At 52.0% G+C, this 55,805-nt stretch carries 62 protein-coding genes and 2 riboswitches (1 of these 64 only partly in view); of the genes, 13 read left to right on the plus strand and 49 right to left on the minus strand.

What is annotated here, in order from left to right; translation table 11 throughout:
* The 23 genes from MKX98_RS28330 to MKX98_RS28440 form a co-directional block, all read right to left on the minus strand.
* On the minus strand, positions 1-114 hold the beginning of the coding sequence (locus MKX98_RS28330) for a hypothetical protein (protein ID WP_339219751.1). Its footprint begins 1,764 nt before the window's first position; 114 of the gene's 1,878 nt are visible here — the first part of the coding sequence; the start codon lies at positions 112-114; its stop codon lies beyond the left edge, outside the window.
* A gap of 193 nt (positions 115-307) precedes the next feature.
* A complete protein-coding gene (locus MKX98_RS28335; RefSeq protein WP_071222465.1) occupies positions 308-730 on the minus strand; it encodes a phage portal protein in 423 nt (140 codons plus the stop codon).
* A gap of 29 nt (positions 731-759) precedes the next feature.
* Positions 760-1,218: a phage tail tube protein gene (locus MKX98_RS28340; protein ID WP_194544489.1), complete on the minus strand. Its 459-nt coding sequence runs from the start codon at positions 1,216-1,218 to the stop codon at positions 760-762.
* Between the two features lies 1 nt (position 1,219).
* Positions 1,220-2,539: a phage tail sheath family protein gene (locus MKX98_RS28345; RefSeq protein ID WP_339219754.1), complete on the minus strand. Its 1,320-nt coding sequence runs from the start codon at positions 2,537-2,539 to the stop codon at positions 1,220-1,222.
* On the minus strand, positions 2,540-2,713 hold the full coding sequence (locus MKX98_RS28350; protein WP_339219756.1) for a hypothetical protein: 174 nt from the start codon (positions 2,711-2,713) through the stop codon (positions 2,540-2,542).
* The gene (locus MKX98_RS28355) at positions 2,710-3,147 is read right to left on the minus strand and encodes a DUF6838 family protein (RefSeq protein WP_339219758.1); all 438 of its coding nucleotides are present in this window, start codon (positions 3,145-3,147) and stop codon (positions 2,710-2,712) included. Before MKX98_RS28355 ends, MKX98_RS28350 begins: the two co-directional genes overlap by 4 nt.
* Before the next feature lie 97 nt (positions 3,148-3,244).
* Positions 3,245-3,418, minus strand: a complete 174-nt coding sequence (locus tag MKX98_RS28360) for a hypothetical protein (protein ID WP_339219760.1) — start codon at positions 3,416-3,418, stop codon at positions 3,245-3,247.
* A 16-nt stretch (positions 3,419-3,434) separates the two neighbouring features.
* Positions 3,435-3,836: a hypothetical protein gene (locus tag MKX98_RS28365; RefSeq protein WP_339219762.1), complete on the minus strand. Its 402-nt coding sequence runs from the start codon at positions 3,834-3,836 to the stop codon at positions 3,435-3,437.
* 15 nt (positions 3,837-3,851) lie between these two features.
* Positions 3,852-5,108, minus strand: a complete 1,257-nt coding sequence (locus tag MKX98_RS28370; RefSeq protein WP_339219764.1) for a hypothetical protein — start codon at positions 5,106-5,108, stop codon at positions 3,852-3,854.
* Position 5,109: 1 nt separating this feature from the next.
* Positions 5,110-5,661 (minus strand): YmfQ family protein, encoded by a 552-nt coding sequence (locus MKX98_RS28375; protein ID WP_339219766.1) that lies wholly within the window; start codon positions 5,659-5,661, stop codon positions 5,110-5,112.
* A 7-nt stretch (positions 5,662-5,668) separates the two neighbouring features.
* Complete coding sequence (locus MKX98_RS28380; RefSeq protein ID WP_339219768.1) at positions 5,669-6,823, minus strand: baseplate J/gp47 family protein; 1,155 nt, start codon at positions 6,821-6,823, stop codon at positions 5,669-5,671.
* Complete coding sequence (locus MKX98_RS28385; protein WP_194544498.1) at positions 6,823-7,281, minus strand: DUF2634 domain-containing protein; 459 nt, start codon at positions 7,279-7,281, stop codon at positions 6,823-6,825. The genes MKX98_RS28380 and MKX98_RS28385 overlap by 1 nt, the downstream gene beginning before the upstream one ends.
* Positions 7,274-7,663, minus strand: a complete 390-nt coding sequence (locus tag MKX98_RS28390; protein ID WP_339219770.1) for a hypothetical protein — start codon at positions 7,661-7,663, stop codon at positions 7,274-7,276. Before MKX98_RS28390 ends, MKX98_RS28385 begins: the two co-directional genes overlap by 8 nt.
* Positions 7,656-8,633: a phage portal protein gene (locus tag MKX98_RS28395; protein ID WP_339219772.1), complete on the minus strand. Its 978-nt coding sequence runs from the start codon at positions 8,631-8,633 to the stop codon at positions 7,656-7,658. Before MKX98_RS28395 ends, MKX98_RS28390 begins: the two co-directional genes overlap by 8 nt.
* Positions 8,630-9,274: a LysM peptidoglycan-binding domain-containing protein gene (locus MKX98_RS28400; RefSeq protein WP_339219774.1), complete on the minus strand. Its 645-nt coding sequence runs from the start codon at positions 9,272-9,274 to the stop codon at positions 8,630-8,632. The genes MKX98_RS28395 and MKX98_RS28400 overlap by 4 nt, the downstream gene beginning before the upstream one ends.
* A 66-nt stretch (positions 9,275-9,340) precedes the next feature.
* The gene (locus MKX98_RS28405; RefSeq protein WP_339219776.1) at positions 9,341-11,122 is read right to left on the minus strand and encodes a hypothetical protein; all 1,782 of its coding nucleotides are present in this window, start codon (positions 11,120-11,122) and stop codon (positions 9,341-9,343) included.
* A gap of 17 nt (positions 11,123-11,139) precedes the next feature.
* Positions 11,140-11,274 (minus strand): hypothetical protein, encoded by a 135-nt coding sequence (locus MKX98_RS28410; RefSeq protein ID WP_015737373.1) that lies wholly within the window; start codon positions 11,272-11,274, stop codon positions 11,140-11,142.
* A gap of 23 nt (positions 11,275-11,297) precedes the next feature.
* Positions 11,298-11,732 (minus strand): hypothetical protein, encoded by a 435-nt coding sequence (locus MKX98_RS28415; protein ID WP_339219778.1) that lies wholly within the window; start codon positions 11,730-11,732, stop codon positions 11,298-11,300.
* 136 nt (positions 11,733-11,868) lie between these two features.
* A complete protein-coding gene (locus MKX98_RS28420) occupies positions 11,869-12,276 on the minus strand; it encodes a phage tail tube protein (RefSeq protein WP_071222451.1) in 408 nt (135 codons plus the stop codon).
* Positions 12,277-12,370: 94 nt separating this feature from the next.
* A complete protein-coding gene (locus MKX98_RS28425; RefSeq protein WP_339219780.1) occupies positions 12,371-13,837 on the minus strand; it encodes a phage tail sheath family protein in 1,467 nt (488 codons plus the stop codon).
* Positions 13,838-13,839: 2 nt separating this feature from the next.
* Positions 13,840-14,049, minus strand: a complete 210-nt coding sequence (locus MKX98_RS28430; RefSeq protein WP_194544503.1) for a hypothetical protein — start codon at positions 14,047-14,049, stop codon at positions 13,840-13,842.
* A gap of 10 nt (positions 14,050-14,059) precedes the next feature.
* Positions 14,060-14,899, minus strand: coding sequence for a hypothetical protein (locus MKX98_RS28435; RefSeq protein ID WP_339219783.1), 840 nt, complete (start codon positions 14,897-14,899; stop codon positions 14,060-14,062).
* A 464-nt stretch (positions 14,900-15,363) separates the two neighbouring features.
* On the minus strand, positions 15,364-15,840 hold the full coding sequence (locus tag MKX98_RS28440; protein ID WP_194544505.1) for an ArpU family phage packaging/lysis transcriptional regulator: 477 nt from the start codon (positions 15,838-15,840) through the stop codon (positions 15,364-15,366).
* Between the two features lie 297 nt (positions 15,841-16,137).
* On the opposite strand from MKX98_RS28440, the gene MKX98_RS28445 reads away from it, so the two are divergent.
* Together MKX98_RS28445 and MKX98_RS28450 are read left to right on the plus strand one after the other, a co-directional pair.
* A complete protein-coding gene (locus MKX98_RS28445; protein ID WP_071222446.1) occupies positions 16,138-16,557 on the plus strand; it encodes a helix-turn-helix transcriptional regulator in 420 nt (139 codons plus the stop codon).
* Between the two features lie 71 nt (positions 16,558-16,628).
* The gene (locus MKX98_RS28450; RefSeq protein ID WP_194544506.1) at positions 16,629-17,054 is read left to right on the plus strand and encodes an ImmA/IrrE family metallo-endopeptidase; all 426 of its coding nucleotides are present in this window, start codon (positions 16,629-16,631) and stop codon (positions 17,052-17,054) included.
* A 185-nt stretch (positions 17,055-17,239) separates the two neighbouring features.
* On the opposite strand, the gene MKX98_RS28455 is transcribed toward MKX98_RS28450, so the two are convergent.
* The 8 genes from MKX98_RS28455 to MKX98_RS28490 form a co-directional block, all read right to left on the minus strand.
* Positions 17,240-17,971, minus strand: a complete 732-nt coding sequence (locus MKX98_RS28455; RefSeq protein WP_194544507.1) for a hypothetical protein — start codon at positions 17,969-17,971, stop codon at positions 17,240-17,242.
* Positions 17,972-18,480: 509 nt separating this feature from the next.
* Entirely contained in the window at positions 18,481-19,260 is a 780-nt protein-coding gene (locus MKX98_RS28460) for an AraC family transcriptional regulator (RefSeq protein WP_194544508.1), read from the minus strand.
* 6 nt (positions 19,261-19,266) lie between these two features.
* Positions 19,267-19,863: a LysE family transporter gene (locus MKX98_RS28465; protein WP_194544509.1), complete on the minus strand. Its 597-nt coding sequence runs from the start codon at positions 19,861-19,863 to the stop codon at positions 19,267-19,269.
* 137 nt (positions 19,864-20,000) lie between these two features.
* Positions 20,001-20,360, minus strand: coding sequence for a multidrug efflux SMR transporter (locus MKX98_RS28470; RefSeq protein ID WP_194544510.1), 360 nt, complete (start codon positions 20,358-20,360; stop codon positions 20,001-20,003).
* Positions 20,361-20,364: 4 nt separating this feature from the next.
* Positions 20,365-20,934, minus strand: coding sequence for a TetR/AcrR family transcriptional regulator (locus MKX98_RS28475; RefSeq protein WP_194544511.1), 570 nt, complete (start codon positions 20,932-20,934; stop codon positions 20,365-20,367).
* 192 nt (positions 20,935-21,126) lie between these two features.
* Positions 21,127-21,933 (minus strand): energy-coupling factor transporter transmembrane component T, encoded by an 807-nt coding sequence (locus tag MKX98_RS28480; protein WP_339219787.1) that lies wholly within the window; start codon positions 21,931-21,933, stop codon positions 21,127-21,129.
* On the minus strand, positions 21,930-23,606 hold the full coding sequence (locus MKX98_RS28485; protein ID WP_339219789.1) for an ABC transporter ATP-binding protein: 1,677 nt from the start codon (positions 23,604-23,606) through the stop codon (positions 21,930-21,932). The genes MKX98_RS28480 and MKX98_RS28485 overlap by 4 nt, the downstream gene beginning before the upstream one ends.
* Entirely contained in the window at positions 23,599-24,228 is a 630-nt protein-coding gene (locus MKX98_RS28490; protein ID WP_100539197.1) for an ECF transporter S component, read from the minus strand. Before MKX98_RS28490 ends, MKX98_RS28485 begins: the two co-directional genes overlap by 8 nt.
* 90 nt (positions 24,229-24,318) lie before the next feature.
* Positions 24,319-24,431: riboswitch (TPP riboswitch) on the minus strand.
* A 164-nt stretch (positions 24,432-24,595) separates the two neighbouring features.
* On the opposite strand from MKX98_RS28490, the gene asd reads away from it, so the two are divergent.
* Positions 24,596-25,399 (plus strand): archaetidylserine decarboxylase, encoded by an 804-nt coding sequence (gene asd, locus MKX98_RS28495; protein ID WP_071222436.1) that lies wholly within the window; start codon positions 24,596-24,598, stop codon positions 25,397-25,399.
* Positions 25,400-25,474: 75 nt separating this feature from the next.
* On the opposite strand, the gene MKX98_RS28500 is transcribed toward asd, so the two are convergent.
* The 3 genes from MKX98_RS28500 to MKX98_RS28510 all read right to left on the minus strand — a co-directional run bounded on the left by MKX98_RS28500 (position 25,475) and on the right by MKX98_RS28510 (position 29,399).
* Complete coding sequence (locus MKX98_RS28500; protein WP_339219792.1) at positions 25,475-26,329, minus strand: SDR family oxidoreductase; 855 nt, start codon at positions 26,327-26,329, stop codon at positions 25,475-25,477.
* A gap of 758 nt (positions 26,330-27,087) precedes the next feature.
* Positions 27,088-27,873: an AraC family transcriptional regulator gene (locus MKX98_RS28505; protein ID WP_113060056.1), complete on the minus strand. Its 786-nt coding sequence runs from the start codon at positions 27,871-27,873 to the stop codon at positions 27,088-27,090.
* Between the two features lie 59 nt (positions 27,874-27,932).
* Entirely contained in the window at positions 27,933-29,399 is a 1,467-nt protein-coding gene (locus MKX98_RS28510; protein WP_339219794.1) for a PLP-dependent aminotransferase family protein, read from the minus strand.
* A gap of 125 nt (positions 29,400-29,524) precedes the next feature.
* Between MKX98_RS28510 and MKX98_RS28515 the strand changes: the two genes are divergently transcribed.
* From MKX98_RS28515 to MKX98_RS28525, 3 genes are all read left to right on the plus strand, one after another.
* Positions 29,525-30,139, plus strand: coding sequence for a pyridoxamine 5'-phosphate oxidase family protein (locus MKX98_RS28515; protein ID WP_194544515.1), 615 nt, complete (start codon positions 29,525-29,527; stop codon positions 30,137-30,139).
* A 127-nt stretch (positions 30,140-30,266) separates the two neighbouring features.
* Positions 30,267-31,565: an aminotransferase class I/II-fold pyridoxal phosphate-dependent enzyme gene (locus tag MKX98_RS28520; RefSeq protein WP_194544516.1), complete on the plus strand. Its 1,299-nt coding sequence runs from the start codon at positions 30,267-30,269 to the stop codon at positions 31,563-31,565.
* Positions 31,566-31,737: 172 nt separating this feature from the next.
* Positions 31,738-31,854, plus strand: coding sequence for a sporulation protein YjcZ (locus MKX98_RS28525; RefSeq protein ID WP_083397722.1), 117 nt, complete (start codon positions 31,738-31,740; stop codon positions 31,852-31,854).
* Positions 31,855-31,984: 130 nt separating this feature from the next.
* Here MKX98_RS28525 and MKX98_RS28530 read toward each other — a convergent pair whose 3' ends face one another.
* From MKX98_RS28530 to MKX98_RS28545, 4 genes are all read right to left on the minus strand, one after another.
* Positions 31,985-33,205, minus strand: a complete 1,221-nt coding sequence (locus MKX98_RS28530) for an ABC transporter permease (RefSeq protein ID WP_339219796.1) — start codon at positions 33,203-33,205, stop codon at positions 31,985-31,987.
* Complete coding sequence (locus MKX98_RS28535; RefSeq protein ID WP_071222429.1) at positions 33,202-33,954, minus strand: ABC transporter ATP-binding protein; 753 nt, start codon at positions 33,952-33,954, stop codon at positions 33,202-33,204. Before MKX98_RS28535 ends, MKX98_RS28530 begins: the two co-directional genes overlap by 4 nt.
* 118 nt (positions 33,955-34,072) lie before the next feature.
* Positions 34,073-35,419: a DEAD/DEAH box helicase gene (locus tag MKX98_RS28540; protein WP_220683922.1), complete on the minus strand. Its 1,347-nt coding sequence runs from the start codon at positions 35,417-35,419 to the stop codon at positions 34,073-34,075.
* A gap of 254 nt (positions 35,420-35,673) precedes the next feature.
* Positions 35,674-36,558, minus strand: a complete 885-nt coding sequence (locus MKX98_RS28545; RefSeq protein WP_339219799.1) for a LysR family transcriptional regulator — start codon at positions 36,556-36,558, stop codon at positions 35,674-35,676.
* A 209-nt stretch (positions 36,559-36,767) separates the two neighbouring features.
* On the opposite strand from MKX98_RS28545, the gene MKX98_RS28550 reads away from it, so the two are divergent.
* Positions 36,768-38,048, plus strand: a complete 1,281-nt coding sequence (locus MKX98_RS28550) for an adenylosuccinate synthase (RefSeq protein ID WP_339219801.1) — start codon at positions 36,768-36,770, stop codon at positions 38,046-38,048.
* Here MKX98_RS28550 and MKX98_RS28555 read toward each other — a convergent pair.
* Positions 38,035-38,787 (minus strand): alpha/beta hydrolase, encoded by a 753-nt coding sequence (locus MKX98_RS28555; protein WP_339219803.1) that lies wholly within the window; start codon positions 38,785-38,787, stop codon positions 38,035-38,037. The genes MKX98_RS28550 and MKX98_RS28555 overlap by 14 nt on opposite strands.
* Positions 38,788-38,934: 147 nt before the next feature.
* Between MKX98_RS28555 and MKX98_RS28560 the strand changes: the two genes are divergently transcribed.
* Both MKX98_RS28560 and MKX98_RS28565 read left to right on the plus strand, forming a co-directional pair.
* Positions 38,935-39,876: a YafY family protein gene (locus tag MKX98_RS28560; protein ID WP_339219805.1), complete on the plus strand. Its 942-nt coding sequence runs from the start codon at positions 38,935-38,937 to the stop codon at positions 39,874-39,876.
* Between the two features lie 44 nt (positions 39,877-39,920).
* Positions 39,921-40,754 (plus strand): nucleotidyltransferase domain-containing protein, encoded by an 834-nt coding sequence (locus MKX98_RS28565; protein ID WP_339219807.1) that lies wholly within the window; start codon positions 39,921-39,923, stop codon positions 40,752-40,754.
* Positions 40,755-40,765: 11 nt separating this feature from the next.
* Here MKX98_RS28565 and MKX98_RS28570 read toward each other — a convergent pair whose 3' ends face one another.
* Positions 40,766-41,539, minus strand: a complete 774-nt coding sequence (locus MKX98_RS28570) for an SDR family oxidoreductase (protein WP_339219809.1) — start codon at positions 41,537-41,539, stop codon at positions 40,766-40,768.
* Between the two features lie 94 nt (positions 41,540-41,633).
* On the minus strand, positions 41,634-42,092 hold the full coding sequence (locus tag MKX98_RS28575; RefSeq protein WP_071222422.1) for a chemotaxis protein CheX: 459 nt from the start codon (positions 42,090-42,092) through the stop codon (positions 41,634-41,636).
* A 418-nt stretch (positions 42,093-42,510) separates the two neighbouring features.
* Here MKX98_RS28575 and MKX98_RS28580 point away from each other — a divergent pair, with 418 nt between their 5' ends.
* Positions 42,511-43,413 carry a LysR family transcriptional regulator gene (locus MKX98_RS28580; protein ID WP_194544524.1) on the plus strand — a complete coding sequence of 301 codons (903 nt, stop codon included), beginning with the start codon at positions 42,511-42,513 and terminating at the stop codon, positions 43,411-43,413.
* 53 nt (positions 43,414-43,466) lie between these two features.
* A complete protein-coding gene (locus MKX98_RS28585) occupies positions 43,467-44,276 on the plus strand; it encodes a histidinol-phosphatase (RefSeq protein WP_194544525.1) in 810 nt (269 codons plus the stop codon).
* Positions 44,277-44,509: 233 nt separating this feature from the next.
* On the opposite strand, the gene MKX98_RS28590 is transcribed toward MKX98_RS28585, so the two are convergent.
* Positions 44,510-45,418 (minus strand): metallophosphoesterase, encoded by a 909-nt coding sequence (locus MKX98_RS28590; protein ID WP_220683918.1) that lies wholly within the window; start codon positions 45,416-45,418, stop codon positions 44,510-44,512.
* A gap of 96 nt (positions 45,419-45,514) precedes the next feature.
* On the opposite strand from MKX98_RS28590, the gene MKX98_RS28595 reads away from it, so the two are divergent.
* Positions 45,515-46,894: an aldehyde dehydrogenase gene (locus MKX98_RS28595; RefSeq protein ID WP_194544527.1), complete on the plus strand. Its 1,380-nt coding sequence runs from the start codon at positions 45,515-45,517 to the stop codon at positions 46,892-46,894.
* 70 nt (positions 46,895-46,964) lie between these two features.
* Here MKX98_RS28595 and MKX98_RS28600 read toward each other — a convergent pair whose 3' ends face one another.
* From MKX98_RS28600 to MKX98_RS28620, 5 genes are all read right to left on the minus strand, one after another.
* On the minus strand, positions 46,965-47,651 hold the full coding sequence (locus tag MKX98_RS28600; RefSeq protein ID WP_194544528.1) for a potassium channel family protein: 687 nt from the start codon (positions 47,649-47,651) through the stop codon (positions 46,965-46,967).
* 219 nt (positions 47,652-47,870) lie between these two features.
* Positions 47,871-48,671, minus strand: coding sequence for an AAC(3) family N-acetyltransferase (locus MKX98_RS28605; RefSeq protein ID WP_339219814.1), 801 nt, complete (start codon positions 48,669-48,671; stop codon positions 47,871-47,873).
* A 115-nt stretch (positions 48,672-48,786) separates the two neighbouring features.
* The gene (sdhB, locus tag MKX98_RS28610; protein WP_194544530.1) at positions 48,787-49,551 is read right to left on the minus strand and encodes a succinate dehydrogenase iron-sulfur subunit; all 765 of its coding nucleotides are present in this window, start codon (positions 49,549-49,551) and stop codon (positions 48,787-48,789) included.
* Between the two features lie 19 nt (positions 49,552-49,570).
* Positions 49,571-51,313: a succinate dehydrogenase flavoprotein subunit gene (gene sdhA, locus MKX98_RS28615; protein WP_071222414.1), complete on the minus strand. Its 1,743-nt coding sequence runs from the start codon at positions 51,311-51,313 to the stop codon at positions 49,571-49,573.
* 16 nt (positions 51,314-51,329) lie between these two features.
* Positions 51,330-51,998 (minus strand): succinate dehydrogenase cytochrome b558 subunit, encoded by a 669-nt coding sequence (locus MKX98_RS28620; protein WP_071222413.1) that lies wholly within the window; start codon positions 51,996-51,998, stop codon positions 51,330-51,332.
* 353 nt (positions 51,999-52,351) lie between these two features.
* Between MKX98_RS28620 and MKX98_RS28625 the strand changes: the two genes are divergently transcribed.
* Positions 52,352-53,269 carry a LysR family transcriptional regulator gene (locus MKX98_RS28625; RefSeq protein ID WP_339219816.1) on the plus strand — a complete coding sequence of 306 codons (918 nt, stop codon included), beginning with the start codon at positions 52,352-52,354 and terminating at the stop codon, positions 53,267-53,269.
* 36 nt (positions 53,270-53,305) lie between these two features.
* Here MKX98_RS28625 and MKX98_RS28630 read toward each other — a convergent pair whose 3' ends face one another.
* Both MKX98_RS28630 and MKX98_RS28635 read right to left on the minus strand, forming a co-directional pair.
* Complete coding sequence (locus MKX98_RS28630; protein ID WP_009592874.1) at positions 53,306-53,980, minus strand: TrkA family potassium uptake protein; 675 nt, start codon at positions 53,978-53,980, stop codon at positions 53,306-53,308.
* Positions 53,981-53,996: 16 nt separating this feature from the next.
* A complete protein-coding gene (locus MKX98_RS28635) occupies positions 53,997-55,337 on the minus strand; it encodes a TrkH family potassium uptake protein (protein ID WP_194544532.1) in 1,341 nt (446 codons plus the stop codon).
* A gap of 64 nt (positions 55,338-55,401) precedes the next feature.
* Positions 55,402-55,546: riboswitch (cyclic di-AMP (ydaO/yuaA leader) on the minus strand.
* Positions 55,547-55,805: the final 259 nt, after the last annotated feature.

The following is a 55,805-nucleotide window of genomic DNA, read 5'->3' on the forward strand; positions in this document are numbered from 1 at the left end:
AGCAATTTGATCAACAGTTTGTTGAAAGCTGTTTTCAAGCTGTAACAACTGATTCACGATCATTTCATTAGCCAAATTATTTAAGCGCATGAGTGCATCCTTTACACTCGCCATTCCTTCACCCCCTTTTCTACAACCTATCTCCGCTTCCGGACTCGCTCGCGCTTCTCCTTCTCCACCCGCATCGAGATCATGGCATAGACGGCGGCCCGTTCCCGGACCGTCATCGCCATGAGCTGATGAGGAAGGATGTGCAGTTCATGGAGGGCGTAGTACGCATAGTTCGCATCACCGTCGCCCTCTTTGATTAGTTTTTTACGTCATCCACCAGTTCGTTCATATCCCGGTCAAAACCGTTCAGGGCTTGCACCCGCTCGCCAAGCGCGGCGAACTCGCCGGGCAGCAGCATTTTGCGGAGCAGGGATTCTGCACCGAGCACACCGTAGGATTTTTGCAGCTCGCTGTTTTTCAAATCCGGGTAAATGACGCTGGATACCATCAGTTTCGCCATATAGTCGTTCGGGTCGATTTCCGGCGTGAATACACCGTTCTTGCCTTTGACCTTACGGGTAGCCGCTTTGCGGCACTCTTGGTTCTCTTCCTCCGTGATGCTGCGCAGCTTCCAAGGCACAGGGCTCCCTTCAGCATCCTTAAAACGAACAGAGACCACGAATTCCTCCGTGATCTCCGCAGACGACTGCCCTGCAAAAAACATACTAAAATCGCTCATATTCCTTCCTCCTCATTCAATGTTGAATATTAGGCCAATGGGTTAAACGGCGTCTCAATCCGCACATTCTCAAACGTGAAAGCTACTTCTTCCTCCAGCGCCTCCGCTTCGGTGTCGAGAGATGCCATAATCACGCTGTCAAGGTTGACCCCTTCCAGAATCACCGTCTGACGCCCCGTCGACGAACCCGGATCCTCATTGCGCACTTCAATCATGAAGTAGGCGTCTTTGCCGGTTTGGATGTATTCCATCATCAGTTCACGGAACAGCGAAGTCACATAATAAATGGTCATCGTGCCGCTGCCCTTCCAGCCAATGGCTTTATGCTGTACTGCGCGTTGGCCCATCGTTTTCAGCTCGGCTTTTTCCTTCTCCACCGTAGCTTCCAGTGTTTTAATGTAGAACATTTCCTCCATACGCTCGCCAATTTTGACGAATGCCTTGCCCTCTTGCCCCGAAATCGTATCGCTTGCCCGTAAAAATGCCATCTTAGACCACCTTCACTTTCATGTATACTTTTTCAATTGCATCCACTGGCTGTACCTTGATATCCACAAACAGCACATCGCCTTCTGTACCCGGCGTCACCACAATATCTTCGTTCGCATCGAAATTTTGAATAGCCCCGATATTCTGCAAAGATGCAAAATACGCCGCGCATTCCGCCCAAAACAGCGTCCGGCCATCCACATTGTTGTCTACCTTCCCGATGTAGGACTTCTCAAAAATCAGCTTCAAATCATTCGCAATGCCATCCAGCACACGGACCACACGGTTTTTGGAAAAATGGCGCGCTTTGGCCGGCTCAATCGATGTAAAGCTGTTAATATCCTGCTCTACCACGCCTTTGCCGCCGCTGTAGCTGAACAGGAACTCGCCCTTCGTCAGCGCTTCTTCAATCTCTGTATGGCTTAAACGAACATCGGTATCCACCGCTTCATCGTAAGCTGCGTACGTTAGGGATTCGTTAACAGCTGCCGCAGCCGTGGCGCCAGTGACCCAGGCAACTGCCTTGACCTTGTCCACGACGGAGCCGTCAGTGAGAACAACGCCATTTTTCACGGAGATGACGCCTTCATAATCCGCAGCCGGATAGTCGGACAATACAGCTTGAACCTTTTTGCCTTCCTGCTCGCGAAGCCGCTTGACGAATGCGGTATACAGGGACTTGAGGGTTGGGTCCGCAGACAACAGACCTACAGTCTGGAAGTCTTGGACCTCAAGCGCGGCAAGGAAGTCCACATGCTCTTGGTTCGTCACGGTGCCGTTGGCGCCGCCAGTCAGAGCAAATCCTGCCGTAGCCGCCATATCGCCGGTATCCGGTGCAAAGGTTACGTACAGGTTAGGTTGCAGTTCTGCTGTACTAGCTACAAGCTGCTTGTCCACGGCTTTGCCGCTCAGCAGCGTGCTGACCACAAACTTGCCGGGATCATCCACCGCGTTCTCAACAACGATCTGGAGATCGTTGCCGCGTTCGCCGCCGTAAAGTGCAGTTACTTTCAGTCCGGTCACCGAAGCTGCTGCCTGGGTGCCGCTGTTCAAGCGGTACAACAGAAGCGTGCCAGCGCGCTTAAGTACTTCTTTTACAGAGAGCAACTGTGGTGCGGTGATATCATAACCCAGCACCTCAACCAGATTGGTGCCTGGTTTGATCGTCAGAATTTTATGAGGCTCTCCCCACGGAAGGGACAAGCCCAGTGCCGCAATCCCCCTTTCACCTACGCGCCCGATCGGCTGCTCCTGCGATGAGATTTGGCTGTATACGCCTGGTCTTACTTTGTTGGGTGTTGTCCATGTTCCTCCGGCCATTTAGATGACCTCCTTTTTCAAAAATGTGGTTAACTGGTCTTTCGCTTGCTGAATAGTGTACGTCTTGCCCTCTTCGAGAATGGCGCTCAGCACATCCTTCTCGCGATTACTGAATTGATTGGATTGTGCCAACTGTTGCTTGTTGAACGCCGATGCTGTTTCTTTTTTACTCATTTCAATCCGCCTCCCTGTTTCAATGTTTGCATCTTCATGTCGGTCTCTTCCTGATCCGTTGTCATCTGAATGACATACTCTGCACGAAAATATCCTTCTCCCGCTGCACCATCATTCCCCGTTGGTCGCTCCCACGCCACTGATGAAACCCGGCAAGGCCGGCCTTCAACTTCAAGGGTGGTTAAGCTCTCCAACATCTCGTCCATGATCGTTGCCACCGGCTTTCCTTCCACTGGCACGTAAGAGATGCGGAAACGAAAACGAGCCGCATATCGACTTGTCGATATCGGCTCGAACTCAGCTAGGGTTAGCTCAGTTTGGAAGTATGGGGGTGATGGTAGTGGTACGCCATCCTCTTTGGAGATGAAGGAAATGTCTATAAATTTCGTTTGCAAGGCGCTTTTCAGAGAAGTTTGCATTTCATGAACAATCATATTTATTATTCCTCTCATTAACTGGGTGTCTGTTATGTCTTTCTATTAAATTTGATACAGAAAAAAACCGAGACAACTCCAAAGCATAAAATTGATATTATTTTGTCGGTACAAGATCCGGACGGATAACATACACATGAGCCAGAACCTTTTCGCGATCATCTGCTTGCACTGGGTAATTCGATACGACTTGATCAATAGTGCTGTCGCCCTCATTTACCCGAGTAATGCAGGCATTAGCTACGACTCGCACCTGAAAATCTTTAAGCATCAGCAATCACCTTCCCTCAAGAAAATAGGATCTCGGTAAGCGTCATTTCGACGTCCGAAACCCTATTTTTCAATGTTTCGTTTTCAGTTCTTAATGCAGTCAACTGCTCCGTTAGAGCAGGTTGTGGTGTTGGAGGAACTTCGGGATTGTTAGGGTCCCGATAGGTAAACAATATCTTCTTTGTCGCAGGGTCAACGGTCCAATAGGTAGACTCTGCAAAATCTTGAGTGTATTGACCATATTCCAATTCGATTACATCGAACGATGCTCGATCCCGGTCGCGCAGTACAGGGTAAATTTGTATAAGCTCGTCAACACTGTGGATATGGAAGTCATCAGGTGCTATTTGTGATGGGGATGTAATCAAAACGTTTCCGGTATCTGCGTCGAAAAAAATCTTGCTGCCGATCTCTACCATATTAATATGCCTCCTTTATATTGTCAGTAACAAGTATTCCCATACTACGTCGCTAAAACCGCTTATCGGCACCGTAATTTCTACTCTATCGCTATACACATCAGCATAAAAAGTACCAGAAGTCCAGCCGTAAGCGTAATATACCACCCTGCCCCGACCACCAACAATTCTTGAATATGCTAAATAGTTAAATTCATCCCTCTCATTCCACAGTGTGATAGTTTTTATATTAAAATTCTGAGCCTGAGAATTGAATGGTATGGTTATTCTCGTACCGGGTGTTTGTGAAACCCACCCGCGAACAAATGGCGTACCCTCGACTAAAGTTCCAAGCAAGCCAGCAACATTAACCCCGGCTCGCAGGTTATTCACCGTCAGCCCAGGCACCGCCGCCGTCACCCAAGTAGAGCCGTTGAAATAACCGTGTGGTGGTCTGATAAAAAATCGATCCCCAGCCCATACCGTCGATTCAAGACCAGGCATGTGGTTATTCTCGGCGCTTCGGTTCGGCATCTGACCAGCTTTTTTAACTCCATCGTCGTACCCTGAGTATCCCGCGACAAGCATATTCGGATCGAGCACAGCGTCGGCCGTATCAACAACGGTGGACTTGCCTGGTACCCCAAAAATATTTACACCTGATCGAATATTACTCGATGCAAGATCAGGGTCATACGCCTGGATTGTTACCTGTGAACCCGGCGGGTAATAACCACTGTCTATATCAACGTATGTGTCAACGTAGGCGTCCCCGTCTGGATTCGACCATAATCCGGGTTTAAACTGATTCCCTTGTGTCGGTATGGTTCCGGTTACTATTCCGTTGTCGGTTCCAATCGTTTTAGGTGCTAACACATCAGCTGCTGTCGCTGTTCCTACCTCACCCCCTTCACCCTGTAAAATAAAAGCCTGACCATCATATACCAATGTGTAGACGCCATCCTGCTTAAAACTGGCCGAACTGCCGCTTGTTTTAAGCACTGGCTTGGCTCCCAAACCATTAACGTTGAGCATTGGGGCTCCGGTGCTTGAAACGTTGATTTTTACGGTAACCCGAATCCCAGCCGAAAGGCTCGCCGGGGCAGGTTTTAGATTAACCTCATATTCGTTCGCTTTAGGCTGAGTCGTTACTCCGTACCCTCCTGTTCTCCCCACAGCCTCATCAACCTTATCCCAGTTCTCATTCAGCATCGTCTCGATGTTAAAGGTCTCATTGCCATCCACCATCGGGTCTTTCTTCAGTAATCCTAAATTCGGTGTGTTACTGGACAACTCAAACACCTCCTGCAAATTTGTTTAACGGCGTCTGCCCCATGTCAAACAGGGTCATCACGTCATGAATATCGCGTATGAGCAAGTAGTTGAACGCATACGCCACCGCTAGATGCGCCGGCTTGATCTCCTCGATCGCCGCCTTCAAATCCTCCAGATTCGGCGGGATGCCGAGCGTATCCACGAATTTAACCGTAAAGCCCCATTCCTCGGGCTGAAAAGATACCTCGACCGTGCCGCCATCGTACGCTTCAGCCACGTTTTTCACGAGCGCTCCCGAGAAGGTTCCCGCTCCGCGCAGCTTGGACTCCAGCACCGCCCGCCGCTGCTCGATCGGCTTGTTCCGGTCGGTCGGAATGCCAAGCTCCATCTCCCAGCGTTCCAGGCCCCAGGTGGCTGTACGGACGAAAAACTGGTCTGCGGCAGAGTTCAGTGCCTGGTATAGCGCGTCCAACTCGCTGCCCTTGGCATCCATATCGGATAACATGACACGGGAAGTCTCGTAATAGGCCGGTAGATAAGAAAACAGCTCGCGACCCCGCAAGCTGTTCATTCGGACATTATTCACTTACGCTCACCGTCCCGAGCACCGCCACCTGACCGGAGCCAATTTCGATATTTTGCTGCTCGGTGTGGCCGTTAATCGTCAAATCCGAGTAGTCGACGATAATTGGAATATCCAGCAATACGGCGGCAATCCGCGTATACCTCACCAAAGGGTCTTTCCGGTTAAAAGCGATCTGCTGTAAATACGTCCGGACACCGTCCTCGATCAGCTTCCGGATTTCTTCCATCGTCGAAGGCAACTCCTGCGTACGCTGCACTTTGACGGAGATATCAATCGCCACTTCCGCGGCAGGCATCACCGTGATAACCGGACCGGCCGGGGCAACCCCTTCGCCCTGTCCATCCTGGGACGGGTCAATGTACTGCTGAACGGCATTCACGATATCCTGGCTTGCCGCACGCTTGTCCGTATCTATGAGATACAGTCCAACGGTACCGGGTCCTTTCCACAACGGCGCCACTTCCACGCCGCCAACGCCGGCAATCTCATTGGCCCACTGCATGTACTGCGCTTTGTTGCCGCTCGTCCCCTGACTTCGGACTTTCGCGTAAAAACGCTCCAGGAGCGACTGATCGCTTTCGGTATCCGTCCCGCTCCGGGTCGGTTCCGGGTTCGTAACCGATGTTACGCCGCTGACCGACGTCATCATAAGCTGAATGACGCCTGCGGGAACATTGCCGTTACTGCCCGGCGTAACAGCCCGGATCGGCGCCGCGCCGGTACCCAAGTCACTCAGCGTCACGCCTGATGTGGTCACGTACTCCACCGACGATTCCCCGGAGCCCTCATCGGCTGGCGTAGCCACATAGGTTCCGGCAGGCACGGTCGTCCCTGGCTTCCCGGTAAACACAACGCTGCCGTATGAAGCGACCGCTTCCCGCCGGGTAATCCCATGCTCTGCCGTCCTCAGATCGAGTTCGGCAGACCGGATATCCGGATGATCGCTTGCCACGGTGCTTGCAAAGCCTCGGCGCAGCAGCTCCTGTGCCCACAAGGCTGCTTCGGACAGCATAAACGCGACCGGCGCCTGCGCATCCCAAATAAAAGAGCCTTCCGACTTGTCGATGTCCGAAGGCACTTTGTTCAGCATGCGGTTCATAATGTTCTCTTCCGTCTGATCCAACAAATATAACGGCAAATCTGCCATCAGATCACCACGCTTTCTATAATTTCCGTCTCATCCCGGACACTCGTAATGCGGCAGCTGAAACGGCAAGCTTCTCCTTCCCAGGCAAAAAGGAACTGATCCACACTCTCCGTCCGAGCGTCCGCCAGCAGCGTCTCGGTCACCATGCGCTGAATCTCGCTCTCTTGCAGAGATCGGTCATAGCCTTTGCCGACCAGCTCCTCCAGCTCGCTGCCGTAATCACGCGTATAGATCAAATGGCGGTAACGCGGCGTCCGGATCGCTTTTTCACACCAGATGACCCAGGCTTCCTTCTCGTCCGCAACCGGAATCTTCCGGGTCGGGGACATCACGAACTCGCCGGCTTCAAAATCATACCGCCAGCTCCGTCCAAAAACAGCCCCCTCTCCTTCCAGTACCTCCGGATCGGTCGCATCCGTCCAGATCATGTCATCGCCTTCCGGGAATAAATTAGCCACCGCTGCTCACCACCTTGCATACAACAACCACGTCGTTACCGTTGTTAACCCGAACGGCGAGCACGCGGTCCCCCGGTTTCAAGCCTTTTCCCAATTCAAAAAGGGTATCTTCAACTTCGTTCTCTTCGGCATCAAACGTCATATCCTGCTGCTGGCCCCCCAAAGTCACGGTGCCCTTTGCCGTATAACGGGGCAAGGACAGCATTCCCGGCAGCTCCGCTACCATATAGTCCTGCAGCTCATGCTTGAAATCATCCAGCTTGAGTCCCGTCGAGGTTATCGTGCCGAGTACGGCCCCTACGCCGCCCATGGCTTGACGGGTTTGCTTGTTCATTGAGGCGTATAAGGAGGACGCCAATTGTCCATAGGGGTCTTTATTCAAGGTAAAACCTCCTTTTTACATCGTCATAACTCCCCAGCTCCAGCATCATGCTTCCGGGACTGCCCAGCTCCCGACTGACGGAAATCACAAGCAGCTTCATCGAGCCCAGCATGACCGCATCTCCGGCACGGATCGTATTAACATCGGGTGCATTCAGGGAGATGGTCTCCCGAATCCCCCTCAGTTTGCTCCGGGCCAGCTGGCGAGCTGCCGCAGGCGACTTCACCTCATCATCCTGAATAATAGCCTGGAGTTGGCCGTATTTAGCGATATCCTTCTCCTCGATGGCCATCACCTTGGAAGGAACCTCTTTTCCGGTCTCGCTTGCGGCTGTCGCCAGCACCTTGACCTTAGTTGCCGCACCCTCCAACGTCCGCGATTGCGTAGTATCCGTGATGGCCTCCAGGATGTAAACCTCTTTGTTCGTTCCCAACTCATACAGCTCAAGCCCTGAAGCGATCATCCGCGGATGATACAGCTTGCCGCCGGCTTTGGCCGTCTCACGTAGATCAGCGAACATGCTCGCGTAAATCGACTGCGTCCGGTAAACGGAACGCCCCAGCTGCTTCTCGGTATCGGGCAAAACCGCAATTTTCAGGTTCCAGTCCGCCGCGTACTTTTTGAATCGCTGGGTAGCGGTCTGCTTCGCAGGGAACAGATATTCATCCTCCGATTTGTCCAGATATACCGTCCGATCGTACAATGTGAGGGTCATCCGCTTCACCCCATTATTCGAGGTTTCCACTTCCCACACGACAGCCGGGTGCAGCAGGGGGACATAATCCTTTTTACCATAAGGAATCCCGCTGATCCGGATCGCCATTCCCGGCGAGATCGGCGGCATATCCGGCGTTACGACCAAATTGACGGTTCCCTGATAAGCGACTTGTTCAAGCGAATCCCGTAGACTGATCGCTTCCACCAAAGGAGATAAATCGTATTGATCCTGCAAAATCACCTTGTAACTCATGACAGCACCAGCTTTTGGCCAGGCTTTATGGCGTTCGGATCTTTACCGATCATTTTCTGATTCAGCTTGTAGATCTGGTTCCATTTCGAGCTGTCCCCGAGCTCCAGCTTGGCGATTTTGGAGAGTGAGTCCCCTGACTTCACGGTGTACGTCTTGTTCTTTTCCTTCATGTCGGCCCGGGGCTTTTTATTCGTTCCAGATGCCCCGCTGCTGCCAGCCGTTTTGGCCACCTTCATTTCGCTCCATGTCCGGAGCGTGATGTCAAAATACACATCCCCGAGCTCCCCGCCACGGAACGTGGACTGATGGGAGGCGACATACACCGGCACGTTCACTGCCGTCTCGGTAATGACGAATTGCAGTGGCGTTTTATACGCCAAAAACTCATTAAGTTTATTCATCGCAGTTTGTGGTTTAATATGATCTTTCTCTTCACCTTTGCAATAAGCTGCATCATACTCTTGTGGGAAAAATGAAGAGAATGATATCTCCTTGATCCGATGGCCTTGCGGAAAATCAAATTCTCCATAGTTGAGAATCGTAGCCGTTTCCAGTCCCTTTTGGCGTGAAATGGTCACCTCTTCGGGGTTGACTGGGAATAGGAACGTCATGCCTTTTCCGTTCTTCAAAAGAAACTCCAACTTGGGCCCCTCCTTTCTGTATGGATGCCTTCGGACCGACTTCATGCCTGCTGTTAACCATTATCTTCAATAGGCCATCGGAGTCGGCTTCCGGTTCTGCGCCGCTTTGCTGAATTCGGCTCTCAGCCGCTGCCCGATCAGAAGGATCAATCCTTCTACATCGATAGGGTGTTCCTCATGCACCGTTACCTGCACCGCGCCTGGAGGAAGATTGTAATTCACGGTTGTCTCCGTTTTGAAATCCATCAGCAAGCCGGATATCGTGCTCATCTGCTCAGGACTGATCTGAACAGATTGCGGAGAGGTTGGCTTCCCTGCAAAAGCTTGGTTTTGCGCTGCACTTGCGGGTGGCCCAAAAGTACTCATGCTTGCAGCATGGCTAGGCGGGACATACGGGCCGTACGGGTTCAAAGCTGGATTCGGCAGCAGCGGCTTGCTGAAATCAGCCGGCGCTGGTTTCGGAATGATGGGAGCCGGAAGGGCAGCCGCACTCGAGGGTGGTGCCTTTGGAACATCCTTCGGTTGAGCAGCTTCCTTGTCTTTTTTCCCGAAGGAAAACGTATTGGAGAACCACTTCGATACCGTCTCCTTACCTTCTTTGAACTTGTCACCAATCCCGGAAATGGCGCCGCCCACCTTTTCGCCAATAAAGCTTCCTACGGTGCCGCCAAGCGTTGAGCCGATCATCGTACCTGCAACCGGGATCACGGAGCCAACGATGCCGCCGATCGTGCTTCCAATACCTCCGCCGACGGCAGAGCCTATGGCTTGGTTGCGCTCTTTCCCAGGCTTGGCTGATGCAATTGCGGTCGCATCGGCTATATATCCCAAAGGGCCGAGGGCGCGTTTGCCAAGCCCCTTCATCAAGCCGGAGCCTAGACCGCTTTTGCCGGCATTTTTTACAGCACTTGCTCCAGCGCTACCTTCAGCTGCCTGCTTTACTGCATCTGAACCTGCAGCGGTCTTGGCAGCGCCCGCCGAACCTCCGGAAACGATGCCGCTGTTACCGCCGCCGCCAAATATACCCTTGGTTAAATCCATAACACCCATGATTGATTTCATTGCACTAGTTCCCGTATTGCCCGAGGTTTCGATAACGTCTCCCAATGTTTCTGCCTTCATAAAACGCTTACCCCATTTGGTTAGTGGCTTTTCTCCTTGGCTATTCGGGGACGTGGCAGCCTGGTTTTGACTGGAATTGGATCCACGTCCGCCCCCCCTTCTGACCCCATTGGGCCTAGGCGCCGTCCTAGGGGCAGGTTCAGGGGCCGGTTTATCTTTACCCCATGCTTCGCGCATCTTTGTTCCCTTACCATATAGTTGGCCTCCATTTTTCATGGTAGAACCAATCGCGGTTATAGTACCAAAAACATTCAGAGCCGTATCCCAACCAGACTTTTTACCGCTCCCGCCGCCTCCAAGCTGAAGCGATCCAAGCGCAACCGTAAGCTTATCCACTGCCTCCGTATTCGCCGTCAACGCATCGGTCAACGGAGAAAAATCAAGCCCGGCCGCCCGCAAATCCACCTGAACGCTCGCCTCAATCTGCTTCTGCACGCTCAGGTTTAGATTCGTATCAATCTGCTTCTGTACATTCAGCTTCACATTCGCTGAAGCTTGGATGACTTGCGACTTCACCCGCTGCATTTTGGCAAGCAGGTTGTCCAGCCCCTTCGAGGCGCTGTCCTTCAGCACGATTTCAGGTGCCATGCGGGTACGTCCGATTCGCATGACACGTCCCTGGATCCGCTCAAAATAACGCTCCATCGCCCGCAGCTCGCGGTTGGCCTTGATCACGTTTTTCGGATCGATGACCAGATTCATACGATAGTTCATGGCTTCAGCCATTTCATTTCACCTCCTGTTCACTTCAAACTCTGACCGGCCATGCCCTCGATCTCCTCCTGGGAGAAAGCGAGCAGCAGCAGGCGCTCGCCTCGCGGGAGCCGCCAAAAATCTCCGGGACGAAGGTGATGCCGGACCCACAGATGATACAGCATCGTCGTCATTCCCCCGGAGCCGATCAGTTTTTTAGGTCAGCAATCTCAACTCCGAAGCCGGACAGCTCCAGCACTTTATCGCCTACGGCATCCAGCTCTCCGGCCAGCAGCATGCGGCGAACCGCCTGCTCTCCGCCCGACAGCTTCAAGCGGCTTGTAATCCGCGGATCGCCCCAGCCGCTAAGCATCAAACCCTTTACCGACAGACTGCTCGTGGCCTCGGAAATTAGCAATGCATTAAACGTCTCCGTATCCACCTTCTCATCCACCGCACCCTTTATCGTACGGCGAACGGTACAGCGCTCGCGGATGCTGTCGACCTTGCTCGAAGTCAAACCCTGCAGCACCATCTTCATATCCAAACGCTTAATGCGTACCGTTTCCTCTGGCAGCTTCTCGGCTGCCTCAAACAGACTGTCCAAAATTTGCTCTTCGCTCATGTTCTCGTGCAAGCTCATGCGTGTATCTCCTTTACTCATAAAATAATAGATTTCATCTTCCTATTTGCAGCGGGCGACGCCCGCCCGAATCAGGCATTCCTTACCGGGCGAACCCCGCTTTACGCCGCACTTGACCTTGGTAACAAGAAACCTCTTAATTCCCCTGAATCGGATCCAACAGCTCGTACCCCTCGAAGGTAAATGAAGTTTCCTCCTGCACTTCCTCACCGGCTGTCCAGTTGGCCAGCTGGATTTTGTCAGGCATGCAGCGGATCAGACGAACGCGCTCATGGCCGTAGGATTCGGGATCATCCAGCTTGGAGATGATATCGAATTTGGTGAAGCCGCGGGAGATCATATCGGAAGTAACCTTGTAACCAGTCATCGTGCCGGTTCCTTTTTTGCTGCCGTTTTTGTGTACCGTCCAGTCGTTGCCGACCAGCTTCAGCTCGCGTTTCTCCAATTCCACGCTGGCTTCCAGCTTGTTAATGTGTGTCTGCCAAACCCCGTCAATGTACGCCTGGCCGTATGTCCCCATAATGACTCTTGAAGCATCCAACATGTTAAATTCCTCCTCGATTTCTTTAAGTTTTTTCTTAAAAAAAGCCCTCTTCGGGCAGTCCGTCTCATCTTAAATACGCTGATTGACGTACTCGTTATTGCACGTAAAATGTACCGAACAGCTGCTCCATCACATCGGTCAGCTTCACATTCCACTGCAGGAAGACCTGATCCGGCTCCGGCGTGTTCACGGCGGAATCGCCATAGTACGCTGGATCGAGAATGACGTCATAACCGTCCGGCTCGATGACATTGCTCAGCGACAACGAAGCGAGATATTCTTTTACGGCACCGATCAGCGCCAGACGACCTTCCTCCGTATTGTTCACTTTGCCGATGTAAGTCTGCTCTGCAGCCAGCTGCAAATCCGCATGGATCGCGTCCATCACGCGGATGGAACGGATTTTTTTCCAGGCATTGTTTTGGCCTTCAGCCGGATTCACCAACGTGTTAATGCCGCGCAGCGCCTTCACCTGACGTCCGTCGTAGAAAAGCACGAATACGCCATTGCGTACGGCCTGCTCCTGCTCGGAACGCGTCCAGCGGCGGGTCACATCCTCGAATGGCGTTACCGCGTATGTAGCGGATTGGTTCAAGCGTTGACCCGCAATAAGCCCGGCCACATAAGCAGCCGTCTGGGCAGAACTGTAGTTCACGCCGGACAGACGCACGCCCGTACCTACATTGATAATCCCTTCATGGTTCAATGCAAGCGAACGGGCCGCCGCCAGTTTGGCTGCATCCTTGGAGATGTCGTCCGCAGCGCTTCCGCCGAATACGGCCATCACGCCGCGTCCTTCTTGACGAAGACGCTTCACCCAGGCCGCAAAGCTCTGCAGCAGAGCCATATCTGCAGCATAGTCCAGGGCAAGTACGTTGAATTCCTGACCTTCGACCGCATCCTGCATTTCGATATAATCTGCATTCGTCAGGCCGCCGTTGCCGCTCTTGCCCCCGGACAGCACAGCTCCGTTCACATCGGCAGGTACGCCGGTCGCCTCTAGTGCGGTAGCCGTTACCCAGAGATTCTCATCGTCTTCATTGATCTGCGCCGCAATCGACGCTGCTGTCCCGTCCAGGCTTGTATAGGTGCCAAGTAGCTTGGCACCTTCATAGAGGCGAAGATCGCGTGCGGCCGGGTCGATCAGCGACGGCTGCACGGTTACGGAGAAGCCGTTGCCACGACTGCCCGGATATTTGGCCTGCAGCTTCAGCACTTCGGAAGGCGTAGCTTCCGCATTTTGCAGCGTTACGCTAGCCGCTGCCGCCGTGTTATCTGCCAGGCGATAAGCCAGCAGTTTCTTCGGCCCGCCAAGCAAGGCCAAATAGAGCGTTTCGTATGCCGTAGCTCCATCCTGGCTATCCGCGGAATACAGCTCGGAAATCGCGAACTCGCTGCCGATTTCCACGAACTCGCGCACCGGCCCCCAATTGGCTTTAACGGGTACGACAACCGTACCGCGGGATCCGCCTTGGATAGCCGACGCGGCGGCCGCCTTGAAATTCATATACAAACCCGGAAGTACCGGTTTATTTGTGCTTTCCCATGTTCCACCTGCCATGATTAGTCCACCTTCGCTTTCATAAATTGTTGGATTCTTTCTTTGACTTCGGTTACCGTGAACAGCTCTCCGTCTGCCTCATACATGGCACCCGCGAGCACTTCCGCCCGAACCTCGAACAGTTCCTTGGCGTGCGTTACGAGTTCATCTAGCGCATATCGCGGAGCGCTGATACTGCGAGCTTCTGTCTTGAGTGTTTTTTTTACAGCCATTGTGACCACCTCACTTTAAAATTGGATGAACGTTAATGCGCCTGATCAATGCAGCTTCCTCCGGTGAACGCATCTTCCGCTGCGCCAGAGTCAGCTTCAGCTGCCCGTCCAGAATGGGATCGCCCTGCACATCGGAGGAAATCTCCGCAACGGATAAATAGCGGCGATTCTGTGAATCCAGCATCAGCTGGACCTGGGTACCAAGCTCCTCCACCAGCCTTGCAGCCGTGAGCTGCTCGTCCGCGGAATCAAGAGCGGCAATATGCCCGGTAAAGGTTTTGCGAACCTCGAACATCGAAGCTCCCGCCATCTTGGTCTCACAGCCCGTCATCCGCCATAATAAGGCGTGATCATCCCGTCCCGCCGGCCATGCCGTATGATAGATGCGCCATGGATCGCCCAGTACTTCTCCTGTCCAAGCTGTCAGTGTATGCAGCCACTCATCGGGTTGTCCGGTGGAACCGGTCCCGGATGCCTGGGGTACATAGACGCCGAATCGCATGATCCGGATCATTTTGCCTGAAACAGAATCGAACTTGTCGGCTTCCGGCACACCCAAATAATGAAGCTTGAATGCATTCCCATCGGCTCCGATCACCCGCTTGCGATGTAGTCCCGGGATTAGAAGTTCCACCCAGCGATCTAACTGAAGCAATTCGGAACGATCCGCGTACAGCTTCAATCGCACTACCTGCCGGTATCCTGCCCATGATGATTTCCAAACGTCCTCTCCCAGCGTCATAACGCCATAAAAAGGCTCGCTAACCCCATCCGGCGGATGTACGTCATATATTCGGCCTTCAAGCTCAGGTACGATATCTAGAGCGGCCTGCTTGATCGCCCCTCTCATTCCGCAGATGGCCGGGTGGCTTCCGGTCGGTTATGGGATAGCCAGCTTCTTGCGGCGCTCACATGCTTGCGCAACACGGCCCCCTCCTTTCCTTCATATATAGAGAATCGAAAATGAAGCAATCGAAGCCTAAAGCCGCAGCAAAAAACCGGTCCTTCATAAGGCCGGCTCACATCTACACTGTATGTGTTCGGTATGCTCTGTTTAACTTCATTTCCGATAATACAATCTTACACCCCTAAATCGGATGCGCTGACGTCTTATGGGACGGATAATGCGGAACTTAAAGTGGAATATCGGCGGAAAATAGCACGAACCTATGTTCGTATTTATTGCTGTTTTCCCCATTTCATTTTAGGTTCTGCCTCATGGTGCGGTATCTTCATCTTGTTATAGAAAAAACCGGAGGGCCTCATTGAGGTCCTCCGGTTTAGGCTCGGTTTAATTATCCATCTCGGCGATGATCAGTTCATTTTGCTCTTTGCGGACTTGTCCAACTCTTGCAGCTTCAGCAGCCCCCTGTCTGCTAAAGCCAGCGCCAGTTTATAGAAGGCCCGGGTGCGGATCTTGGTATACGTATCCTTGCTGACCGGCGGTTCGAGGATATGGTTGTACACCTTGTAATCGAATACGTCGTCCTGCTTCATATAACGTTCCCGAATCAAGGTCTGTTCCCTCTCGCCAAGCCGTTCCACGATTGACTCGATGGTCTCGCAATACTGCTTCCTGGCCGCAGGCATATCTACATTATATATCGCAACCGATGCCGTTTGGTCCGAGGTGACGTTGGTCGGTCCATGAAATCGTTCCGTGTAGGATGCCGTGACGCTCGCCTCCCTGACTTCGAATGTAATGGTTTTATAGATACGATATTTCTCGAATATCGCTTCAACAGCACTTTGGGTCTTTCTGCGATCCAATTCCGGTAAAAATGGATTCATTCGAAAAACACTCCCTTTTGATTGTCATTGTCGAGGTTTGCTTTGCCATTTGGCAGAAGTTAGTCTCACCTCAAGTGTTCGTATTTTGTTCGTATTTTTCATTAATATACCACTATTTGGAGACCCGCGTAAACCTTCAAAAGGATGAACTATTCACGAAAATTTGGAGCGTACCTTTCATATTCTTGCCTTTTGGCAATAATACTCTCTTTTATTTTACCTGTTGGCAAAGGTGGGGGATGTGTTTATACTATTAGTAGATGTTTCAGATGGACTATGGTGAGGAGTGGCCGGAACGTGGATCACATATTTGGATCATACTTGAAAGAGATGAGGGAGAACAAAGGCTGGAGCATCAATCAGCTGGCCCAAGCCGCCGATATCAGCGGTTCGCAAATCTCCCGGATCGAGAATGGGCTGAGGGGCATCCCCAAGCCGCAAACACTTCGCAAAATGGCAGAGGCACTGGAAGTTCCCTATGAAGAGCTGATGAATAAAGCAGGTTATCTGCAGCAGGATGCTGCCAAGCACGAGAATATCTCGGCACCCGCTTGGGCAACCTCCAGGGATAAACGGGATTTCAAGAAAATGCTTGAGGATGACGGTGAGCTCATGTTTGACGGCGTCCCGCTGAACGAGGAGGACAAACAGCGCATCAAGGACGTTCTGACCGGACTGTTCTGGGAAGCCAAGCAAATGAACAAACGCAAGAAATAAATCTACATGGATAAGGAGATACATACCGATTACAACGATTCAACCAATCCCAATATTGCAGGTGAACCGGCATGGATGATCATTTACAACCCTTAATCCGTCAGCTGATCAAAAAACATCATACCAACTGCCCTTTTGAAATTGCGACTTCCTTGGGCATACATATTCGATTCGCCGATTTAGGCCAAACGACCAAAGGGCTGTATTTCCGTAAGCTGAGGCGGAGATTCATCGTCATCCACAATCAGCTGCCGTCGCCATGGCAGCGCTTCGTATGCGCGCATGAGCTCGGGCATGACCGGCTCCATAAGGGTATCAACCGCTTTTTTCTGGAGGAGCATTCCTATTTCAGTCCGGGCAAACTGGAGCGGCAAGCGAACCGTTTTGCCATTGCCCTATTGACGGCGGGTTTGGCTCCCGGACCGGGCGAGTCCTTACACGAGTTCTATCTACGAGCTGGCATTCCACAAGAAATGCTATATTTTTTTAGATTATAATAGAACATACGTTCCTTATTTGAGTGGAGGATTCCAGATGGCTAACTCCCTCCTGAGCAAAAAAAAACCGCTCTTGACATGACGTCAAAAGCGGGTTGCTATGGAAGCCGACGCCTCCCTTGGATAAGAGGTTAGCAGCTAAGGACGGCAGCAGGTTCCTTCTATATTCCGTTGTTTTACTCCGTTCAAAGCGGTTCAAAGATGGCTACCTGTCGTTTGCCCACCTTTATATGCTGAATCCTTTGAAACCGGTCATGCTTTAATTTTTGCCCTTTGTCGGATATGACCGCAACCACGGAGCGGCCAGGATCCAGGATGGAATGAATGCCGTTAAAGAAATCCTTCACCGGCTCATCGCTTCCGCCGCCCCAGCTAACCAGGTCACCATAAGGGAGATCGGTCATGACGATATGGGTTCCCTTGCAGGAGGCCAAGCTTTCCTCCGGTTGGGTTATATCAGCTTGAAAACAAGCCGTCTCTTCCACACGCGAGGACCTTAACAGCTCCCTCAATCGGCCAGCGCTTTGCAGCGCATCCTGGTGAGACGGCTTCTGATACAACGCCAACAGTTCTTTCAACTGTTCGGTGCGTAGTTCCAGCCCCTCTTCGCGGAGCAGCGACAGGTTTTTCGCGGCTATTCCGAGCACCTCTGCGTTAATGTCAGAGCCGATCACGCGATGAATGCGCTGCCCGTGCAGCAGCCCAACCACCGTCAACAGATACGCCCCGCCGCAGCAGGGGTCGAACAAGGTATACGGCCCCTGTACCCCTTTTTTCTCCAATAGTTGAAAGCACCGCTGCGCAATCTCGCTGGCTAGTCTGACAGGGAACGAAGTCGTTCCCTGCGCATTATACAGAACCCGGCCGCTGGCGAAATCCTCGTAGCTGCGCTGGGCTGATTCATAGATATATTCCATTCGAATGATTCCTTCCATCCGGCTAAAGCCTAAGTAGTTTCTAATGATTCCACATACAGATTAACATCCCTTGGCCCTATCTCAAAATCCGGTCCCGGCTTGGGAGGTGATGCCATGGAAGTATACCAAACATTGACGCTAATGATTTCGTTCGCGACGCTGGTGGTGTTAATACTTTCGTTCCATAAGAAAAGCCGTCTATCGACGTACATTCCCAGAAGACAGACCGCGTTTAGAGGACGTTTTTCTTGCGATTATCGAATGAGTTCAGCTTCGCTGAAAACTTATAAATTCTATAATCTTAAAAAGAAATAGACCGCCCTTGGTCAGGATCACGGTCTATTTCTGATCGGATTTCCTATAGCCGACCGCTCTTATAGCGGTACGTTGTACGCCGGGATCGTGTTCGCGCACGGTCCCTTTTACATTCTATACACATTATAACGGAGTTTATTCACAAATGCCAAGCCTGGCTTGAAAAATCGCGCGAATGATCGGCACCTGCCGCCTCACTTATCCAGATGGGACATATAATCAAACGCTGTCGTGCCGTACACATTCTTGAAATGCCGGTTCAAGTGGGCGAGATCCGTGAAGCCGCACTGGGTAACGGCCTGGTATACATCCCGGCTGTCCTCGATCAGATGCTTGGCTCGCTCCACTTTGCAGTTCAGATAATACTGATAAGGCGACAGCCCCGTATTTGCTTTAAAGTAACGAATAAATTGATACTTCGACATCCCGAACTCCCCGCTTAATTCGTCGAGACGGAGAACATGATCCAGATGATCCTGCATCATTTCTTTGGCCTTCCGTGTAAACACGCTGTCCTTCCGGCTATCCGGGTTCAGAATACTCTCGTTAAAATGCCCTGCCAGACCCAGCAGCAGCTCGCTGCTTCTTGCCTCCGGCTGACCCGTGAAGATCGACCTCGTTACATCCAGAATGCTCTTCCGCAGCCCGGCGTGATATACAATCGGGGATTGGAACCGGACGATATCCTTTTTCTGAATCAATTCCAGAAATAACTCCGGATGAATATAGATCATCACATAATCGATGCCCGTTCGTTCCTGGGACCAGCCATCATGATTCTGCTCCGGATGGAACAGCATAACCCCGCTTTGGTAAGAAGCCTGCTGACTGCCGTCCAGCGAGTACTTCTGAATGCCGCGCAGCGTGACGCCGAGGGCGTACTCCTCGTGATAATGCTTTTTATATTTGAAATCCGTCAGGCTCGCGGACAGCGCCGTAATGCCCACCGCTTTTTTATAGATAAACTGCTCCATCTTCCATCACCCCTTTATGAGCTCCGGTATGCCGGATACGACGATTGCCGAGTACAGAAGAAACAAAGCCAGCATCGTGTTGGTCGTTCTCCGATATTTTTGCATAATTCCTTGAAAAAGGCTACCGCACACGGCCCAGGTCATATACGCGGACAGCCCGATTAACGATACCGCGACAACAAACGCCGAGATGACAGGACCTGCCGTATAATACGGCATGACGTAGCTCGGAATGACCGTCAACGTAAACAATACCACCTTCGGATTGAGAAACTGCATCAGAAAGCCGGACGTGAAGGACGCCGTTTGATTCGTGCCGGACTTGGATACGTCCATGGTATACACCTGATACGTGAGATACAGCATGAACAGGCAGCCTACGATCCGCAAAATTGGCAGTACGATTGGCATGCCTGTAGAGAGCAGCTGGCCCAATACCACGGAAGCAGCAATTAATAAGAAAAAAGCGATAGAGGCTCCGGCAATGTAGCGCAAGGTCTTCTTCATGCCGGAATGCTGAACCGAAGACAAAATGACGATGTTGGATGGCCCCGGCGAGAAAGCCACGATAAAGCAGTAAATAAAAAAAGAAGACAGGTTCATGATGATAGCTCCTAACAAAGGAATTTCCTTTGTCATTATAGAGCTGGAGGCGAAGCGGGGCATAGTACATTATTGCAGCGGAACTAGAGCCGCACGAATACGGCTCTTCCCGCAGATTCCGGTTTCTTCTATCGCCCTTAGTGACCGGACTGGTGCGTCTTCGGTTGTTCCTGCGCATGCGCGCTGCCGGATAGATTCAGCAGAACGACCCCTGCGATGATCAGCAGGATCGAGAACATTTTCAGACCATTAATCTGCTCCGCAAAGAACATATAACCGATTACGGTAATGATCATAATGCCAAGCCCCGACCAGATCGCGTAAGCCACGGATATTTCAATCTGCTTCAAGCTCAGCGTCAGGAAGCTCAAGCTGCAAATATAGAATACCACCAGCAGCACGCTGGGCAGCGGTTTGCTGAACCCCTCCGACAGCTTCATGTTCAGCGTCCCCGCCACTTCAAACAGAATAGCCAAACTTAAATAGAACCAATGCATAATCTCAAGACTCCTCCCGTTTCTCTGCAGCAATCCCGAACAGCAAGATGTCCATAACGGACTGCAGCAGCTCCCCCAGCGGCAATTGATGCTTCACCGTCGCCCTCGAATCGTAAATCTGATGGAGCGATCCGAGATACAGATCGATGAACAGCGGCATATGAATCCGTTTGATGCTTCCCTCGGCCATGCCCCGCTCCATCAGCTCGGTGACAATGCCCCATTCCTCTCGGAAAAAGGTGTCCAGCTTCTCCCATTGCGCATAATGCGTGCGCTTCAGATCCGGCAGCATCCCCAAATCCATCTGCTCCATCTCCTGGGGCAGACAGATTAGAATCTGGTGTATCTTCTCCAGAACGGTAAGCCCCGCATCCGCCGCAATTTCACGTTCGCGCTGCTGGATGTGCCGGATCATCCCGTCAATGATATGTTCAACAATCTCTTCCTTGGATGAGAAGTGCTCATAGATCGTCCGTTTACTAATGGCAAGGACGCGGGCCAGATCACTGACCGTAAACGTAAATCCTTGCCGCTGAATTAAGCGGATCGTTTCATTCAATATTCGCTCGCGCAAGTGAACTAACTCCCCTTCTGGTACCATAAATACTATTCTGGTACCATCAGTATTATAACGCCTCGATCAGCATGAAATCCAGACATGATTTTTTAAATATAACGGGGAAGAAGTTAGCTTAACTTTAAATCTCATAACAAAAAAAGCCCGCTTACGTAACGTAAGCAGACTCTTTTTGCTTTCACCAACCCTTTAATCAAACCGCACGTCGCCAATGCCGAACCATGGAAAATATCCGGATGCGGCATAAGCGAAAGCGGCCGCAACTGCAAGCAATCCGATAACCAGAAGATCATAGCGTGAATAACGCGACGGGTAATAATACGTTCGGGACTTCGCCTGATCGCCGTCGAATTGCTTGGCCTCCATCGCGGCGGCCACCCGATGGGCCCGGCGGATGCTCTGTGCCAGCAGCGGCACTATATACAATCCTGCGCGTTTCACCATGCCGCGAATCCCGCGAATCGGGCGGACTCCTCGTACCTTCAAGGCTTGGCGGCGAATCACATATTCCTCCCATACCATTGGCAGCAGCCGGATTGAAGCCATGAAGCTGTAAGCATACTTGGGCGCCAGCCGCAGCTTCTGCATCAGGCTGTAGAATAAATCCACCGAGGACGTTGTCGTCACGAGCAGCAGCCCCTCCGAGGCAAAGGCAATTCCCTTAAAGCCCAAATGCAGCCCCCGGTAGAAGCTTTCTTCCGATACCCGGAACAACCCCCACTCCCACCAGATCGTCTCTCCCTTACCGAACAGCATCATGGAAGAGGCGGACGATATGAAGGCAAGCAGAAACGGAATGAAGAACAACAGCATTTTCCACGGTTTCACCCCGCTGAGCACCACGAGACAGACCATAAAGATGAACGCCTGATACAAAACAAAATCAAGATCATGGGTTAACACCGTCATGAAAAACAGCGCACAGATCAGACCCAGCTTCACCACCGGATTCGCCCGGTGCAGCCAAGTGATCCGCACGGGATTCCATATGTTCATGCGTTCACCCCCGTGAGGCGATGATCGGCCGCGGCTAAGGTACCTTGAGGGCCTGCAGCGCCGTTTGCTCCCTTAGCCGCCTGCCGGGATTCAATCCCGCCAGACCAGCGCGGGGAAGGCATGCTCGAGGTCAGCTGTCCCTCCCGTATTTCCCATATATGTGTGGCGACCCGCTGCGCGATCTCCATTTCATGCGTCACCATGAGAATGGCGGTTCCCGCACGACGCAGCTTCTCGCACATCTCCAGAATCGCGAATGTATTCCGCGCATCCTGTCCGAAGGTCGGCTCATCCAGAAGCAGGACGGACGGCTGTCTTGCCATGGCCGTAGCCACGCTCAAGCGGCGCTTTTGGCCTGTCGACAGCTGGTACGGATGCCTGGCCTCCAAGCCATTCAGTCCAAAACGTTCAAGACAGCGCTCGGCCTGCGCCTTCGCTTCCTCCGGCGGCACATGATCCACCAGCAGCGAGTAAACCACCTCATCGCCGATGCGCTCCGTCAGGAATTGAAGCTCCGGATTCTGAAACACGAATCCGATTTGGCGCAGCTGCTGCTCTCTCTTCTTCCGCACCTTCCTGCGTTTGCCCTGAATGACCTCTTCCCCGCAGAGCATATAGGTCCCTTCGGCGCGAAGCAGCCCCATCAAACTGAGCAGCAGCGAGCTTTTGCCTGCTCCGTTCGGCCCTACCACCGCAATGAATTGTCCCGGAAACACCTCGGCCGAAGGGAGAGTGATGACCGGTTTATCCCATCTCATTCCCCTGAAATTCGCCAGTTGAATGACAGGCTCCCCACGTTGAGCATACGGCGGAGCAGCCTCATGCAGGAGATTACCCCGCTCATTGCCAAGCGCATCGACCGGAGCAAACAACTCTCTGCCCGCCCGGGTCTGCGCATAATCATCCCATACGCCGGGATACCAGATTCCATAGGCTTGGAGTTTCCGCTCGAATTCTGCGAATATCGCTGCCGGAGGACCTTCGCCCAGAATCACGCCATCCGGGCTGAACAGCACGACACGATCCACGTATCTGGCCATTTCTTCGATCCGGTGCTCCACGATGATCAGTGTCCGCCCTTCCGATACGGCCTTCACCGCCGACCAGATTTGCTCCCTTCCTTCCGGGTCGAGCAAGGCAGATGGCTCGTCAAGGAACAGCACCTCCGGCTCCAGCAGCAGAGCCGAAGCCAGCGCTAACCTTTGCTTCATGCCTTGGGACAAATGCCCGATCGGCATATGAAGCTCCTCAAGATCAAGCCCCACCTCGCGGAGCGCCGCTTGCATCCGCTCCTTCATCTCATGGCGGGGGACACTTAGATTTTCCAGTACGAAAGCCAGCTCTTCATCCACGTACGGCATGCAGAACTGGGTATCCGGATCTTGGAATACATACCCCCAAGAGCGCGGAACCAGCTGCGACTCGCATTTCATCGGCACCTCCGTTGCGCGGGGAATCATCCCGCTAAGCACCTGCAGCAGCGTGGATTTGCCGCAGCCGCTCGGACCGAGCAGCAGCACCTTCTCCCCGCGGACAGCCGAGAAGGAGAGGTCTTTGAACATCAGTCGCTCCTCGCCCGGATACTTCAGACGCAATCCCTCCACATACACGGCCGGTTCCGAAACCATCTCAGCGGACTGAGCCGGAACCAGGCTAACCGTGGCATTAGACATGGCGCGGATCATCCAGTGCTTCGTAATCCTTCTTCGACGCAGGACGCAGCAGGGATGTGACGCCCGTGCGGTCCAAGGCTTTGGCCAGCAAGAGCATGAGCAGGCCTGCAATGACGGCACCGCTGAGTACCCGCATACCGTATTTGGCCAGGAACATCCACGTCTGCAGGTCATCGGTATAGCTGTAATAGAAGTCCATGATCATCGATCCGATGGCTGCGCCTGCTCCGGCAATCGCCAGCGTCCACGCCGAGGTGCTCCGATAACGGAACGCCGCGAATACCAATTCTGCCCCAAGTCCTTGAATGAGGCCATACAGCAGCAGAGTCAATCCCCAGCCGCTGCCAAACAGCACTTCCACGTGGGCAGCCGCCACTTCCGCAATGATGGCCACTCCCGGCTTACGGATTAGCAAGTAAGCAAGCGTGGCTGCAGCGAACCACATTCCGTATAACAACTCATCCGCTTCAAAGAACAGCGGTTTTAACAGATTGTAAACCGAACCCCAGAAGTGATAAATGACGCCAAGCACCAGCGATACCAACACCGTCACCAAAATATCGCTTAACCGCAGCCCTTTTCGGGGCTGAACCCCCAACTTCTCTTGCACAGATGTTCCCATAACCACACATTCCCCTCTCCACCTCTATTTTTGTATAAACACAACAAAAAACCGTCTGGAAAACGCGCAGACGGAAAAATAGGCCCTATGTAGGCAGGGTCGGATATTCTCTACGCTGGCATTACCCAGTTCAGATTAACGGTCAACAGCGGATAACAGCTGCAATCTCAGCCTGATTCACTCAAGCCCCCGTATTCCCTATTCGGTTTCATGTTAATCTTAAAATACACATTCGTTCTCCAATTAGCAAGAACCTTTTTTCAAAAATGGCTATTTATTGATTTCCAGCTCATTCTATGTCAATATCAGAGTGATTGGCTTTTCCACCAACGTTTATTGCTGACACCTATGCACAAAGGAGAATGACATGGCTAAACAATTGCTGCGTCTGATGACTGAGCTGTCCTCCCGCAAGTGGCTGTCCCGAATCATGGGGCATTGTTCCCACAGCCGGCTGAGCCGTCATCTAATACCTGCATTCATACGAATTTATCAAATCCCGGCGCATGAAGCGGAGAAAGAAATCCACGAATACCGCTCACTGAACGAATTCTTTTCCCGCCGGTTAAAAATAGGCCTGCGCGCCATAGACGACACCGCCGATGCCATGGTAAGCCCCGTCGATGCCACGATTTCGGCGATGTGCGCCGTTAATGCCGGCACCATTCTGAGCGTCAAGGGACAGGATTATACCCTGAGCGAGCTGCTCGCCAAATCACCGAGAATGGAAAACTACATCAACGGTTATGCATTTGTATTGTATTTAAGCCCAACCGACTATCATCGCATTCATTCCCCGGTAACCGGTGTTCAGGCGGAAAGCGAGCATTTGAAGGGACGCGTTTACCCCGTGAACGATTTTGCGATGACCCATATCCGGCATGTGCTCAGCCGTAATGAGCGCCTCATTACCTATATTGCGCATGAGTTCGGCGAAGTTGCCGTCGTGAAGGTCGGAGCCATGAACGTGAGCAGCATCCGTTATGCTGACGAGAACGTGAAGAAATACGAGATCGGCGATGAACTCGCGTACTTTGAATTCGGCTCTACCGTCGTGCTTCTGACAGAGAACGGCACGTTTACTCCGCGCGGTGACCTGGAACCCGGCTCCAAGGTGAAGATGGGAGAGCTGCTTGGTTTGCTACACCCGTCCCCAACCAGAAAAGGGTAACGCCATTCACCTTAACAAGCTTCACCAAGCATCGCATGACAAGTTAAGGCCATGAATCATTCGCTGCATGAATGATTAACGCCTGTCCAGCATCCGATAAACGATCCGCTGAAACAGCCGATCCGGCAGCACGCCCTTGATCCATGCGGTCAGCCGCGTACCTCGGGGCAGCGTATAGCGGAACCTCGGTTTGGACATGGACGCAATGTTTGCCACAAGCCTGGCTACCTCCTGCGGATCCCCGCTTCCCCTGGCTGTCCGCTCGGAATAGTCCAGCACGCCCTTCAGCAGACCGCTGTAGGGTGATCCTTCCTTTACCGTAAGCTCCCCAAAACTTTTATTCCAGATCGGCGTGCCATAGGCACCGGGCTGGATCAGTACGACATCGATGCCAAAGGGCATCAACTCCATGGACAGGCTCTCACCAAACCCCTCCAGCGCAAATTTGGATGCCGCATAGGGACCATAACCCGGAAAGCCGACCACGCCGCTAATGCTGCTCATGAGAATGATTTTGGATCGTCCGGTCTTGCGCAGCAGCGGGAGCATATGCTGCGTTACCGATACGGTCCCGAATAAATTCGTCTCCAACTGCTTGCGCCAGTCGCTGAGCGGTACTTCCTCCACCATGCCGCCTACCGCTTCGCCGGCGTTGTTCACCAGCACGTCCAAGCGGCCGAACTTCTGCTCTACCTCCCAAGCAGCAGCCTTGACTTGTTCCTCCAAGCATATATCCAGCTGGAATACGTGAATGCGTTTGACAACGTCTGCTTGTTCGGCTCGGGTCATCAGCTCTGCAGCCGCCTCCGGCCTGCGCAGACCCGCTGCCACGTCATAGCCCGCTTTTGCCAACTCCAAGCTGATGAGCAGTCCGAACCCGCTCGACGCGCCCGTGATCAGCGCAACCTTTCCTGCTCCCGCCGTTACCACCGGATCACCGCTTGCTCCGCCAATGCCGCTCTCTCCGTCACACCCGTCACCCTTCCGTTATCCGAACTGCCTGTCCGGTCTCTTAAAACCCTGCGTTTAGCGCGCTTTATACATATCCCTAATATAACAAATTTTCGCAATGCCAACAGAGTCCCTATCCGTATATGCACCCTTTTACAACGTAATCAGACAGACTCCCTATTCCCATGTACATCCATTAAATAGCCCCACAAAGTGGAGCCTATGCTTCGATGCTTATTCCAAATACTTTGCGGGGACCCCAATACAAAATGCCCCACAAAGTGGAGCCTATGCTCCGATGCTTATTCCAAATACTTTGCGGGGACCCCAAAAACAAAATGCCCCACAAAGTGGAGCCTATGCTCCGATGCTTATTCCAAATACTTTGCGGGGACCCCAATACATATCAAAAAAAGGGAGCCATTTAGCTCCCTTTTGCGTTCATCCAGAGAAAAGCGTATATGATAACGGGATTCAATGTCCCCCGTATGTAGGCCTAGGTCTCGTTAAAACCACACATTCTGATGATCCTGAGTCGTTGTCTTCATGCGGCGCAAGCGATTTCTGAAAATACCGCAGCCACCGCGACTAAAGAAACGTCCACGCACCCGTCTTCTTGGGCTCATTCCTCTCTCCCCCCTTCAAAATGAAACTGTATGTCGTTTTTACCCTAAATCGCTTGCTATGAAACCCATTTGCCCTTCGACCCGCCAGGTAAGTTATGGAAGAGCGGGAAATCACCGAATCTCGGATGGGCTCTTGCCCGTATACTGCTTAAATTGCCGGCTGAAAAAGAATATATCCCGGTAACCCAGCGCGTCGGCTACCTCCGTTACGTTCATCCCTTGATGAAGCAGCAGATGCTGCGCCCGCTCGATCCGCATCTGAATGATGTAGGACTGCACCGGCGTGCCGATCAGCTCCTTGAACTTAATCGAGAAGTAACGGGGGGACAACCCCGCTCTGGCCGCCAAATCCTCGACCCGATGGGGAACCCCCGGGTGCTGGCGAACGTAATTCGCGATTTCATGGATCGCCTCGGACAGCTGATTGCTTGCTTTTTTGACCACCGGCTCAGCGAGATCCGAACGCAGCAGATGAATCATCAGCTGTTTCAGAATAAGCTGCCCCTCCTCCAATGATCCATAGGGTTTGTCCAGATATAAACGCACGTAGCGCGCGAGCAAATATTCGAAATCCATCGTTTCCGTCAGCTTGCGATAGGATGCAGGGATATGCTGAACCGGGTCGGCCACGTCAAAATGGATATATGTCAATACGAGCGGTTTCTGCGGATTATGCGTCGCGCTCGTATGATCTCCTGGTCGGAACAGGAAGCAGCTTCCTTTTCCCACGGCAAAGGGCTCGTCATTGAGCTCGACCGTGCCTTCACCGCTCCATACATAGAACAAATCATAATTCTGCATGGGTCTTTCGCGTTTTTGCCATTTCCAGCCCGGCTCACATACGATTTTGGCAAGCGCAGGCATGATTATAAAAGAAGACGGCGATGCATTCAGCATCACGTCATAACCCCCTCATCTCATTCAAAAATTGACCTCTTTTCCATCATACCCGTTTTTTATGTTTTTTGCATGTCCCGCCATGCCTGCGCCATCCGCGCAACCCCTTCCTCGATGCTGGATATGCCGAGATGCGAGAAGCCGAAGCAGGCGGCAGGCGGCCCGGGCGCACGATGATAGGCCGCTGCATCCCGAAACATGACGCCGCGCTTGCGGGCAGCTTCCTGGAACAGGGCATACTCTTCCGCGGAGCGCAGCCAATTGGCGTAGACGTGAAGGCCGGCATCGCCGGGATGGAGTCGAAACAGTTCGGAGGCATGGGTATCCATCGCCTGGCGAAGCGCGCCATACCGCGCGCCGTACAGCCGGGTCATTCTTCTAAGATGCCGACCGTATCCTCCCCGCACAATAAAGCGCGCCAGCGCGCGCTGCTCTAATACGGCAGGTGAGATCGGCTCGTACAGAGCCTTGGCCTGCACGACCGCCTCAACCAGGCTTGGGGGCAGCACGGCATACCCGATGCGGAGCCCGGTGAACATCGTTTTGGAGAACGAACCGACGAAGATGACACGCCCCTCGTTATCCAGCATCCGCAAGGGCTCAATCGGCTTGCCGCCCCAGCGGAACTCGCTGTCGTAATCATCCTCGATAATAAAGGCCTGGCGGCTTCGTGCCCAATTCAGCAGCGCCCTTCTTCGCTCGAGCGGCAGGACCGCGCCCGTCGGGTATTGACGGCTGGGGCTTACGACAAGCAGGCCGGCGTCCCAGTCACGCGGTATCAATCCGGCATCGTCGACGGGGGACGGCAGCGGAATCCCGCCGCTCAGGTTTATGCCCCGGTGGATTCCCTGATACCCCGGATCCTCCATCACCACGTGATCGCCGGGATCAATCAGCAGCTGAAACATCAGGACAAGCCCCTGCATGGAACCGCTGAAGATCACGATATGCTCGGGATCGGCCTGTATGCCCCGCGTAAAGCGCAGGTGTCCGGCTATCGCCTGTCGCAGTTCGGGATCCCCTTCCGGCGGCGCGCCGTTCTGCAGTTCGATTCCCCCGCTTCCGCCTGCGTAGGATAACGCGCTCCGCCACTCCGAATAGGGGAAATCCTCCATGGGCATCCTCGCATTCGCGAAAGAGATCTTACCCGGGGGAGGCTCCTCCAGCAGCTGCTGTGCCGAGACATATTCCCCGCTCTGGTCCATCAGGCGTTGTCCCCAAGCGGAGAGCACTGGCGCCCGCTCGGCCGATGGCGGCTGGTCTGCCATCGCAGCAATCCCTTCGGCAACATAAGTTCCGCTGCCCTGCCGGGATACGACGTAACCCTCGGCCATCAGCATGTCATAACACTGCGCGGCCGATCCCCTGGACACGCCATACAGCTTTGCAAGCTCCCGTGTCGCGGGAAGTCGGGTTCCTTCCGGCAGCTTGCCGCTATGAATGGCCGCGCGAATTGCGTGGTACAAAGCCAAATATTTATATCGATATTGTTCCACATAGGTCTCGAATGGCAATCCCAGCTCCATAATGACGACTCCTCTATTGTTATTTCAATAAAATTGGACTATATAAATTACTCTAAATTGGCACTTTTTCCTTGTCAATGTTCATCGTATGCTGTTAATCAAAATGATAGGGGGAGCGTTTAACCATGAGAAGAGACGAATTTACGATGGAGGATCAACAAGAAATTGAGGACTTCCTTAGCGGCATGAGCTTTGGTTTCCTTGGAACAGCCGATGAAGAGGGAATTCCGCGTGTAACGCCATTGAACTACGCCTATGTTAACGGTGCGTTCTATTTTCATGGCAGCCGGATGGGGGAAAAAATGGACCATTTGCGCCGGACGCCCGCCGTGTGCTTTACCATCGCCGATGAGTATGCACTAATCCCTTCTTATTTCTCCGATCCGGAGATGGCCTGCCCGGCCACGGCCTACTTTAAAAGTGTAACGGCTGTCGGCGAAGTGGTAATCGTGGATGATCTGGAGGAAAAAGCCCTTGCGATGGAGGCCCTAATGACTAAACTGCAGCCTGAAGGCGGATACCGCGCCATCGACGCGAATGACCGGGCTTATATCCCCAGACTGAAAGGGGTAGCCGTCATCAAGCTCGCTCCGCAGCGAATGAGCGCTAAATTCAAGTTCGGCCAGAACCTGAAGCCGGATCGGCTCCAGACCGTAGTCGAAGGGCTCGAATGCCGCGGCAAGGAGCGGGATGAAGAAACCGCCGGACTGATCTGCAAGTATCACCCTGGACTGCGTTAAAGCATTACAATTATCCGTGACGGTTCCTGGGGTAGGTGGTATAATGTTAGGCAATGAAAACGTAAAGGCAACTTGTCACCTGCACACTTACCTTAACCAAAAGTATTCGGAAGGAAGGAATCAGTTCATGAACCCATTGGTTGGTCAATTGAATGGAAAAATGCAAGCCGGCAATCCGCATGTGTACGACATGCTCTCCACACTCGGCAAAGAAATCTACTTCCCGAAAGAAGGCATACTGAGCCAATCTGCGGAAGCGACGAGCCATGCGAAAAAATATAACGCTACGATCGGTATTGCAACCGAAGGCGGAGTCCCGATGCATCTGGGCGTCATCCAGGACAAACTTTCGGCTTACCAGCCGAAGGATCTGTACCCGTATGCCCCTCCGGCAGGCAAGCCGGAGCTGCGCTCCGTATGGCGAAACAAGATGATTCAGGAGAACCCTTCGCTTGAAGGCAAGAGCTTCAGCAATCCGATCGTTACGAATGCGCTGACGCATGGTCTTAGCATCGTAGCCGATTTGTTCGTGGATGAAGGGGACGCCGTTATTTATCCCGATAAGAATTGGGAGAATTATGAGCTGACATTCGGCATTCGCCGCCATGGCATTCATGTAACCTATCCTCTCTTCACAGACGATATGAAATTTAACGCCGAAGGACTTCGTCAGGCTCTGCTGAGCCAGAAGGATAAAGGCAAAGCGGTCGTTCTGCTGAACTTCCCGAACAACCCGACGGGTTATACGCCTGGCGCTCAGGAAGGGGCCGCCATCGTGTCCGCAATCCAGGAAGCGGCCGAAGCCGGCATGAATATTGTGGTTGTTACGGATGATGCGTATTTCGGATTGTTCTTTGAAGATTCGCTGAAGGAATCACTCTTCGGACGTCTGGCAGGCCTTCACCCTCGCGTGCTTCCTGTGAAGGTTGACGGAGCGACCAAGGAAGAATTCGTATGGGGATTCCGTGTTGGCTTTATCACGTATGCGGCAGAAGATAAAGACGTGCTGGACGCATTGGAGCAGAAGACGCTCGGCATTATTCGCGCTACGATATCCAGCGCCTCCCACCCTTCGCAAACCTTTGTGCTGGAGGCGCTGAAGGCGCCGGAATTCCATGAACAGAAGGAAGAGAAGTTTGCCATCATGAAAGGCCGCGCCAACAAAGTGAAGTCCATTCTCGACAGCGGCAAATACGGCGATGTATGGGAATACTATCCGTTCAACTCCGGCTACTTCATGTGCCTGAAGCTGAACACGGTAAATGCCGAGGAGCTCCGTTCCCATCTCATCCATGAGTATGGCGTGGGAACCATCGCCCTTGGCGAGCATGATCTCCGGATCGCCTTCTCTTGTATTGACGAGGAGTATTTGGAGGATCTGTTCGACCTGGTCTACAAAGGGATTCAAGACCTGCAGAAGGTTTAATGATCCGCTGCATCCAACAACATAACCGTTCAAACATAACAAAGACCGGGGAGAATCATCCCCGGTCTTCATTTTTTCTTCTGCCACAAATAAACGCTCGCCCATACACATAGACCATTAGCTACATACAATACCGTGTACTACAAATCAACGAACTGAAAGGGGAATGAACATGGGTGCAGTTGAAGAAGTAAGATACGGCGGCGGATACGGCGGTGGATACGGAGTTGGAGCAATCCTGGTTCTCTTTATCCTGCTCGTTATCATCACTCGTTCTTTCTGGGTGTAACGACAACTAGATAACAGCCTAACAGAAATCGCAGGTCGCCACACCACGCACTGCGATTTCTGCAACCGGAATAACCCATACTATAATTACAATAGAAGGCCGGGACGTTAACGTCCCGGCCTCTTCCCATTTATTCGTCGTCATCATATTCACGTCGGCTCTTCCGGGCAGCAGCGCTTCGGAACAGAAATACAAGCACGATCCCCGCAGCCAGCGTACCCAATATGCGTCCGGGGGCACTCAGGATGTCCGGAATGAGTGGGAGCCACAGGAGGACAGCCCAGAACAGCTGCACCTGGAAGATCAGTTTCCCTTCATTGTCGCGGCGCGTACCTTCCGGAAGCGGGTAGACATGCAGCCAGAACGATTCCGGGTGAAGCTTTCGCAGTGCAGACAGTTGGAGTCCGATAATCATCAGGCTGACCAGATACACAATCGCCGATACCAGACTCTCCCGGGTTGCCCACACAAGAAAGGCACCCAGCAATCCGACCCGAATCAGTATGCCCAGAATATCACTGCGCGTCAGGCTCTTAATGAGAAGAAAGCGATAGGCGCTTTCCTTCTTCCACGCCAAGCCCTTGCCCCATCCGGACAGCCATTTCCGCGCATGGACACGCTGCCCGCGCTGAGGCACATTCACGAACCAGCTCAGCACCATCATCACCCGGCTCGCCTGTCGCTCCTCAACGGCGATGAATCGTTCCCAAGCAACCAGGTGCCTGGCGGGTACTGACAAGGCCGCAACATACGTGAGGCCAAGCAGCGCCATGAACAGGAGGGCTCGGCCCGTTGGATGCCATAACCAGGCGGCTAAACTCAGCGCCGGAACGATCCAGCGGAGTACCCTGTAGGCTGCCGCCGCATTCCTTGACACCATAAGCTGCTCCTTCCAGCTGCCGAAGCTTGACAGCAGTTTAAACAGCGTCAGAACAACAAACGTTGCCAGCAGCGGTTTTGGCGAAACATCACTGCGTATGTATAGAGGCCATAGGATTAACATCACCAGTCCCAAACCGATGATTTTATAAATGACGCCACTGAACCATGCTGTACTGAAGTATTCCTTCATCCGGGATTCCTGCGGAATGAGGAACACCGTATCCGCCGGACGCAGATAGGTGCGGATGCTGCTGTTGATCATGAGGGGCACAAGGAAAATCATCATGATCCAGCGAATCGGCAGATCTGGCGGAATCTGCTGCAGTAGTGCAGTATACCAGGCAGCGAATGCAATCAGCAGAAACAGAAATACGACGGCTACCCCGCTCTGTATGACATAACCCAGATAGGGGAGAATTTCACCCCAGAACTGCCCGCGTCGTTTGACATACAGCTCACGCAGGTTCATTCGCCTTTACCATCCTGAATCAGCACATTAAACAGCTCCTCCAGCGACATCCCCGGCCTTCCGGCTTGGTCCTGGATTTCCTTCAGCGTTCCCTGAGCAATGATGCTGCCGCGGTGCAGCACGATGAACCGGTCGCAATAATTCTCAATCGTGGAGAGAATATGGGAGCTGAGCAGTACCGAAGCGCCGGACGCCTTCAGCTCCAGCATGAAGTCAAGCAGCGAACGTATCCCGAGCGGATCAAGCCCAAGGAAGGGCTCGTCAATAATGTACAGCGACGGTCTGGCGACAAACGCGCACATGATCATCACTTTTTGGCGCATACCCTTGGATAAATGCGTGGACAGGCTGTCCATCTTCTCTTCCATGCGGAACATCTTGGACAGCTGCTCCGAACGCGACTCATAATCTTCACGGGATACGCCATAGGAGCGCGCCGTAAACTCCAGATGCTCGCGTACCGTCATCTCCTCATACAGCAACGGGGATTCGGGGACAAACGCCAAAGCGCCGTGATAAGCTTCGGAATGCTCTGCCCGGCTCTTCCCTTGCACCTGAATGCTCCCTTTTTGCGGGTTCATCAGTCCGAGAATATGCTTCATCGTGGTGCTCTTGCCCGCCCCGTTCAGGCCGATCAAACCTACCATCTCACCCGGTTCAACCTGAAAGGTTACATCATGCAGAACCGGTCGATTCATGCTATACCCGCCGCTTAACCCTTGAACAGACAATACCGGCTGTTCACTCATTATCGATCACCTCTTATTCTGAAAGTCCGGTCCCTATGGATGTCGACCACATCCGATGAATCGGACCCGAAAAACAACATACCGGTTGCAAGCTCCGCATGGATGGAGCCTGCAGCCATTAGCTCCGTGGCGGCTTATTCTTCAGCCATTTCGGAGCGCCCTTGTTCTTGCGGTCCCGCTCCCTTTCACTCTGACGCTCACCCGAAGCCTTACCGCTTCCCGCCTTACCATTGGCGCTAGTGGAAGCAGGCTTTCGAGCTGGTTTCTCTTTTCGGGCAGGACCTCCGGCTGACCCACGCGGACCATGTCCTCGATCGGCCGGTGTAGCACGAGGAGATCTAACCTTCCCGCCATACAGAGCGCGTTCTTCAATCGATATGCCCAGCTCGCGATTGAACTTGCGCATGATGAACGTCTGACGGTCCGTTACGAGCGTGATCGCCATGCCGCTCCGACCCATGCGTCCAGTACGTCCTGCGCGATGTGTATAATGCTCGGCGTCAATAGGCGGATCGTAATTGATGACCATGCCGAGTCCTTCGATATCAAGTCCGCGGGCAGCGACATCGCTAGCCACCAAGAGCTTGGTACGCCCTTCTCTAAACGCATTCAAAACCCGGCTTCTAGTCATCTTGTCGGCATCACCATAGATGGCAGCCGCATTTAAGCCGAGGTAGTTCAGCTTCGCTTCAACCTCTGCCAAATCCTCGGTGGCATTGACGAAGACAATCGCACGGTCGGGATTGTAATGCCGGACTACGCGGCGCAGCATGTCCAACTTGTCACGCTCTTCGGTCACAAAATAATAATGCTCCAACGCGGACGGTGTCCGCTGCTCAGGATCAATCCCGATTTCGACCGGCTGATCCATCTCCTTCTTGACGAGCTCTGCCGTCTCCGGACTCACCGTGGCGGATAAGAATACCAATTGACGATCGCGTAATGCACTGCGCAGAATGCGATCCACATCCCCGGCGCCGCCCAGATTAAATACCTGATCCACCTCGTCCACTACGATCGTGCTTACTTGGTGCATCTTCAATTTCCGGATTTCGATCAGCTCCCGCACGCGTCCCGGCGTTCCTACGATCAGCTGCGGATGCAGCTTCAGCTTCTCAATCTGACGCTTGGCCGCGGCGCCCCCGATGAGACCGAGCACACCGATTCCGCGGGCTTCCCCGTAACGCTCGCTCTCTCTCACAATCTGTACGGCTAGCTCTTGTGTCGGAGCAAGAATCAATTTCTGTGTTCCCTTGATCTCCGGATCGATGCCCTGAAGCACAGGCAGCAAATAAGCCAGCGTCTTGCCTGTACCTGTCTGGGAAGTCGCAAGCACGTCCTTGCCTTCGAGTATGGGCGGTATAGCCTCAGCCTGAACGGGAGAAGGCGTGACAATGCCAAACTCCGTTAATCTGGAGGACAAATCCTCGGCTATTCCTAATGTATGAAATGTAGTTGCAGTCATATGTTAGTCCATCCTTTTTTTAGATATCAGAAGTCTATAATTCCAAAGCGCGTCTGCCTGATATCGCTAGAAAAAACCTTCCGATACATGTGGTTTGTTTACTTCATACGGTGGTAGCAGGCGTGTTTCCTACCAAGTTTTGATCACTCTTTTTCATTATATGCCAAAACAGGAGTCCTCACCAAATCAAACATCCTAAACGGCAGTGAACAGCACTTCGAATATGGCATTCGAATAGCTCGTCACCGACCTGTCTAAGGCAAAAGAGAAAGAAATGACTTGGCGGCAGCAGATAGCGGTATACCTTGAAGCGTTGCAATTCCTATGCTGCGCTCGGGAATCGGCGGATGGAGCGGCACCTCGATCAGCTGTCCTCCCTGCAATTCCTCGTTAGCATAGTCGCGAATGACAAAAGCCAGTCCAAAGCCGCTCCGGGCAAACTGTACCAGCAGCTCAATGCTGCCAAGCTCGAACTCGGGTTTCAGCGTCACTCCCTGCCTCTTTGCATATTGATCGACATAGTTTCTTGTGCTCCCGCCCCTCTCCAGCATAAGCAGCGGGTAGTTCCCGATATCGCGAAGGGACAAGGGGTGCTGTAACTGTGCCCGCTCCACAAATGATTTCCCGGCAACTAAACAATCATGGATCGGCGAACTGGCACGAAAATCGATTTGTTTATCGGAGGCCGGTAAATGAACGATGCCAAAATCAATCTTCCCTTCCTTGAGAAGGGACAGCGTTTCCGGGGTTGTGCGGTTGGAGATGCGGATGCGTATATCCGGATAGGTGGCGTGGAAATACTCCAAATGCGGCAGCAAATAATATTTGCACAACGTATCGCTTGCTCCAATATTAATTTCGCCGCTATGCAAGTTATGCATGTCCGCAATCGCCTTTTCGCCGATCTCGATAAAGCTGAAGGCCTGCTCGATATAGCGAAACAGCACAGCACCCTCCGACGTGAGTTTAACCCCCTTGGTTGTCCGAAAGAACAGCGGTCCTCCGATCGTTCCCTCCAAATGCTTAATGGTATGGCTGACGGCCGGCTGGGTGATATGCAGATGCTCCGCTGCCCGCGATAAACTGCCAAGCCGGGCGGTCCAATAAAAGACACGATACCACTCCATATTGATTTCCATTATGATTACCTCGATTTTATCCTATGATAACGGGAACCTTTATCGAAAGATCAGCTTAGAATTCACCCGTTACCCGTATTCTTCTCTACAGAATCGTATAACATAAATGAAACTAATGTCTACTATTACTAATATCAATTTTATTTATGATAATACAACTCATATAATGAGCCCTGTAAAAGAAAAAGATCGTAGGAGGCGAACATGCTTTGACAGTTACAGCCATAGTAGGAGCCAATTGGGGAGATGAAGGCAAAGGAAAAATGACGGATGTTCTTGCGGCGCAATCGTCGTATGTCGTCCGATTTCAGGGAGGGAGCAATGCAGGACATACCATTATTAACGATTATGGGAAGTTTTCGCTGCATATGCTGCCGTCAGGTGTATTCTATCCAAACGTAACGAATATCATCGGTCCGGGAACCGCTTTGGATATGGAGGTATTGATCAAGGAGCTGCAGGAGCTGGAAGCAAGGAACGTCCCCGCCCCCAAACTGTTTATATCGGAGCGCGCACAAGTCGTGCTTCCTATTCATCGGCTGCTGGATGAACTGGAAGAAGAACGGCTCGGCGCCCGGGGATACGGTTCTACGAAACGCGGGATCGCGCCATTTTATGCTGATAAATATGCAAAGCTGGGCATTCAGGTAGCTGATCTGTTCCATCCCCAGCGACTTCGTGAACGGCTCGAGCAGATGCTTGCCATCAAGAACGTGCAGCTGCAGCATCTGTATGGGAGAGAGCCGCTAAACGTTGATGAGATGACCAAGCAACTGCTGGAGTCCTTCCGGCTCCTGTCTCCATATATCGAGGATACCACCACGATGCTGCAGCAAGCTTATATGAAAGGCGACCCTATTCTCGTGGAGGGCCAATTAGGGGCACTGCGGGACCCGGATCACGGGATTTACCCGTTCTCCACCTCCTCTTCCACGCTGGCAGGCTATGCACCGGTCGGAGCTGGTCTGCCGCCGTACGCCATCAGCCAAGTCATTGCTGTAGTTAAGGCTTATTCAAGCTGTGTCGGCGCCGGCCCGTTCGTGACCGAACTGCATGGGGATGAAGCGGATGAGCTCCGCCGCCGTGGCGGCGATGCAGGCGAATACGGCGCAACGACCGGCCGGCCAAGACGAATGGGATGGTTTGATACGGTGGCCACCCGTTACGGCTGCATGGTGCAGGGAGCTACCGAAGCCGTTCTCACCAACCTTGACGTCCTGGGGTACCTGGATGACATCCCCGTATGCGTTGGCTACGAATTAGAGGACGGAAGCATCATTGACCATTTTCCGGTAACGGCCGATCTCCAGTCTGCAAAGCCTGTTCTGAGAACACTGAAGGGCTGGAAATGCGACCTGTCGCATATCCGATCCTTTGACGAGCTCCCGGAAGCCGCGCAGCAATATGTGCAGTTCATTGAATCGTCCATTGGCGTTCCTATCAAGACGATATCCGTCGGCCCGAGACGGGATCAGATTATGATGAGATAACCGGGTGACGGCCTTCGTTCACTTGATTTGCGAAGCCATCCAGTATCCGCTGGACTCCACGTGGATCGCTCAGCATTGGCAAATGGCCGGTGCTGAGACTTTCCACCCCATCTGCAGACAGATTGGCTATCATGCTATCCTGTGTGGATAATCCGAACTCTTTGTCTTGGGTGAGCTTCACATAAAGCTTTGGCACATCGGGAATAGACGCTTGAACGCGATCCGTATAGACTCTGCGGGATTCAGGAACAAACTCCGCTGCGATTCGGGAAGCCTGCTCCTCCGGCAGATCACTGCACAGACCATTACGGATTGCGGATTCAGGCGGCTTCGTGCCAGCCGTTTTCAGGATGATCGGCATGATGGCCCTCAGAGGAAACGGAAGCACCGAAACAAATGAACCTCCGCGCTTAGGAATAGCCGCACCGATGGCTACAAAACCGGCAACACGGCCTGTGAACCTGGAGGCCAGCTCCATAGCCAATACCCCGCCCAGGGAATGAGCCACAATGACAAACTTGTTCGTCCCCCACGTTCTCACCTGCTCCGCCATATGGTTTACGTAATCCTCCAGCCCCAAATGATGTCCGGAAATCACATTCCGATCCCGCAAGGGGTATTCCACTTTCAAATACGGATGACCCAGCCCTTCCACAACGTAATCCCATACTCCTCCGTTCAATCCTGCTCCGTGTATAAAAACAAATCCCAGCTCTTCTTTAGTCATGTCTTGTTTCATTCTATATTCTCCTCCCTTAATGGACCCTGCTCCAAGGATTCAGCGTGAACCCTTGCTTCTTGAGAACATCATATCTTTTAAATAAGACAAATATTGTCTTATTTAAAGAATAAGATAAAATAAATGATATGAGACGGAGGTACTCCTATGCAGAAATCCCAGCGTCTGATTCAATTAATGATGATGATCAATGCAAAAAAATCGTTTACGGTAAAAGAGCTGGCCGATGAATTCGGGCTCTCCGTCAGGACTCTTTCAAGAGATTTGGATGAGCTGAGCGGGCTCGGCGTTCCCATCTACTCTGTGCAAGGCCGAGGGGGCGGATACAGATTGCTGCAGGAGCGGATGCTGCCGCCGATCAGTTTCACGGAAAGCGAGGCGACCGCCATCTTTTTTGCGTGCCAATCCTTAAGCTATTTCAGCACGCTGCCGTTCGGTGACGGAGCCGCCACGGCCCTCCACAAGTTCTATCATTATTTGCCGGCAGATACCAAGGAGCAGATCGACCGTCTTAAGGATCGCGTTATGATCCACAGTCCATTCCGTGCGATGTCCAGCGAGATTTTACAAACGCTAATGGAGGCCATCATGGTTCGGCAAGTGGTCACTATCTCCTATCGTTCATCCACAGGAAGCAGTCAGCGGCATATTCAGCCTATCGGCTTGTATGCAAGCTCGGGCTACTGGTATTGTCCGGCCTACTGTTTTACTCAAGAGGATATCAGACAGTTCAGAGTCGACCGGATCATTGCTGCCAGCCTCAATGAGTCCATAACGATCCGTGAAGATATCGCCAGCCAAACGCTGCGTGACATACCGGAAACCGGGGATGGGGAAATGAAGCCGTTTGAGGTACAATTAACTTCCAAAGGGGTTTGGCTGCTTGAAACGGATACTCGCCTCGGCCCCCATATCCATAAGAACAAGGATGGCAGCGGAATTATTCAGCTTGAAATACCAGCGGCCGACATCTTCTTCTATTCGGACTATGTGTGGCGTCTCGGAGAGGATGCTACCATCATCTCCCCAGCTGAAGCCGTCCAATGGACCCGCGACAAAATTGAATCCATGAGGCTAAGGTATAAATAAGGGTAGATCAATTCCGTATAAAACATTTAAGGAGGGGAACATGCATGATTGCAGAAGTTGATTCTTTGATCCAGCGGATAACGGAAGAACTTCGGGAGGTGCCCGGCGTTACAGGGATCGTACTCGGGGGGTCCAGAGCCAAAGGAACCGCCAAACCGGATTCCGATATCGATATCGGCATTTATTACGATGAATCACAAGGATTCAAGGTAGAGAACATCGCTAAGGTGGCGAAGAAATTAGATGACGAGCATCGGGAGGGGATTATCACTTCATTGGGTGAATGGGGCGCCTGGGTTAACGGGGGCGGATGGTTAATGATCGAGGGCTATCATGTGGATTTCTTATTCCGTGATGTACGCCGCGTATCCGGCATCATCGACGACTGTTCCGCAGGCACGGTATCCGCGCATTACCAAACCGGACATCCGCATGCTTATCTCAATGTGATGTATATGGGGGAAATCGCGATTTGCCGCATACTGTGGGATTCGGATAACCGAATACAGACGCTGAAAGCCAAAACGGTTCCTTATCCAAAAGCATTAAAGGATGCAATCGTTGGTTTCTTTACCTTCGAAGCATCCTTCTCCTTGATGTTTGCGGATAAAACAGCTGCCAGCGATGATATCAGCTATGTAACCGGCCACTGCTTCCGCTGCATTTCGAGCTTGAATCAAGTGCTGTTTGCCAAAAATGAGTTGTACTGCATCAATGAGAAGCGTGCGGTGGCCATGATCGAAACCTTTCCCATCAAGCCAACCAATTACAAGCAGCGCGTGGACCAAGTAATCACACTGATCTCATCAGATGCAGAAAAAACAAAACAAGCCACTGCGCTGCTTCAGGAGCTTGTTGCCGAAACGGAAGCGTTGTAGCGCCGCAGCCGTTATTTCTTATTCATCCATTTGTAAGACACGCGATCTGCAAACCTCGGAAACAGCTGATACAGCCTTATGCCCAGTGAGGCCAGCCTCGGAAGATTGAGTTCTTCCTTGCGCTTTCTCACCAGCTTCACGACCTGATCCGCAACATATTCGGCCTTCATCATAAACCAGCCCACATTTTGGACATAACCGCCTGACGGATCGGCCAAGGAAAAAAACGGGGTATCGATGGGGCCGGGGTTTACAGTAGACACGGTTATGCCTGTGTTCCTCAGCTCCTGCCGGAGTGAATTGCTGAACCCAAGCACGGCATGCTTCGTGGCCGAATAGGCGGTGGATTTGGCCGTTCCGATTTTTCCGGCCATGGATGCAATGTTTACGATATGGCCGTCACCCCGCTCCAGCATCCCTGGCAGCACGGCTTGCGTACAGCGCACGATGCCCATATAATTGATGTCCATCATGTCCTGAAACTCTTCTTGGCGCATGTCCATAACGGCTTCGAACTTGCCATAGCCGGCATTGTTTATCAGCACGTCGATTCTGCCATGGCGAAGAAGAAGACCCTCCATGACAGATTGCACCTGCTCTGGGCTTTGAACATCCATGGTTGCAAGCTCATGGGGGCCCGGCATTCGCGCACCCACCTCCTGCAGACGTTCTACCGAACGGGCGCACAGCACCACATATGCTCCTTCTGCAGAAAGCTTCTCCGCGATCAAAGCGCCGATTCCGCTGGATGCTCCCGTTACGACGACAACTTTATTTTTTAACATGATTTCATTATCCCTTTCTTCGCCGGCACAGCTCATGATTCCTCCTTATTTACAGAGACTTGCATGCACGGCTATTGGGTTCATTACTCCTATTTTATGAAATCATGACTTGAATATCCAGCTCCCCGATTCCTTCCATTCTCAGCGGAATACAAAGGGCTTTCTTCTGAATAAGACTTGACGTGCTATCCGATTTCATTACCTTGGGAGGCGTAATATCCACGCTGACGCCCTGGTTCGATAAAATGGTGCTGGCATTGCCGCTTATCATGTTTCCGAGCTCTGAAATCGCGCTTTGCCCCATCTCATCCATCTCGGTAATGACATAGCCGCCCATCATCACCGATACCATCTGCAGAGCTACCTGCTCCTGAATTCCAAATACAATGTCACCGTTCATTTGGCCTGTCATGCCAATTTGGATCCAGATATGATTCTCCAAATATCCGATCTCTTTGACCCCAAGATTCCCCGTGGAAGGTGAAACCTGTATGACTTGTTCGATCACGTGTCGTGCGGACTCTAAAAAAGGATTGATGACTTCCGCTTTCATTCCTCATTACGCCCCTTTCACTGGGTTGTTGGTCAGGGTCCCAAAGTCCCACCTATATATTTAAACATTATAATGGATACCTTGTAATAAATCATCACAAAATAGCGACAGCCCTCATTCCAACAACTGTATTTCCATGTCAGCTATCGCTTGAAACGCTTTAGTACGAAGATATTCCTTTCGCTTAAACGGGCCTTTGGTCTCACCTTTTTTCTATGTCTACTTTACTATTATCGGAAGGTTTCCCCATCTTTTAATAATAATTAAATGGAAATTAAAATGTTTTTCATTTTTTCGGCCGAAAACAGTCAGGTTTGCTCCCTTCGTTGCTCCACCGGGAAGAATAACCTATAATTTAAATAATACAGATTGCACGCGATAGATGAGCGGAAGAATATATCAAGTAAGGAGGAAGGCTATGAACATCAGCCAATTGGAAACGCTTATTACCATCTCCAAAACGATGAGCTTTCGCAAAGCGGGAGAACTTCTTAATCTGACACAACCGGCGGTATCCGCCCAGATCAAGAGCCTGGAAGAAGAATTTAAAACGGTGCTGGTGGACCGGAGCCAGCCCGTAACGTTAACCGACCGGGGACAGGTCTTCGTGGACCATGCCGAACAAATCCTCGGGATCGTCGATGAGCTGAAGCAGCGGCTATCCGACCTTGATCAAACTCCCCAGGGTCATATTCAGCTGGGTACAACCACTTCCATAGCGATTCAGATCCTGCCACGGGTACTTTCCTACTTTCAGGATCAATTCCCTCATATTAAAACAACCATTCAATCCATGGCCTCTTCGCAAATCTACCACAGCGTGGAGAACGGGCTCATCGACATCGGGATCGGTTATCTGATCGAGCGCAATCCCAACTTAAGCACATCCATTCTATACTACGATACCTTTGAGCTTGTCGTATCCCCTCAGCATCCGCTAGCCAAACTCTCCACGGCAAGCATGGATGTGCTCGGCGGAATCCCCCTTATTCTGCTAACGCGCGATACCGTTGGCCGCCGCTTCGCAGACGACGTAATGAAGAAGCACGGCATTGAGCCGCAGGTTGTCATGGAACTGTCAAGCAGCGAAGAAATTAAACGGATGGTCGAGATCAATTTGGGCGCAGCGATTATATCGAAGCAGTCCGTCGCGACGGAGCTGCGCAACGGCACCCTGCAGATTGTTCCCCTGAGCGAGCTTGAAGTCAGCCACCCTGTCGGCGTAATCTATAAGAGCGGACGATACGTCAGCTCCGCTATGCGTCAATTCCTCAGTGACCTGAAAGGCATGCCCGAAACACAGTTCATCAGCAGCGAATAACGCCGCATCAAACCTAGAATAATAAGAAATCAAGCGTTATAAAGGAGGTCAATATGAAATTTGATCTGCACACCCACCATTTCCGCTGCGGTCACGCAGACGGCAACATTCGAGATTATATCGAGGCCGCGATTGCGGCAGATTTACAGGTGATTGGAATCTCGGATCACACACCATACTTCGGAAGTCCGGAGGAACACCCCTTCCCGACCACCACCATGGCAAAAGCCGACTTTGCCGGGTACGTACAAGAAGTTTTGGACTTAAAGCGGGAATATGAAGGTAAAATCAAGGTCTTGCTGGGCATTGAATCCGATTATTTTCCGAGCCACGCCCAGGTTTATCAGCAGGAGTTAGCGGCCTACCCTTTTGACTACATCATCGGCTCCATCCATCACGTCAGGGATATTAGCATCTTCAATAAAAACCGCTGGAAGAAACTTACGCCGGAGCAGCAGGTTGCCGATAAAGAGGAATATTTCAATCTGATCCGGCAATCCGCACGAAGCGGCATGTTCCAGATCATCGCCCATATGGACGCCATGAAAGGCTATTATCCGCTGTTCTCCGAAATCAAGGCCGATGAAGCAATTGAGGAAACGTTGAAAGTCATCGCGGAATCGGGCCTTGCCATCGAGATCAACACGTCCGGCAAAACCAAGCTGTGCGGCGGCTGGTATCCATCGAACGCCATCTTGGAGGTCGCGCACCATCACGGTGTTGACGTCACCTTCGGCTCCGACGCTCACAAGCCGTCAAGGGTTGGAGATGAATTTGACGAAGTCGCTAAAGTGCTCAAAGAAATCGGATACACGGAATGGGTATATTTCGAACAAAAGCAGAAGGTGACCGTACCTCTTTAATGGGGTACACCTCCTTCTGTTTTTTTGTATTTATATAGAAAGCACAACAAAATAGGCAAAAAAAAGTGGACCCGTTACCGGGTCCAAAACATAATATATATTCTCAAAAGGGGGTCATGTGATAAGTTTAACCCGCGGCTGTTAGAGTTTGATAACAGGTATATTTCATTTGTGTAACAAATTCCAAGTGATCCTTTCATCTTGAAATGTTCAGATCACATATTTCAGTCCCATTATGTCATGGAGCGCAAGGTAAGCACCGTAAGCTCAGGTTTGCATAAGAAGCGAAAAGGAAGCTGCGTCGTGCCGATTCCCCTGTTTACATAAAGCAACATTCCTTGCGAACCGGTGGTATATAGTCCTTGCACATAGCGCTTTGCCCCGGGCGGCGTGATCACCTCGCCAATCCAGGGCAAACGGATCTGGCCCCCATGGCTGTGGCCCGACAGCTGGAGATGGAATGAATAGGCCGCAGTCGTATCTGCATAATCCGGCTCGTGCATTAAGAGCAGCTTGAACATCCCGTCGGGTAAATCTTGAATGGCCGCAGCCGGATCCGGCTGCCCCCAGAATACGTCGTCCAAACCTGCCACGGCGATGACGGCACCCTCCCGCCTCAGCTTCACGGCCGTGTTCCGCAGCACGTGAAATCCGGCCTCTTCCTCCAAAGAGATCAGAGTCTCCACGTCTTCGTAATCATGGTTACCCAATATGGAAAAAAGGCCGAGAGGAGCTTTCAGCTCGGTGAACGGTTGAATGGCAGCCCTCATATCCTCTGTATTGCCGTCCACCATATCCCCCGTGAAACAGATCATGTCCGGTTTCTCTTGTTGAATGGCTTGTACCAAGCGTGCCACATCTTTTGCCCCGGTATGAAAGCCCAGATGCAAATCGCTAAACTGAACGACCTTCATCCCGTCAAAGGGCTTGGGCAGTGAAGGAAGCGCCAAAGTCAGTCTTGTAATGTCCAGTTGATGAGGCTCCCATAACGATGCGTAAGCCCCGCCTGCAGCGCCAACGCCGACCACGGCGGAAACACCCATCTTCAGAAATTGGCGGCGCGACATCTTCGTCTGCATGACTTCTCGCTTTCCCCCTTCATGGGCTGTGCCATGGGAGGCTGCCGAGGATGGATTTCTCATAGATGGACATCCTCCTATATAATAATAAAGAGTACAGGTTTTATCGTCCTTATGGTTATTCATATACATAGAATAACAACAGAGAGGGGTTTACATATGATTGTTAACGATTCGATCGCAGCATTAGTTTCAGCTCAGCGGCGTTTTTTTCATAAAGACATCACCAAGGAAGTGGATTTCCGTCTGCAGCAGCTGACCAAGCTGCGCCAGGTTCTGATTGCCAGGGAAAACGATATTATGGAGGCCCTTCGCAAAGACTTGAACAAAAGTGAACAGGAGGCCTTCACGACGGAGATCGGCATTGTGTATAAGGAGCTTTCCTTCATCCTAAAGAATCTGAAGCGCTGGGCCAAGCCGCAGCGAGTCAAAACCGCATTGACGCATGTAGGCAGCAAGGGAATGGTCTACCCTGAGCCCTACGGTACGGTACTGATTATTGCTCCCTGGAATTATCCTTGGCAACTGGCCATCTCTCCGCTGATCGGAGCTTTGGCCGCCGGGAACACCGCGATTGTAAAGCCCTCCGAGCTGACGCCTAACGTATCCGGACTCATTACGTCCATCATCACGGAGACGTTTGACCCGCAATACGTGGCTTCAGTGGAGGGAGGACCCGAGGTAAGCACAAGCTTGCTGGAGCAGCCAATGGATTATATCTTTTTTACCGGCAGTACCCATGTCGGCAAAATCGTCATGCAAGCCGCCGCCAAGCAGTTGATCCCGGTGACGCTGGAGCTTGGAGGCAAAAGCCCCTGTATCGTCCACGAGGATGCCCCTCTGGCCCTGGCGGCAGCACGTATCGCATTTGGCAAATATACCAATGCCGGCCAAACCTGCGTCGCGCCGGATTATGTGCTCGTACACAGCAAGGTCAAGGAGAAGTTCATCGCGCACCTGAAAGACGCCATCACTTCGTTTTACGGCGAGAACCCTCTAACTAATCCCGACTATGGGCGCATTGTATCGGAGAAGCATTTTGAGCGGCTGTCCGGCTTTCTGAACAATGGAACCCTTCGCCATGGCGGGAACCGCTCTAAGGAGAACTTGCGCATCGAGCCCACCGTGCTGGACGATATCACTTGGGATATGCCGGTTATGGAAGAAGAGATTTTCGGCCCCCTGTGTCCGATCCTGACATATGAAGATGTACACGAAGCTGTCCAGGCGATTCATCACCGTCCCAAGCCGCTCGCCCTTTACTTGTTCACGGAGAATGAAGACGTTCAGGATTACGTGCTCTCCTCGGTTTCTTTTGGCGGGGGATGTGTCAACGATACGCTGATGCATCTGGCCACTCCCTTCCTTCCATTCGGGGGTGTCGGCGAGAGCGGGATGGGCGCCTACCACGGGGAACACAGCTTCCATACCTTCTCCCATAAGAAAAGCGTGCTCAAGCAGACCAACCGGTTCGATTTCAAATTCCGCTATCCTTCCAAGAACGGGCTCGGCATTCTGAAAAAGCTGATGAAGCCGTAGCTTTAACTAAGACCTTGCTCAATTGCCACTAGCACAAATAAAAAAGGCGCATCGTCAAAGATGCGCTTTTTTACATGGATGAATGCTTTCTTCGATGCGGCTTATTGGCCTTCGCCTTCTCTTCACTGCCAGCCACATCCAAGCCATCATCGCCCGGTGTGAAAATCCGGCGCAGCGTTCCCAGCATGGACAGCGCATACGCAACGGTAATGAAACTGAAGGCAATCTCCAGCACTACGACAAGCCGGGACGTATTATCGATTGGGGCTACATCGCCATACCCGACCGTGACAAACGTTGCCATGCTGAAATACAGGAAGGTAATGAACTGGCTCAGCAAATCCTGGCCAAGGTTCTCGCCTTCGAAGGAAGTGCCTCCGAACAGCTTATAGATCGACATATACACCATCGTGAAAAACAAAATGCACATCCCCGCCGCCATGCTGATCCGGACCAAGGTTGTTTTCATATCAACATGCTGATGGACGGAGTCTGCAATCTTGTCGAATATATACAGCACATAGAAAATAACGGAACATAATGAAAACAACAGGATTAGAGCGCGCATGCCGCCATCTCCGGGCACCACGTTCATCAGATCGATCCACCCAAGCAAATCTTCAACCGATACCAGGACATAAATGAGCAGTGGGGCAAGCAGCAAAGGCCTGCTGGACCACTTCTTGTCCATGCTGTAGAACAAATAAATCAACAGCAGGAAGCCCGTCAAATTGAGCAGCCACATCCACCATGACATTTTCAAGTCCCTCCTTTGGCTTGAGGTCTGAAGCTGCAGACCGTACCATTACACCTTTATTACCCTTGTAACGGTATTTATGCACCTGGAGGTCACTTGTAGTTTCGCCTCTGCTCACTTTATACAACGTTCATGTCCGGCCGAGCCCGTATTAAAAAATAGCGCCAAAACACGCATGCGAGACGAACGAAAGCCGTCCAACTGCCTTGTCTTTAGCATCTAACGGTTCTTCACCAACCACTGTGCGGCATGATCCACCATGGCCCGTTGTTCGGCCAATACGCAGTCTGCCTTTCCTACACGGCCGTGCTTATATGCACCGGTGCATTCCGCTTCAAACGAGGCTCCAATCGCTTCAAAATCGTCGGAGTGATAGTTGATATCCTGAAATGCCTCCCACTCTGTTATTCCCTGTACCCTGCGTACTGGCGCGTGGGCGGTAACCGCCTTCTTGCCTGCCCAATCCGCACGATATTCGCTTAAGTGGAAGGAAGTATTATTGCCATAGCCGCTGCCGAGCATAAGCACATAGGCCCCAGCTTTATATAAACGCGCCAGCGGAGAGGCTTCTCCCAAACCGTAATCCAGCGAATGGGGTTGCATAAGCGCCTCCGCTTCCCTGCCGCGTGCAGCAAACGAAACATGCGGGTGTAAGCTTCGGATGACCCCTTCTTGCTTGCGGAACACTTCCGGTATGATCCCCATCCCTGATGTGACGGTCAGAGCCGGATCATAGGGAGGCATGCCTTCGCGGATCAGATCCCACCATTTCGGGTCGGCCGGAGGATTCCCCCATGTCTTCGGATCGGTTAAGTTCGCAGACTGCGTCGGCATCACCAGTGTCCCTTCATCGCCCAGAATATCCTCCAGGGCCAGTATAACCGCCTCCGGACCGCCGACGATCCATCCGCCCAGGCTCTTGAGCGAGGAATGAACCAGCAGGGTCATTCCCTTCCTTACGCCCAGAGCAATCAGGTCATCGCTTATATCCTTTATCGTAATCGGTCTTTCAATGATCAAGTGACTCACCTCTATCTCAATATCCTAAAAAACACATAAATGATAGCACACAACAAAAAAGCGCCTGTACCGAAGTGATGCCCCGGTCAGACGCCCTGGTGTTGAACTTAACCGATTAAACGCTAAGCCAGCGCTTAAACAGGTGTTTGGTGGTATCCTTGTTCATTTCCGCAATCGACGTGGTCAACGGAATGCCCTTCGGACAAGAACGCACGCAGTTTTGCGAGTTACCGCAGCCCTCGATGCCTCCGTCCTGCATCAGCGCTTCCAGACGCTCTTCCTTGTTCATCTCGCCTGTCGGGTGAGCATTGAACAAGCGAACTTGGGAAATGGCGGCAGGACCGATAAAGTCCGTTTTTTCGTTGACGTTCGGGCAAGCCTCAAGACATACACCGCATGTCATGCATTTGGACAGCTCGTAAGCCCACTGGCGCTTCTTCTCCGCCATTTTAGGTCCAGGGCCAAGGTCGTAGGTGCCATCGATCGGAATCCACGCCTTCACGCGCTTAAGCGCCGTGAACATGCGACTGCGGTCGATTACCAAGTCTCTGACAACCGGGAAAGTCTTCATCGGCTGAATTCGGATCGGCTGTTCCAGCTTATCGATCAGAGCCGCACACGCTTGGCGCGGCTTGCCGTTAATGACCATGGAGCAAGCTCCACACACTTCTTCAAGGCAGTTGGAGTCCCAGCATACAGGTGCGGTCGTTTGGCCCTGCGCATTTTGGGGATTGCGCTGAATTTCCATCAGCGCACTTATAACGTTCATGCCGGGACGGTACGGAATTTCGAATTCCTCAGTATAGGATTTCGTCTCCGGATTGTCCTGACGTGTAATGATAAACTTAACGCTCTTTGAGGCGGCTGTCGTTTGAGACATCGTAAATCCCCCTTCCTTCTTACTTGTCTTTCGAATAGTCGCGAATACGCGGCGGGATTAAGGAAACATCCACTTCTTCGTATGAAATCTGCGGTCCATCAGGCGTCCAGGTCGCTTTGGTTGTCTTGAGGAATTCTTCATCGTTACGATCAGGGAATTCCGGCTTATAGTGAGCCCCACGGCTTTCGTTCCGGAGAAGCGCACCCAGCGTCATGGCTTCGGACAGCTCCAGCATGTTCCACAGCTGGCGCGTGAACGCCACGCCCTGGTTATTCCAACGGGAGGTATCCGTCATATTGATATTGCGGTAACGCTGCTTCAATTCCTTGATTTTGCCGATGGTAGCTTCAAGCTTGTCATTGTAGCGAACCACCGTCATGTTGTTGGTCATCCATTCGCCGAGCTCTTTATGGATTACATAAGCATTCTCGGTTCCTTCCATCTTGAGCAGGCCTTCGTATTTGGTCGTTTGCTCTTTCGCAGCGCGATCAAATACTGTGGAGGAAACATCCTCAGCGGACTTCTTCAGGCCTTTGACATATTCAATCGCCTTCGGTCCGGCCACCATACCGCCGTAAATGGCGGAAACCAGGGAGTTCGCTCCCAGACGGTTCGCACCGTGGTATTGATATTCGCATTCTCCGGCTGCGAACAGCCCCGGAATGTTCGTCATTTGGTTGTAATCGACCCACATGCCGCCCATGGAATAATGGACTGCCGGGAAGATCTTCATCGGGATTTTACGCGGATCGTCGCCCATGAATTTCTCATAGATTTCAATGATGCCGCCAAGCTTAACGTCCAGCTCTTTCGGATCTTTATGGGAGAGGTCGAGGTAGACCATGTTCTCGCCATTGATGCCAAGTCCCATATCGACGCAGACGGAGAAGATTTCACGCGTAGCGATGTCGCGCGGCACCAAGTTTCCGTAAGCTGGGTATTTCTCTTCGAGGAAGTACCATGGCTTGCCGTCTTTATAGGTCCAGATCCGTCCGCCTTCACCGCGTGCCGATTCCGACATCAAGCGGAGCTTGTCATCGCCTGGAATGGCTGTCGGGTGAATCTGGATGAACTCGCCGTTGGCATAATGAACGCCTTGCTGATAAACGGCACTGGCCGCTGTTCCCGTGTTGATCACCGAGTTGGTCGTTTTTCCGAAAATAATACCAGGACCACCGCTTGCGAGAATGACAGCTTCAGCTTTGAACGACTTGATCTCCATCGAGCGCAGATCCTGAGCAGCGATACCGCGGCACACGCCTTCGTCGTCGATGATCGCATTCAGGAACTCCCAGTTCTCATACTTGGTCACAAGACCCGCGGTTTCCCAGCGGCGAACCTGCTCATCAAGCGCATAGAGCAGCTGTTGTCCGGTCGTTGCGCCGGCAAACGCAGTCCGGTGACGCTTCGTTCCGCCAAAGCGACGGAAATCGAGCAGTCCTTCCGGCGTACGGTTAAACATAACGCCCATGCGGTCCATCAAGTGGATAATGCCCGGTGCCGCTTCGCACATCGCTTTGACCGGAGGCTGATTCGCAAGGAAGTCGCCGCCGTACACCGTATCGTCAAAATGCTCCCAAGGAGAGTCGCCCTCACCTTTCGTATTCACGGCTCCATTGATGCCGCCTTGCGCACACACGGAGTGAGAGCGTTTAACAGGTACAAGTGAGAATAGATGAACGTGAGCTCCTGCTTCTGCCGCTTTGATGGTTGCCATCAGCCCAGCGAGGCCGCCGCCCACTACAATAATATTAGATGCCATTTTTCGTTCACTCCCCTTAACTTAAGACTGTCTTAACTACATCGATCGCTGCCGTCGCCGCCTGGAATTCGGAGCCGCGGAATGCTGTCATAGCAAGAACAAACAGCACGCTCATCAATACGAACAAGCCCATGCAGATGTAAGTGGATACCTTCTGCGCGCGCGGACCGACGGTAATGCCCCAGCTGACGAGGAACGCCCACAGGCCGTTAGCGAAATGGAAGGTTGCGGAAACAACGCCGATGACGTACAGAGCAAACAGAACCGGATTGTTCATGATGCCGTGCATCGTGGCGCCCAAATCGTCATGCGTGATTTTGCCGATCATGATTTGGAAACGCGTATCGTACATATGCCAGATAACAAAAACGAACGTAATAACGCCGGTGATCCGTTGGATGGTAAAGCGGATGTTCCGTTCATAGTTGTAATTGCCCACGTTGTTATTCGCCTGGTAAGCAATGTATAACCCGTAGACGCCATGATATAGCAGTGGCAGCCAGATCAGGAACAGCTCGAGGAAAAATACCAGCGGCATGCTGTTCAAAAAATGGACCGCGCTTGCGAAGCCTTCCTTTCCACCCTCGAAAGCCTTAAAGTTGGAAATCATATGGCTGAGCAAAAATGCTCCAAGCGGTATGACACCGAGTAAAGAATGCAGCTTTCTGGAATAATACCCTTTCATCAGTTGACGTTCCCCTTTCCAATGTGCAGCGTTTTCATTTTCAATCTTTCCTATTTTCAGAACAATTACACTTACCCTGTCCGTCCTAAAGGAGGTTGTTCAAAAAGCCCGCTTTTGATCACGAAGTGAATCAGGAAGCCACTCGGCATCTAAACCGACCTTTATGAACTAGCATTAAACCGTTGCAACGACAAAAAGCTGCCGATTTCGGCAATCGTGTGAACAACTTGTGTCATGTTTCATGTTACTCCTTTTTTTCTTATAATGGAATTGCAATATAATTATTAATCGTTATAATCTATACGCATAAGCAATGTTTTGCACGCATGTCTATTTTATATAGGAGGAATTCCATGTTCGAAGAACTGGACATGTTCGCCGTCGTTGTAGAGCAATCCAGCATAAACCAGGCCTCCAAGCTGCTTAACTTGTCCCAGCCAGCCCTATCCCGGAAAATAGCCAAGCTGGAGGACCAGCTTGGGCTGCAGCTGTTCAACCGCCGGGGCAAACGGCTGGAGCTTACCTCCATCGGACAGATTGTGTACATCTTTGCCCTGGAGCAGCGGCAGCAGCAGATCAAATTCATGCAGACGTTAGCCCATTACCGGGAGGGGGATCAGATCTCGATCAACCTGGGGGCCAGCCTGACCACCCTTCAGACCACCTTGCCCCCGCTCGTTAACGCATTCATGGAGCGTCATCCCGCGGCCGAAATCAAACTGATTACCGGCAAGACCCATGAGATCGTTTCTTATGTAAGAGATAAACGCGTCGATGTCGGCATTGTCGCCTCCTCCATCAACCAGCCCGGATTAAACTGCATCCCGTTGTTTGATGACCATCTGGAGCTTGTCATCCCTTCTTCACATCCGCTGGCGGAGCTCGAGGATGTTGGAATCGAGCAGCTTCAAGGCTTGCCGATGATCATTTTCTCGACTGGAACCTGGTACCGCAAGCTGACGGATGACCTGTTCCACCGCTGGGGCATAATGCCGGATATCCGGATGGAGATCGACTCCTTCGAAGCGATCGTCAGGCTCATCCCGACCTGCAAGGCGGCCGCACTTCTGCCCAAATCCTATCTCAGGCCGCAGCTGTTATCCGACAACGGGCTTGTCGACATTCATATTCCGGCCCTCATTGAAACCCGGCGGACGACTTCGCTGATCTACGGCCAAGCTTCGGATTTAAGCAAGGCGGCCAGCCGCTGGATTGACGAAACGGAAATTCTATTCCGTAAGCTGGAGGAGGACAAAATGAAGAAAACCTGACGATATGCATGACCGTCAGGTTTTTTTCTTCTGTATTTATTTTTCGAGCATATTCACGACCTCAGACTCAAAGCGATCCACATTATCATTGGAGCCGATAACGACCATAATGTCGCCGGAGTTCACCACATCCATGGCTGTCGGCGCTACGATGATGCCGGATTGTTTATTCAGGGCCACCACGCTGACACCGTAACGAACCCTCGTATTGAGCTCGCTAAGCGTTTTTCCGTCCATGCAGTCCGTGACCGTCATCTCCACAATCAGATAGTCCTTGGATAATTCGATATAGTCAAGCAGATTGGGCGTGACAAGCTGGTGAGCTACCCGGATTCCCATATCCCGTTCCGGAAAGATCACCCGGTCGACGCCCAGCTTCTCCAGCGCCCGGCCGTGCAGCACCGAAATCGCCTTGGCAACGACCATGGCGACACCAAGCTCTTTCAACAAGATGGCGGATAAGATGCTCATCTGAATATCGTTTCCGATCGCAACAATGCCGCAGTCGAAGTTACGAATACCGAGCGATTTAAGCACCTCTTCATCGGTAGCATCCGCTACCACCGTGTGTGTCAGCAGCTCGCTCATATCCTCGACAACCTCTTCATTTCGGTCGATGCCGAGCACCTCATATCCTTGTTCCATCAGTTCAAGCGCCAGGCTGGCGCCAAATCGTCCCAAACCGATGATTGCAAATTGCTTTGGTTTCATGTCTCTCCAGTACTCCTTATCCAATAATCATTTTGCCTTCCGGATGACGATATAATTCTTTACCCTTTTTCGGCCCCAGTGCATAAGCAAGCGTCAACGGCCCCAATCGTCCTGCAAACATCGTAATGCTGATCAAAACCTTGCCGAACACCGTCAGATCGGGCGTTAGGCCCATGGAGAGACCCACCGTACCGAAGGCGGATGTCGTTTCGAATAAAATCTCCAGGAAATCCCCTTCCTCTGTCGTCGACAGAATCATCGATACGGTTAGAACGAGCAGCAGTGCCAGTAATGCAATGGTCAGTGCCTTCAGCACCCGCTCCTGGGCCAGGCGATAACGGAACATGACGATGTCTTCACGCCCGCGCATCATGGCGATGACCGCCCCCACCATAATGGTAAAGGTTGTTGTTTTGATACCACCCCCGGTTGACCCTGGGGATGCTCCGATAAACATCAGAATAACGATAAAAAATTGCGTGGCCTGTCTAAGCCCCGTAATATCTATAGTATTCGCGCCAGCTGTACGCGGCGTTACGGATTGGAATAATGCGCCGAAGAATTTTCCGCCCCAATTCAGGGAGCCGAGCGTCCTCGGATTGGTGAATTCAAAAATAAGAATGACGATAAATCCAACCAGCAGCAAGGTAGCCGTCATGGTGAGCACTACTTTGGAGTGCAAGGAAAGTCTCCGCTGTTTCCGGAAATCAATCAGATCGGATAATACGATAAAACCGATGCCGCCCGAGACGATCAAAAACATCACGACAACGTTGACTACAGGATCATAGACATACCCGGTCAAACTCCGAAAATCGCCAAACAAATCGAAACCGGCGTTGTTAAACATCGTGACCGCATGAAAAACGCCATAATAAATCGCTCGGCCGATCGGCATATCAAACGCCCAGCGGATCGATAGAATCAAGGCACCGCAGGCCTCGATGATCAGGGAGTACAGGAGTACTCTGCGAATCAGCCTTACGATTCCTTCCATCGAGGACTGATTCATCGCTTCCTGCAGAATGAGGCGATCCTTGAGCGATATGCGCCTTTTGAGAGCCAAGGCAAACAAAGTGGCCATCGTCATGAAACCGAGCCCGCCGATCTGAATCAGCAGCATGATCACGATCTGTCCGAAGGAGCTGAATGTCGTTCCTGTATCCACCACAACCAGCCCCGTTACGCAAGTTGCCGATGTCGAAGTGAACAAGGCATCGATAAATTCCAGCGGTTCACCTGTACTTGTGGATATCGGCAGCATTAACAGCGCCGTCCCGATGAAAATAATAGCCGCGAAACCAAGCACGAGAATCTGCGGCGGAGACAACCTGAGCCAGTTCAATTTAGAGTTCAATCGGTCACCTTCTTAAAAAAATCAAGAAAAAAAGACACTGGAAAACGCAGTGCCCTTTACGGTCTGGTTCCTGTGCTGCAGCCTACGAGGTTAGCTGACGGATTCGGGCATTTTCACAGGTCGCCCTATTCATTATTCTAGGAATAATGAAATTCACCCCAATTACATGGTTCCCCCATTTTCAGTACGAAATTCGGCTGGAATATTCGGTTCCTTGAAGCATGATGTGATTATAACGCAATCCGGTACGTAACCCAATGCCGTTTTTCACCCAAAAAATCTTTAAAAGAGCGCGAATTGGGCATATTCAAGAATACAAGCATGGGGTTCTCTAACGTTTTCGAAACCTTTCATTCATTTTCATCGATTTGTTTCATTATTCCGGATATTGGGATAAGCTGCTTATGACTTTCATAACTATGTTATATTGACTCTATGCGTTCTTAATCAGGCATATCGAATACCCGT

Source organism: Paenibacillus sp. FSL W7-1332 (assembly GCF_037969785.1).
Classification (GTDB): Bacteria; Bacillota; Bacilli; order Paenibacillales; family Paenibacillaceae; genus Paenibacillus_AQ.

What these genes read in the sequence shown, in the direction of transcription:
- MKX98_RS28625 (WP_339219816.1), top strand. Translation starts at nt 52,352, where the DNA reads ATGTTCGAAGAACTGGACATGTTCGCCGTCGTTGTAGAGCAATCCAGC.
- MKX98_RS28505 (WP_113060056.1), bottom strand. Translation starts at nt 27,873, where the DNA reads ATGCTGAATGCATCGCCGTCTTCTTTTATAATCATGCCTGCGCTTGCC.
- MKX98_RS28430 (WP_194544503.1), bottom strand. Translation starts at nt 14,049, where the DNA reads ATGGCTGTAAAAAAAACACTCAAGACAGAAGCTCGCAGTATCAGCGCT.
- MKX98_RS28480 (WP_339219787.1), bottom strand. Translation starts at nt 21,933, where the DNA reads ATGAACATATGGAATCCCGTGCGGATCACTTGGCTGCACCGGGCGAAT.
- MKX98_RS28420 (WP_071222451.1), bottom strand. Translation starts at nt 12,276, where the DNA reads ATGTTGGATGCTTCAAGAGTCATTATGGGGACATACGGCCAGGCGTAC.
- MKX98_RS28510 (WP_339219794.1), bottom strand. Translation starts at nt 29,399, where the DNA reads ATGGAGCTGGGATTGCCATTCGAGACCTATGTGGAACAATATCGATAT.
- MKX98_RS28535 (WP_071222429.1), bottom strand. Translation starts at nt 33,954, where the DNA reads ATGAGTGAACAGCCGGTATTGTCTGTTCAAGGGTTAAGCGGCGGGTAT.
- sdhA (WP_071222414.1), bottom strand. Translation starts at nt 51,313, where the DNA reads ATGGCATCTAATATTATTGTAGTGGGCGGCGGCCTCGCTGGGCTGATG.
- MKX98_RS28425 (WP_339219780.1), bottom strand. Translation starts at nt 13,837, where the DNA reads ATGGCAGGTGGAACATGGGAAAGCACAAATAAACCGGTACTTCCGGGT.
- MKX98_RS28620 (WP_071222413.1), bottom strand. Translation starts at nt 51,998, where the DNA reads ATGAAAGGGTATTATTCCAGAAAGCTGCATTCTTTACTCGGTGTCATA.
- MKX98_RS28565 (WP_339219807.1), top strand. Translation starts at nt 39,921, where the DNA reads ATGATTGCAGAAGTTGATTCTTTGATCCAGCGGATAACGGAAGAACTT.
- MKX98_RS28435 (WP_339219783.1), bottom strand. Translation starts at nt 14,899, where the DNA reads ATGAGAGGGGCGATCAAGCAGGCCGCTCTAGATATCGTACCTGAGCTT.
- MKX98_RS28515 (WP_194544515.1), top strand. Translation starts at nt 29,525, where the DNA reads ATGAGAAGAGACGAATTTACGATGGAGGATCAACAAGAAATTGAGGAC.
- MKX98_RS28600 (WP_194544528.1), bottom strand. Translation starts at nt 47,651, where the DNA reads ATGTCATGGTGGATGTGGCTGCTCAATTTGACGGGCTTCCTGCTGTTG.
- MKX98_RS28415 (WP_339219778.1), bottom strand. Translation starts at nt 11,732, where the DNA reads ATGAGCTTGCACGAGAACATGAGCGAAGAGCAAATTTTGGACAGTCTG.
- MKX98_RS28460 (WP_194544508.1), bottom strand. Translation starts at nt 19,260, where the DNA reads ATGGAGCAGTTTATCTATAAAAAAGCGGTGGGCATTACGGCGCTGTCC.
- MKX98_RS28590 (WP_220683918.1), bottom strand. Translation starts at nt 45,418, where the DNA reads ATGAGAAATCCATCCTCGGCAGCCTCCCATGGCACAGCCCATGAAGGG.
- MKX98_RS28575 (WP_071222422.1), bottom strand. Translation starts at nt 42,092, where the DNA reads ATGAAAGCGGAAGTCATCAATCCTTTTTTAGAGTCCGCACGACACGTG.
- MKX98_RS28485 (WP_339219789.1), bottom strand. Translation starts at nt 23,606, where the DNA reads ATGTCTAATGCCACGGTTAGCCTGGTTCCGGCTCAGTCCGCTGAGATG.
- MKX98_RS28560 (WP_339219805.1), top strand. Translation starts at nt 38,935, where the DNA reads ATGCAGAAATCCCAGCGTCTGATTCAATTAATGATGATGATCAATGCA.
- MKX98_RS28530 (WP_339219796.1), bottom strand. Translation starts at nt 33,205, where the DNA reads ATGAACCTGCGTGAGCTGTATGTCAAACGACGCGGGCAGTTCTGGGGT.
- MKX98_RS28335 (WP_071222465.1), bottom strand. Translation starts at nt 730, where the DNA reads ATGAGCGATTTTAGTATGTTTTTTGCAGGGCAGTCGTCTGCGGAGATC.
- MKX98_RS28465 (WP_194544509.1), bottom strand. Translation starts at nt 19,863, where the DNA reads ATGAACCTGTCTTCTTTTTTTATTTACTGCTTTATCGTGGCTTTCTCG.
- MKX98_RS28585 (WP_194544525.1), top strand. Translation starts at nt 43,467, where the DNA reads ATGAAATTTGATCTGCACACCCACCATTTCCGCTGCGGTCACGCAGAC.
- MKX98_RS28365 (WP_339219762.1), bottom strand. Translation starts at nt 3,836, where the DNA reads ATGGTAGAGATCGGCAGCAAGATTTTTTTCGACGCAGATACCGGAAAC.
- MKX98_RS28540 (WP_220683922.1), bottom strand. Translation starts at nt 35,419, where the DNA reads ATGACTGCAACTACATTTCATACATTAGGAATAGCCGAGGATTTGTCC.
- MKX98_RS28545 (WP_339219799.1), bottom strand. Translation starts at nt 36,558, where the DNA reads ATGGAAATCAATATGGAGTGGTATCGTGTCTTTTATTGGACCGCCCGG.
- MKX98_RS28570 (WP_339219809.1), bottom strand. Translation starts at nt 41,539, where the DNA reads ATGTTAAAAAATAAAGTTGTCGTCGTAACGGGAGCATCCAGCGGAATC.
- MKX98_RS28630 (WP_009592874.1), bottom strand. Translation starts at nt 53,980, where the DNA reads ATGAAACCAAAGCAATTTGCAATCATCGGTTTGGGACGATTTGGCGCC.
- MKX98_RS28595 (WP_194544527.1), top strand. Translation starts at nt 45,515, where the DNA reads ATGATTGTTAACGATTCGATCGCAGCATTAGTTTCAGCTCAGCGGCGT.
- MKX98_RS28375 (WP_339219766.1), bottom strand. Translation starts at nt 5,661, where the DNA reads ATGAACAGCTTGCGGGGTCGCGAGCTGTTTTCTTATCTACCGGCCTAT.
- MKX98_RS28470 (WP_194544510.1), bottom strand. Translation starts at nt 20,360, where the DNA reads ATGCATTGGTTCTATTTAAGTTTGGCTATTCTGTTTGAAGTGGCGGGG.
- MKX98_RS28405 (WP_339219776.1), bottom strand. Translation starts at nt 11,122, where the DNA reads ATGGCTGAAGCCATGAACTATCGTATGAATCTGGTCATCGATCCGAAA.
- MKX98_RS28345 (WP_339219754.1), bottom strand. Translation starts at nt 2,539, where the DNA reads ATGGCCGGAGGAACATGGACAACACCCAACAAAGTAAGACCAGGCGTA.
- MKX98_RS28520 (WP_194544516.1), top strand. Translation starts at nt 30,267, where the DNA reads ATGAACCCATTGGTTGGTCAATTGAATGGAAAAATGCAAGCCGGCAAT.
- MKX98_RS28440 (WP_194544505.1), bottom strand. Translation starts at nt 15,840, where the DNA reads ATGAATCCATTTTTACCGGAATTGGATCGCAGAAAGACCCAAAGTGCT.
- sdhB (WP_194544530.1), bottom strand. Translation starts at nt 49,551, where the DNA reads ATGTCTCAAACGACAGCCGCCTCAAAGAGCGTTAAGTTTATCATTACA.
- MKX98_RS28525 (WP_083397722.1), top strand. Translation starts at nt 31,738, where the DNA reads ATGGGTGCAGTTGAAGAAGTAAGATACGGCGGCGGATACGGCGGTGGA.
- MKX98_RS28395 (WP_339219772.1), bottom strand. Translation starts at nt 8,633, where the DNA reads ATGAGTTACAAGGTGATTTTGCAGGATCAATACGATTTATCTCCTTTG.
- MKX98_RS28410 (WP_015737373.1), bottom strand. Translation starts at nt 11,274, where the DNA reads ATGCTGTATCATCTGTGGGTCCGGCATCACCTTCGTCCCGGAGATTTT.
- MKX98_RS28455 (WP_194544507.1), bottom strand. Translation starts at nt 17,971, where the DNA reads ATGGAATATATCTATGAATCAGCCCAGCGCAGCTACGAGGATTTCGCC.
- MKX98_RS28450 (WP_194544506.1), top strand. Translation starts at nt 16,629, where the DNA reads ATGGATGATCATTTACAACCCTTAATCCGTCAGCTGATCAAAAAACAT.
- asd (WP_071222436.1), top strand. Translation starts at nt 24,596, where the DNA reads ATGGCTAAACAATTGCTGCGTCTGATGACTGAGCTGTCCTCCCGCAAG.
- MKX98_RS28490 (WP_100539197.1), bottom strand. Translation starts at nt 24,228, where the DNA reads ATGGGAACATCTGTGCAAGAGAAGTTGGGGGTTCAGCCCCGAAAAGGG.
- MKX98_RS28380 (WP_339219768.1), bottom strand. Translation starts at nt 6,823, where the DNA reads ATGGCAGATTTGCCGTTATATTTGTTGGATCAGACGGAAGAGAACATT.
- MKX98_RS28355 (WP_339219758.1), bottom strand. Translation starts at nt 3,147, where the DNA reads ATGATTGTTCATGAAATGCAAACTTCTCTGAAAAGCGCCTTGCAAACG.
- MKX98_RS28360 (WP_339219760.1), bottom strand. Translation starts at nt 3,418, where the DNA reads ATGCTTAAAGATTTTCAGGTGCGAGTCGTAGCTAATGCCTGCATTACT.
- MKX98_RS28580 (WP_194544524.1), top strand. Translation starts at nt 42,511, where the DNA reads ATGAACATCAGCCAATTGGAAACGCTTATTACCATCTCCAAAACGATG.
- MKX98_RS28555 (WP_339219803.1), bottom strand. Translation starts at nt 38,787, where the DNA reads ATGAAACAAGACATGACTAAAGAAGAGCTGGGATTTGTTTTTATACAC.
- MKX98_RS28350 (WP_339219756.1), bottom strand. Translation starts at nt 2,713, where the DNA reads ATGAGTAAAAAAGAAACAGCATCGGCGTTCAACAAGCAACAGTTGGCA.
- MKX98_RS28340 (WP_194544489.1), bottom strand. Translation starts at nt 1,218, where the DNA reads ATGGCATTTTTACGGGCAAGCGATACGATTTCGGGGCAAGAGGGCAAG.